This window comes from Spirosoma sp. KCTC 42546, from assembly GCF_006965485.1.
In the GTDB taxonomy this organism is placed as follows: domain Bacteria; phylum Bacteroidota; class Bacteroidia; order Cytophagales; family Spirosomataceae; genus Spirosoma.
In genome coordinates, this window is sequence record NZ_CP041360.1 from 6,703,742 (window position 1) to 6,761,412 (window position 57,671).

General features: G+C 50.1%; 34 protein-coding genes and 2 pseudogenes (2 of these 36 running past the window's edge). 22 read left to right on the top strand and 14 right to left on the bottom strand.

Features of this window, described 5'->3' with window-relative positions; all coding sequences use genetic code 11:
* The 5 genes and pseudogenes from EXU85_RS36255 to EXU85_RS27465 all read left to right on the top strand — a co-directional run.
* Positions 1–188 (top strand): annotated as a pseudogene (locus EXU85_RS36255) (ISAs1 family transposase); it begins 899 nt to the left of the window's first position.
* Between the two features lie 823 nt (positions 189–1,011).
* Positions 1,012–2,439, top strand: coding sequence for a thioredoxin-like domain-containing protein (locus EXU85_RS27450; RefSeq protein WP_142775149.1), 1,428 nt, complete (start codon positions 1,012–1,014; stop codon positions 2,437–2,439).
* Positions 2,440–2,461: 22 nt separating this feature from the next.
* On the top strand, positions 2,462–3,040 hold the full coding sequence (locus tag EXU85_RS27455; protein ID WP_142775150.1) for a DUF11 domain-containing protein: 579 nt from the start codon (positions 2,462–2,464) through the stop codon (positions 3,038–3,040).
* Positions 3,041–3,071: 31 nt separating this feature from the next.
* The gene (locus EXU85_RS27460) at positions 3,072–3,845 is read left to right on the top strand and encodes an FISUMP domain-containing protein (protein ID WP_142775151.1); all 774 of its coding nucleotides are present in this window, start codon (positions 3,072–3,074) and stop codon (positions 3,843–3,845) included.
* Between the two features lie 92 nt (positions 3,846–3,937).
* Entirely contained in the window at positions 3,938–11,560 is a 7,623-nt protein-coding gene (locus EXU85_RS27465) for a putative Ig domain-containing protein (RefSeq protein WP_142775152.1), read from the top strand.
* 695 nt (positions 11,561–12,255) lie between these two features.
* Here EXU85_RS27465 and EXU85_RS27470 read toward each other — a convergent pair.
* Complete coding sequence (locus EXU85_RS27470) at positions 12,256–12,639, bottom strand: endonuclease domain-containing protein (RefSeq protein WP_142775153.1); 384 nt, start codon at positions 12,637–12,639, stop codon at positions 12,256–12,258.
* A gap of 37 nt (positions 12,640–12,676) precedes the next feature.
* On the opposite strand from EXU85_RS27470, the gene EXU85_RS35515 reads away from it, so the two are divergent.
* From EXU85_RS35515 to EXU85_RS27490, 5 genes are all read left to right on the top strand, one after another.
* Positions 12,677–12,847, top strand: coding sequence for a hypothetical protein (locus EXU85_RS35515; protein ID WP_168207875.1), 171 nt, complete (start codon positions 12,677–12,679; stop codon positions 12,845–12,847).
* Positions 12,848–13,331: 484 nt separating this feature from the next.
* On the top strand, positions 13,332–14,942 hold the full coding sequence (locus EXU85_RS27475) for a lipopolysaccharide assembly protein LapB (protein WP_142775154.1): 1,611 nt from the start codon (positions 13,332–13,334) through the stop codon (positions 14,940–14,942).
* Positions 14,943–14,978: 36 nt separating this feature from the next.
* Entirely contained in the window at positions 14,979–15,533 is a 555-nt protein-coding gene (locus tag EXU85_RS27480) for a DUF11 domain-containing protein (RefSeq protein WP_142775155.1), read from the top strand.
* A 47-nt stretch (positions 15,534–15,580) separates the two neighbouring features.
* Positions 15,581–16,732: a DUF11 domain-containing protein gene (locus EXU85_RS27485; RefSeq protein ID WP_142775156.1), complete on the top strand. Its 1,152-nt coding sequence runs from the start codon at positions 15,581–15,583 to the stop codon at positions 16,730–16,732.
* 22 nt (positions 16,733–16,754) lie between these two features.
* Positions 16,755–24,956: a putative Ig domain-containing protein gene (locus EXU85_RS27490; RefSeq protein ID WP_142775157.1), complete on the top strand. Its 8,202-nt coding sequence runs from the start codon at positions 16,755–16,757 to the stop codon at positions 24,954–24,956.
* 911 nt (positions 24,957–25,867) lie between these two features.
* Here EXU85_RS27490 and EXU85_RS27495 read toward each other — a convergent pair.
* A complete protein-coding gene (locus EXU85_RS27495) occupies positions 25,868–27,325 on the bottom strand; it encodes a tetratricopeptide repeat protein (RefSeq protein ID WP_142775158.1) in 1,458 nt (485 codons plus the stop codon).
* A 34-nt stretch (positions 27,326–27,359) separates the two neighbouring features.
* On the opposite strand from EXU85_RS27495, the gene EXU85_RS27500 reads away from it, so the two are divergent.
* A complete protein-coding gene (locus tag EXU85_RS27500) occupies positions 27,360–28,241 on the top strand; it encodes an AraC family transcriptional regulator (protein WP_142775159.1) in 882 nt (293 codons plus the stop codon).
* Between the two features lie 706 nt (positions 28,242–28,947).
* Here EXU85_RS27500 and EXU85_RS27505 read toward each other — a convergent pair.
* From EXU85_RS27505 to EXU85_RS27515, 3 genes are all read right to left on the bottom strand, one after another.
* Positions 28,948–30,840 carry a putative Ig domain-containing protein gene (locus EXU85_RS27505; protein ID WP_142775160.1) on the bottom strand — a complete coding sequence of 631 codons (1,893 nt, stop codon included), beginning with the start codon at positions 30,838–30,840 and terminating at the stop codon, positions 28,948–28,950.
* 35 nt (positions 30,841–30,875) lie between these two features.
* Positions 30,876–33,476 carry a GEVED domain-containing protein gene (locus tag EXU85_RS27510; protein ID WP_168207876.1) on the bottom strand — a complete coding sequence of 867 codons (2,601 nt, stop codon included), beginning with the start codon at positions 33,474–33,476 and terminating at the stop codon, positions 30,876–30,878.
* A gap of 422 nt (positions 33,477–33,898) precedes the next feature.
* Positions 33,899–39,478, bottom strand: coding sequence for an SdrD B-like domain-containing protein (locus EXU85_RS27515; RefSeq protein ID WP_142775162.1), 5,580 nt, complete (start codon positions 39,476–39,478; stop codon positions 33,899–33,901).
* A gap of 864 nt (positions 39,479–40,342) precedes the next feature.
* Here EXU85_RS27515 and EXU85_RS27520 point away from each other — a divergent pair.
* A complete protein-coding gene (locus EXU85_RS27520) occupies positions 40,343–40,711 on the top strand; it encodes a hypothetical protein (RefSeq protein WP_142775163.1) in 369 nt (122 codons plus the stop codon).
* 9 nt (positions 40,712–40,720) lie between these two features.
* On the opposite strand, the gene EXU85_RS27525 is transcribed toward EXU85_RS27520, so the two are convergent.
* The 3 genes from EXU85_RS27525 to EXU85_RS27535 all read right to left on the bottom strand — a co-directional run bounded on the left by EXU85_RS27525 (position 40,721) and on the right by EXU85_RS27535 (position 43,689).
* Entirely contained in the window at positions 40,721–41,215 is a 495-nt protein-coding gene (locus EXU85_RS27525) for a hypothetical protein (protein ID WP_142775164.1), read from the bottom strand.
* A gap of 213 nt (positions 41,216–41,428) precedes the next feature.
* The gene (locus tag EXU85_RS27530) at positions 41,429–42,490 is read right to left on the bottom strand and encodes a response regulator (RefSeq protein ID WP_142775165.1); all 1,062 of its coding nucleotides are present in this window, start codon (positions 42,488–42,490) and stop codon (positions 41,429–41,431) included.
* Complete coding sequence (locus EXU85_RS27535; RefSeq protein ID WP_142775166.1) at positions 42,487–43,689, bottom strand: PAS domain-containing sensor histidine kinase; 1,203 nt, start codon at positions 43,687–43,689, stop codon at positions 42,487–42,489. Before EXU85_RS27535 ends, EXU85_RS27530 begins: the two co-directional genes overlap by 4 nt.
* Positions 43,690–43,939: 250 nt before the next feature.
* Here EXU85_RS27535 and EXU85_RS27540 point away from each other — a divergent pair, with 250 nt between their 5' ends.
* The 4 genes from EXU85_RS27540 to lgt all read left to right on the top strand — a co-directional run bounded on the left by EXU85_RS27540 (position 43,940) and on the right by lgt (position 46,529).
* Positions 43,940–44,251: a thioredoxin gene (locus EXU85_RS27540; RefSeq protein ID WP_142775167.1), complete on the top strand. Its 312-nt coding sequence runs from the start codon at positions 43,940–43,942 to the stop codon at positions 44,249–44,251.
* A gap of 12 nt (positions 44,252–44,263) precedes the next feature.
* Positions 44,264–44,671 carry a hypothetical protein gene (locus EXU85_RS27545; protein WP_142775168.1) on the top strand — a complete coding sequence of 136 codons (408 nt, stop codon included), beginning with the start codon at positions 44,264–44,266 and terminating at the stop codon, positions 44,669–44,671.
* A 108-nt stretch (positions 44,672–44,779) separates the two neighbouring features.
* Positions 44,780–45,361, top strand: a complete 582-nt coding sequence (locus EXU85_RS27550; protein WP_142775169.1) for a Crp/Fnr family transcriptional regulator — start codon at positions 44,780–44,782, stop codon at positions 45,359–45,361.
* A gap of 157 nt (positions 45,362–45,518) precedes the next feature.
* A complete protein-coding gene (gene lgt / locus EXU85_RS27555; RefSeq protein WP_142775170.1) occupies positions 45,519–46,529 on the top strand; it encodes a prolipoprotein diacylglyceryl transferase in 1,011 nt (336 codons plus the stop codon).
* Between the two features lie 148 nt (positions 46,530–46,677).
* Here the strand turns inward: lgt and EXU85_RS27560 are convergent, their stop codons facing one another.
* Positions 46,678–47,817: a glycoside hydrolase family 43 protein gene (locus EXU85_RS27560; RefSeq protein ID WP_246859268.1), complete on the bottom strand. Its 1,140-nt coding sequence runs from the start codon at positions 47,815–47,817 to the stop codon at positions 46,678–46,680.
* On the opposite strand from EXU85_RS27560, the pseudogene EXU85_RS27565 reads away from it, so the two are divergent.
* From EXU85_RS27565 to ygiD, 6 genes and pseudogenes are all read left to right on the top strand, one after another.
* Positions 47,816–48,007: pseudogene (locus EXU85_RS27565) on the top strand (helix-turn-helix domain-containing protein). The gene EXU85_RS27560 and the pseudogene EXU85_RS27565 overlap by 2 nt on opposite strands.
* Before the next feature lie 100 nt (positions 48,008–48,107).
* On the top strand, positions 48,108–48,989 hold the full coding sequence (locus EXU85_RS27570; RefSeq protein ID WP_142775172.1) for an SDR family NAD(P)-dependent oxidoreductase: 882 nt from the start codon (positions 48,108–48,110) through the stop codon (positions 48,987–48,989).
* A 91-nt stretch (positions 48,990–49,080) separates the two neighbouring features.
* Positions 49,081–50,001 (top strand): AraC family transcriptional regulator, encoded by a 921-nt coding sequence (locus EXU85_RS27575; RefSeq protein ID WP_142775173.1) that lies wholly within the window; start codon positions 49,081–49,083, stop codon positions 49,999–50,001.
* 314 nt (positions 50,002–50,315) lie between these two features.
* A complete protein-coding gene (locus tag EXU85_RS27580; RefSeq protein WP_142775174.1) occupies positions 50,316–50,699 on the top strand; it encodes a hypothetical protein in 384 nt (127 codons plus the stop codon).
* Positions 50,700–50,996: 297 nt separating this feature from the next.
* A complete protein-coding gene (locus tag EXU85_RS27585) occupies positions 50,997–51,542 on the top strand; it encodes an NADP oxidoreductase (RefSeq protein WP_142775175.1) in 546 nt (181 codons plus the stop codon).
* A 131-nt stretch (positions 51,543–51,673) separates the two neighbouring features.
* Complete coding sequence (gene ygiD, locus EXU85_RS27590) at positions 51,674–52,507, top strand: 4,5-DOPA dioxygenase extradiol (protein ID WP_142776854.1); 834 nt, start codon at positions 51,674–51,676, stop codon at positions 52,505–52,507.
* Between the two features lie 319 nt (positions 52,508–52,826).
* Here the strand turns inward: ygiD and EXU85_RS27595 are convergent, their stop codons facing one another.
* The 5 genes from EXU85_RS27595 to EXU85_RS27615 all read right to left on the bottom strand — a co-directional run.
* Positions 52,827–53,753 (bottom strand): bestrophin family protein, encoded by a 927-nt coding sequence (locus tag EXU85_RS27595; RefSeq protein WP_142775176.1) that lies wholly within the window; start codon positions 53,751–53,753, stop codon positions 52,827–52,829.
* 363 nt (positions 53,754–54,116) lie between these two features.
* Positions 54,117–54,815, bottom strand: a complete 699-nt coding sequence (locus tag EXU85_RS27600) for a sulfite exporter TauE/SafE family protein (RefSeq protein ID WP_142775177.1) — start codon at positions 54,813–54,815, stop codon at positions 54,117–54,119.
* A 3-nt stretch (positions 54,816–54,818) separates the two neighbouring features.
* Complete coding sequence (locus EXU85_RS27605) at positions 54,819–55,259, bottom strand: FixH family protein (protein WP_142775178.1); 441 nt, start codon at positions 55,257–55,259, stop codon at positions 54,819–54,821.
* A gap of 93 nt (positions 55,260–55,352) precedes the next feature.
* Positions 55,353–56,813 carry a cytochrome c oxidase accessory protein CcoG gene (ccoG, locus tag EXU85_RS27610; protein WP_142775179.1) on the bottom strand — a complete coding sequence of 487 codons (1,461 nt, stop codon included), beginning with the start codon at positions 56,811–56,813 and terminating at the stop codon, positions 55,353–55,355.
* A 115-nt stretch (positions 56,814–56,928) separates the two neighbouring features.
* On the bottom strand, positions 56,929–57,671 hold the 3' portion of the coding sequence (locus EXU85_RS27615) for a cbb3-type cytochrome c oxidase N-terminal domain-containing protein (protein ID WP_142775180.1). Its footprint extends 100 nt past the window's final position; the window shows 743 of its 843 coding nt (coding positions 101–843); its start codon lies beyond the right edge, outside the window; it ends in the stop codon at positions 56,929–56,931.

A 57,671-nucleotide genomic window follows, 5' to 3' on the forward strand; every position in this document is an offset into this window, starting at 1 on the left:
GGGTCAAGGATGTAGTATGTGGGGAAGATACGAACCGTATCCGCCACAAGCGTGGTGCAGTCAATGTAGCGGTTCTGGGTACGATTGCGTTGAATTTGCATCGCCAGGCGGGCCACGACTCGATTACCGAGGGGCAAATAAAATTTGGCAGTAATGTCAACGAACTCACTAAACTTATTAGAACTTAACAGCCCTGCCCTAAAGGGGGTGGGGGGTAAAAGCAACCTCAACCACCCCCCAACCCCCTAAAGGGAAAGTCGGCCGCGCATGAGCAAAGCCCCCTTTAGGGGGTGGGGGGTAAAGCAACCTCAACTACCCCCATAAGATTAGTCCAAAGCACCCCCTACCTACCCCCTAAAATCTCGATAATGTTGTTTAAGATTTTATTTTGTTTTTTAGGATATGGTTTTCTGCCCGATTATTGCGAAACACCTTAATTATCCTTCTGGCGACATTCAACGCAAAATGAATGCGTATAGCCAGCTCGTCTCCGTGAGCCATTCCTTGCTCACTAGCTTTTTTTGTCACTCCGAAAGAGAGATCGATACCAATTTGACGGTATAGGATTTCATTTCGACGTATAGGACTCTTCTTGTCGCATTGTTCTTGTTTGCTTATGATCAACAAGCCACAAGACCCTATGCACTGGATTCTGTATGTACCGCTACTCCTTGCACTCTCGTTGCGTTACCAATCTAAATCGGAGACGCAACCGCCCTTGGAACCTCTTACTACAGCAGTTCCCAGGGTTGTTAATTCCTTTAAATCCAACAATCCACAGGTTAGTACATTCCTGATAGAAGAAAGTGACGTATTCGGCCGACAGGTTCTATTACGATGGCAGATACCTGCCTACGTTTATACCTATCCGTTAGAAAGAATTTGGGCAAGCGGCTAGCTAGTATGGCCTCCAACTTCCCCAAGTGCGGAAACGCCTTAACCAACAGGTTAGTACCATAGTACCAAGTTTAAGCCCATCTACAATACGTTCTCAGCCAAAACCATGATGCTATGATGCCTCTATTATATCAGCGAAGCTCTGCTTTGCTAGCTGCCTTTTTACTTCTATTCACTACAGGGGGAGTGGCCCAAACCATTCACCTTGACTTAGCTTTTCATGCCAATAAGCTCGTTACCCTGGTGGCTACCCATGGCATCCGGAAAGATACCCTCCAGCAAATTACCCTCGATGCTAATGGAAAAGGCATTTTTGACTTGACCCGGCTCAAAAAACAGGCAGGCATGGTTGGCTTGGTCATTAAAACCAGCTCTCCACCCGATGCCACTTTTGACTGGCTGTACTCGCCCACCGAAAACCCGACCATTGTGGGTACCGGCGAGTATGTGCATAAACAAAATGCCCGGATTCTAAACTCACCCGAAAATCAAACACTCGACCGTTGGTATGGCAGTCGTTATACCCTAAAGAAAAAGCACGCCTTGGCCAACGAGCTTGCACAGTTCTATCATTCCACCGAGGCAATGTACAAAACACTTCAGACCGAGCAACAAGGGTTTGAAAAGCAGCTCGTACTGCTTGCCGATACCATCAAACGCTCTCCGCTCTTTGCCGCTACGTATATGCAGTTCAGTGTCGATCTGGAACAGAAAATAAGGGGAATGTGGGCATCAGACAGCACAAAAAAGGCGGCTCAACAGTATTTTAAATCCCTTGAGTTTGACAAACTCTACGCTACTGGTTTATGGTTCCCTACCATCAATGGGCTGGCGGAACTGTATGATAAATATAATGCGGCCTACCATCAACACTTTGGCGATGATATGGTGCATAACCTGCATCGTACTCAAAACCTGGATACTTATATAGCCCTGGCAGATGCGGCCCTCTCGATATGTAATGCCAACTCGTGGCACTACGATGAGCAGCAACTTGTTGGTTTTTTGCTCAATGATCACCGTCTGCAGCAGATACCAATCGAAAAGCTTAGCTCGAAGCTACGAAAATTGGCCGCTACCTATCGGGTAAGTGTAGGAAAAAAAGCGCCTGACTTGCTCATTACCAAACATGTAGACATGGCCAATGGGCAACAGCACATCGCCGAAATAATGCCTACCGACCAGCTTTCAGACCACTATACACTCCTGGTGTTTCACGAGTCGGGTTGTGGTAACTGCGATAAAGTGCTGACCGATCTGAGCACTACCTATGCCGATTGGCAACATAAACACGTGAACATAGTGAGTATGGCTGCCGATCTCGACGCACCTACGTTTAAGCAAACCGCAACTAAACTGCCCTGGCCCGACAAGTACTGTGATTGGCAGGGCTTTGCCGGTGTAAACTTCAAAAACTACGCCATCATTGGCACCCCTACCCTGTTTTTGCTGGATAATACCGGAACGATTCTGGTAAAAACCGCCCTCTTGAGCGAGGTACGCGATGCCGTAAAACAACCCGAGCAACTCACAAAGCAATAATCACCACTCAATACATTGTACAATGAAACCAATCAAACAAAAACAACCGATGGTTTGGCATATAAGGCTTTTGAACGTGCTACTCCTTTCATTCATCCTTTATCATTCATCATCCATCATTGCCAACGCTCAAATGACGGGGCAATACCCCGCTACCCTAAATGTAGCAACCGCAGGTGCAACGGGCATTACCTGGTATAAAGACAATGTAGTAATTGCGGGGGCTACCGCCAGCACCTACTCAGCCACGACAGGGGGGACGTATTCTTACAAATACACCGACCCGGCCACCAAGCAAACATGTACCTCACTCACCATTACGCTGGTGGCTGCGCCTACCTCTGACCTCGGGGTGAGCATTACCCCCCTTACACAAACCAATAACAAAGGCGAAAACCAGGTATACAGCATTGTGGTCACCAACAATGGACCAGACAACGCCCCCAATGCGGTAGTGAAAGTACCCATACCCAAAGGGCGCTCACTGGTAGTGGCTGTACCTACCCAGGGCAGTTATGATTCAGGTACTCAACTCTGGACCATTGGTAGCCTGGCCAATGCCGCCACCGCCACCATGACCCTGACCATAAAGGTGGACTAACCGATTTTTCACGAACAACTAATTTACAACAATGAACAGACAATATATCAATAGAGGTAGTCAGACAAACTGGCTACGAATGCTACTGTTGGCATTCATCATTCATCATTCATCATTTATCATTGCTAATGCCCAAAACACCTACACCCTCCCCACTGCCTCCTGCCAAAGTGCTTGTGGGATAGAAACGATAGATGGTTGGATTGGTTTCATGTGCTATAACCTCGGTGCTGAAACCAGCACGCTCGATCCTTTCAGCTACAACGGCGGAGCCATCAATGGGGACTATTATCAATGGGGCCGTCCTAAAGACGGGCATCAACTAAAGAACTCTCCCACCACCACCACGCTTTCTGCAACAGGTATCCCTGGCAACAACCGATTTATTCTAAGTGGAAGTGGAATCACTCCCTCCTCGTGGATGGTGTCTCAAGACTATAGTTTATGGGGTTTTCTGAAAACCCCTAATGACCCTTGCCCAGCTGGTTATAAAGTGCCCACCTCATCTCAGTGGAGTGCTATCGGCCTTTTGCGAAGCTTTGTATGGACAGGCAATGGTTCTAAAGTTGGCTCTTCACTCTATCTACCTGCTGCTGGCTGGCGAGATGGCACCAATGCCCCCGGCGGTGAACTCCTATACTTCGAAGGTCAGACAGGTTATTACTGGACTTCTAGCTCAATCACCGGGAGTGGTGCCCAGCCTATTGGCTTTTATTTCCGCAGTACCACATTCTTCTTAGGTATGAATAATATCATTGATATGCCCGCAGGCAGGGGATTGTCGATTCGCTGTATAGCAGAATAAAGTTCGATTTATATGGCAAAGCTCATCCCTATTTAGGGCTTTGGCCAGGCACTCCTATTGAAGTACATACGAATTTTCAAATTGAAAATACCATGACATCATTCTACTTACCTACACACAGCAGCCCTCCTGAAGGCAGTGGAGGGTATCTTTCCATCGTGCAGTTTATCTTATTCCTGCTGTCTCAGGCAAGAAAGGTATGGGCTGCCTGGCAAACTTTTTTCAGTGAGCACATCACTTATGGAAAAGATTTTTTTTCCAGTAAGTTACTAAGGTTTGCAGTCCTCTCACTCACCATTCATTCCTCATCTTTACTCAGTAGCCAGGCCCAATCCTGTACTTCCGCATCACCCAGCGTATTGGCAACCTGGAATTTTGATGATCCAGGAGACTGTTCAAGCAGCCTCGGGATATTTGGAATAAACAATCCATGGCTTAGCGGAACTGTGTTTTACTGCCCCAATGTGTCAGCTGGTTGTGGACTCGCAGGCTTGGGAAGTCGTGGGCATAGCAATACTGGGTCTTTTGCGGGTGGAATCTGTTTGTATAATTTTTATTCTTATGGTGGTGAGAACATTAATCCCACCCGGCCTTTCAGCTTCTATGACCCCAATGCAACTAAGTTTGACCCTACCTGGCCCGCTAATCTCAATGCGGTTTACCGCTATCCTGCGGGTAAATCGGGCTGTTTGAGCAGTTTTTCGCTCAACATCTTGCAAAAGCAGTTTAACGGTACGGTCAATTTCGAGAAACAGGGCATTGCCGTTAAACGCAATGGCGTCATTATCTATACGGCCGAACAACCCATTTTGGCCTCACAAGTCAATGGGGCCGCTATGGTCTTTACGTTTCCGAATACGTCCGAGTTTTGTGTCGATGGTTCAGCACAGGTGCAGTTCGAGATTGTCTTTGGATTAGTGCATCGGTTAGTAACTGGAGGGTATGATACGCCTGCCCAAGTCGGTTATGATAACATCAGCATCAGTGGAACTTGTACGGAGGGTAGAACCCCTACGGCCAGTGCCACGGCTGCTACTTGTGGACCAGGTGGCGTGCTTGCCAATGGCAGCATTGCCCTAAGTGGGTATGTAGCGGGGGCAAAGTATGATTATGTAGCAGGTAGTAGTTATACAGGTACTGCCACCTTTAGCACAGCAACAGCTATTCCCGCAGGGGGCGTCATCACCAATACGCTTGCTAATCCTACTAGCCCGCAGGTATATACCATACGCATATTTGCTTCGGCAACTTGTTACAAAGATGTACAGGTTACGCTCACGCCTACCTTTTGCCCCATCCCCTGCCCACAGCCTACGGGAATTGTGCTTACGCCCACCCTGGCCACCTGCAACGGCACGACCAGCAATAACAACGGTCAAATTGCCGTAACGGGCGTGACCAACGGCGACAAAGTAGGTATCTCGACGGGAACAACCTATTCAGGACCAGGTTATACAGGTGCAGGAATTCAGACTCTGAGTCGGGGGGGATTTACGTTTACGGGACTCGCCAATCCTGTTGGTAGTCAGGCCTATACCATTCGGGTCTATAATGGAACCAACAACTGCTACATTGACAAAACCATTGAGCTACTCGAAGAGCCTTGCGGGCCCTGCGCCAATGCCTGTGTGCAGGTCGTGTCGGCTGGAAATCCCAACATAGAAATCAATGTCAACAACAACAAGGCCTGTTATGCCTCCTGCAAGAGTACAGGCTACATTGATTTAGAACTGACCAAAACCGTTAATGTGAGCAGTGGTCTTGCCTGCCCCACGCCCACCAACTTTGTTTGGACGATTACACTCCAAAACAAGGGTACTATTACGGCCACAGACATTGACGTAGCTGATTTGTTGCCCGCCGGGCTGCTGCTGGTTAGCGCATCGCCCAGCGTAGGGCGTTTTGGTGGGGCCCTCTGGAGCATCAACAGCCTCCAGGCGAATGAGTCGGCAACCCTTACGCTTACGACACAGGCACTCAAAACCGGTAGCTACACCAACTATGCGTATGTGCATGCCGCTTCTCCAGACAATGACATCGACTCCTCGCCTAACAATGATTACACGGCCAACGAAGACGATGATGATAATGCGACCATCACGGTAACGGGGGCCAATCCGCCTATAGTAGCCAAGGAGTTTAGCCCTATGCTCACGAAGCCGAATACACCCACCAGGCTGACGATCAAAATAACCAATTACGAGTCTACGCCAATTACGATTACCCAAAGCTTTATTGACAACCTACCCAATAGTCCTGCCCAGATGACTATTGCTCCAACACCCAATCTGGTGGTTAGCAATGGCATAGCGGTGAGTGCGACGGCGGGCGGCAATCAGGTGATTATACCCGCGGGTACGGTCTTGCCCCCAGGACTTACACAGATCCAATTGGATGTGATTGTACCCGCCGAGGGCAGCTACTGTAATGACATTGCGGCTGGAGCGTTGCAAACCAGTTCCTGTGCCAATATCAGGGCCACATCAGCTTGTATACTGGCCAACAGCACCTTCGTGCTGGCACCCCTCATCAGGAAAGCTTTTTCTCCACAGATTGTAGCTGTCAATCAGAACAGTACGCTGACCATAACTGTAGAAAACCGCAACACCCACACCCTCACGCTGACGTCCAATTTCTATGACTACCTGCCCTCAGGCCTGGTTGTGGCCGGAGCCGCTACGAGTAGTTGTGGCACCGTTACGGCCAGTGTGGGCGGCAGTATCATTGGCCTTACCACCGGATCGGTGATTCCCCCCGGCACCTGTACCATCGTAGTACCGGTTAAGAGTACGACCGCTGGCACGTATTGCAACCTGATACAAATGAACGCCATCATTACAGAAGGTGGTGGCAGGACTAATGTTGGCAATGAGGACGTTGCCGAGGCTTGTTTAGAAGTTAAAAATTCAGCTTGTACCACCGTGAGTACGGTTAGCATTACGCCCGTTAATCCAACGGTTGCCCCAAACGGTACTATTAGTTTGGCTGCTACTGCCACAGGCACCAATGTAAACAGTCTGTATTTTTGGTCTGTAAGTCCGGTAGGGGGAGTTTTCAGTACGCAAACAGCCAGTACTACCTATACCGCTCCCGCTACGGCAGGTACCTATACAATAAAGGTCCTGATCGACAATCGGTTAACCGGTTATGGCACGTGTAAAGATTCCACCACGACCACCGTTACTGTAGCACTCGCCTGTACGCCCCCTTCTCCAACGGGTACGCCAGCTGCTCGTTGCGGAACGGGTACGGTGACCCTGACGGCCACGGGCTGCGATGCGACCTACCCCGCCGTCTGGTTCAGCGATGCCGCTCTGGCTACCCAGGTCGGTACCGGTAATAGCTTCACCACCCCAGCCATCACCGCCACCACCACCTATTATGTGGCCTGTGTGAAAGATGCTACCTGCAAAAGTGCCGGTGTCAGTGTGGTTGCCACGGTTAACGCCCTGCCCACAGCTAGTGCCGTGGCGACGGCGGCTACCTGTAATGCAGCGGGCACAGCCGCCAACGCCGATGGGGGATTGACCCTGGCTGGTTTTGGAGCCACCGACAAATATGATTACAACCTCGGCGCTACCTACACTGGTTCGGCTACCTACGCGTCGGCCACGGCCATCCCAGCGGGTGGCGTGCTGGTGAGCAACCTGGCCAATCCGGCAGCGGCCACCACCTACACCATTCGGGTGTTCAACGCAGCAGGTTGTTTTGTGGATCTACAGGCGGTGCTTCAACCCACCACCTGTACGCCTACCTGCACCCCACCCACCCCAATCGGTGTAGCCGCTGCCCGTTGCGGAACGGGTACGGTGACCCTGACGGCCACGGGCTGCGATGCGACCTACCCCGCCGTCTGGTTCAGCGATGCCGCTCTGGCTACCCAGGTCGGAACTGGTAACAGTTTCACCACACCTAGCCTGACTACCACCACCACCTATTATGTGGCCTGTGTGAAAGATGCCACCTGCAAAAGTGTCGGTGTCAGCGTGGTTGCCACCGTCAACTCAGCACCAACTCTTTCGTTGGGGGCCATCACCTGTGCCGCCAACGGACTGACCTACAGTGTAGCCTTCACCAGCAATGGAACGGTCACAGCCAGCCTGGGTACAATCAGTGGCAACTCGGTCACGGCCATTCCGGCCGGGCAAACCGTTACCCTGACGGCCACACTAAATGGTTGCACCAGCAGCACGACGGCCATTCAGAGCTGCACTGTACCGGTGTTTGACTTAGCCCTGGTCAAAAAACTGGGTGCTGGTCAGAGTTCAACAGTAACACCGGGTAGCAGTGTGACCTTCACCATCACGGTCTACAACCAGGGTAACGTGGATGCCACCAACGTCCAGTTGAGTGATTACATCCCAGCGGGCCTGACCCTCAACGATGCCAACTGGACCGCCAACGCCGGTAAAGCCTCCCTCAACACCCCCATCGCCAGTCTGACGGCGGGGGCTTCCACCACCCGCAACATCGTCTTCACGGTGGGGGCCGGGGTGACGGGGGTGCTCACCAACACCGCCGAGATCAGCTCAGCCACGGGCGGTACCGACAAGGACTCCACCCCTGACAGTGATCCGACCAACGATGGAACGGCTCAGAATGACGTCACCACGGGTGATCACAAGACTAACCCCAACGACGATGAGGACGACGCTGACCCCGAACCCATCACCGTCACCCCGGCCTGTACACCACCCACCCCAATCGGTGTAGCCGCTGCCCGTTGCGGAACGGGTACGGTGACCCTGACGGCCACGGGTTGCGATGCGACCTACCCAGCCATCTGGTTCAGCAATGCGGCCCTGACCGCCCAGGTCGGCACCGGCAACAGCTTCACCACACCTAGCCTGACTACCACCACCACCTATTACGTGGCCTGTGTGAAAGATGCTGCCTGCAAAAGTGCGGGGGTGAGCGTGGTTGCCACGGTTAACCCCGCTCCTACCCTCACCGTTAGCAATGTGGTCTGTGCCGCCAACCTGCTCACCTACTCACTCAGCTTTGCCAGCACCGGTACGGTCACCTCGACGGCGGGCACCCTCAGTGGCAACACCGTCACGGGCATCACCGCCGGCACCAGCATCACCCTGACGGCTACGCTCAACGGCTGTACCACCGTACTACCCGTCACGGCACCCAACTGCGCCTGTCCAACAGTCAACCCACCCACGGGAAACAGCGCCAGCATCTGTGCGGGCACAACGATTCCAGCCCTGAGCGTCACCCTAGGCGCAGGTTTGCAGGCCAACTGGTACAGTGCAGCCACGGGGGGCACCCTGCTCCAGGCCAACAGCCTGAGCTACACCCCAACGGCAGCGGGCACCTTCTACGTGGAAGCGCTGGATGCGGCTACCGGTTGTAAATCAGCTACCCGCACGGCGGTCGTGCTGACCATAAAGCCCAACCCTAGCCTGACACCAGGTTCGCCCGTTTGTTCAGCCAATGGCCAGACCTACTCCGTGAACGTTACCACCAATGGAACCCTCACCTCAACGGCAGGAACCGTCAATGGCAGCACCATCAGCAACATTCCGGTGGGTACCAACATCACCCTAACCGCCAGTCTGAACGGATGTACCGCCACCGCCACGGTTACCTCGCCCAACTGTACGGTGCCCGTCTTCGACTTAGCCCTGGTCAAGAAGTTAGCCACGGGCCAGGCCGGTACGGTTACGCCGGGTAGCAGTGTGACTTTCACCATCACCGTCTACAACCAGGGCAACGTGGATGCCACCAACGTGCAGCTGAGTGATTACATCCCAGCGGGCCTGACCCTCAACGATGCCAACTGGACCGCCAACGCCGGCAAAGCCACCCTCAACACCCCCATCGCCAGTCTGGCAGCGGGGGCTTCCACCACCCGCAACATCGTCTTCACGGTGGGTGCCGGGGTGACGGGGGTGCTCACCAACACCGCCGAGATCAGCTCAGCCACGGGCGGTACCGACAAGGACTCCACGCCCGACAATGATCCGACCAACGATGGAACGGCTCAGAATGACGTCACCACGGGTAACCACAAGACTAACCCCAACGACGACGAGGATGATTCGGACCCTGAACCAATTACGGTATTACCCACTCCGGTGTTTGACTTAGCCCTGGTCAAGAAGTTAGCCACGGGCCAGGCCGGTACAGTAACACCGGGTAGCAGTGTGACTTTCACCATCACCGTCTACAACCAGGGCAACGTGGATGCCACCAACGTGCAGCTGAGTGATTACATCCCAGCGGGGCTGACCCTCAACGATGCCAACTGGACCGCCAACGCCGGCAAAGCCACCCTCAACACCCCCATCGCCAGTCTGGCAGCGGGGGCTTCCACCACCCGCAACATCGTCTTCACGGTGGGTGCCGGGGTGACGGGGGTGCTCACCAACACCACCGAGATCAGCTCAGCTACGGGCGGTACCGATAAGGACTCCACGCCCGACAATGATCCGACCAACGATGGAACGGCTCAGAACGATGTGACAACGGGTGATCACAAGACCAACCCCAACGACGACGAGGATGATTCGGACCCTGAGCCAATTACCGTCACCCCATCTTGCGCTATAAGTTTGACCACCAACAGCTTGCCTGTCGGCACTGTCGGACAAGCTTACAGTGCGAACCTGACGGTTTCGGGTGGGACGGCCCCCTACAGCTTCTTGCTGGTAGGTGGCACCCTGCCTACGGGTCTGACACTCAGTAGCACGGGTCTCATCAGTGGCATCCCCACGGCCACGGGCACTTTCTCAACCACTATCCGCATCAGCGATAGTCAGAGTTGCTCGGTGACTGTACCCCTGGCGGTGCTCAATATTGAGTTGGCTCCGGTCTGCTCGCTCAGGGTTACGACAACGCCGGGATCGTGCCAATCTGCCACCAACACCTATAGTGTCAGTGGTACGCTGAGTTTGACCAACAACACCAATGGGGGCACAATTCAACTGAGTGATGGGACTCAACTCATCTCCCTGAGCGTAGCCAGTGGCGTAAGCTCAGTGCCTTATTCGCTAACCGGGTTGGTTTCGGATGGGTTGGTTCACACCCTGACGGCCACCTTAAGTGGGTGTGGTACAGCCAGTGTAAGTTACACCGCTCCGCAAAGCTGCACGGCTGCTTGTCCGGCACCGATTCATGTGTGCAAAGGCACCAGCTATGGGTTTGAAATCAGTGCAACGTCGGGTCTGGGAACTTACCAGTGGTATCGGAATGGCAGTGCCATTTCAGGTGCAACCGGTAGCTCCTTCACCGCAACCCAGGCCGGTAGCTACTCGGTAGTCGTCAATGGCAACGTGGTGGGTCAGTGCCCCGATGGCTCCTGCTGCCCAGTCGTGATCGTGGAGGATGAGGTACCCCTTTATCAGGCCAACGTCCAAACGCCAACCTGTCGCAGCAACGTGCCCAATGCCGATGGACGGATTCTGGTCAGTGGCTGGAAGCTGAGCAACAACGATGCGACGACCTATACCTACTCGATCTCCTTGGGCAGCAGTTTCAATGCCAGCCAAATCGTAGCGGGTGGTGCCAATCAGGTGGTACCGGCCAGCGGAGTGCTGGTAACTACCCTGCCTAACCCCAGTTCGTCGGCGGGTCAGTCCTACACGATCCGGATTCAGACGGGGGAAGGTTGTTACCGGGATGTGGTAGTGAATTTGCCACAGACCCAGTGTGCCTGCCCACCCGCCAAGTGTGTGCCGTTCGTGATCACGAAGAAAGTAAAATAAGAGACTTTGACGTATACAGTCAGCAAAGGCATCCTCTGGTAGAGGGTGCCTTTCTGGTTTTATGCCCTAATCACCATTCTTTTTTTGTTTCCCTCTCCTATGACCTACTCTTGTAGGGGTTTCAGGTGAATGCTGTAAATCGTTTTTGGGAAGGCTTTTTACCCCCCATTTTGGGCAGGGGTGTTAAGTTCTGAATTTAGGTTAGTAAAATTAACTTTTTAAACGCCTGTCCATTACCCCCCAGCCCCCTGAAGGGGGGAGTACTCCGAAGTGGATTTTCTCCCCCTTTAGGGGGCTGGGGGGTGAAATAAGCTAGAACTAAACAGCCCTGCCCTAAAGGGGGAGTACTCCGAAGTGGGTTTTCTCCCCCTTCAGGGGGTTGGGGGGTGAAATAAGCCAATAAAGAGGATGATTAAGTAAAGAAAATTCAGCACTTAACGGCCCTACCCTAAAGGGGGAGTACTCCGAAGTGGATTTTCTCCCCCTTCAGGGGGTTGGGGGGTGAAATAAGCTAGAACTAAACAGCCCTGCCCTAAAGGGGGCTTTGTCCGCGCCCGATAAAGCCCCCTTTAGGGGATTTATCGGGCGGGCGGTGCCGGGCAAAAGCTCGCTAAAACGCAAGTTTAATCAGTTGATCAAATCCCCTACAAGGTTGACCCTTCAGGGGGACAGGGAGTATTGGTGGTTCCGGCACATTATGGGCTTTCCTGTAAAGTGGTCAGTGTCTCCATAATTTCGAGTAAGACAGCATCTATATCCCTAAAAACGGCTTCATTCCTGAACCGGATAACGGTTATCCCAAACTCTTCAAGCAAATAGGTTCGGTTCGTATCGTATTCCTGTTGCTCCATCGAATCATGAGCGCCACCATCAAGCTCAATGACTAACCGGTTGGTATGGTTATAAAAGTCAGCGATAAAAAAGGCTATTGGATGTTGGGCTTTAAATCGATACCCACCCAGCCGATTAGCACGTAACCTATCCCACAGTGCAATTTCGGCTAGTGTCATCGACTGCCGAAGGTGCTTCGCCTGCTCAAATATCTGCGCCGACGCCCCATAAAACATATCACTCGCCATTCGTTTTCGTATCTACTTTTTTACATCAAATTTCATTATGGAACAAACTCCCCCCCTTCAGGGGGTGGGGGGTAAAGCAACCTCAACCACCCCCAAACCCCTAAAGGGGGCTCTGGCCGCACATGAGCAATGCCCCCTTCAGGGGGTGGGGGGTAAAGCAACCCCAACTACCCCCCACCCCCCTAAAGGGGGCTCTGGCCGCACATGAGCAAAGCCCCCTTCAGGGGGTGGGGGGTAAAGCAACCTCAACCACCCCCCACCCCCTAAAGGGGGCTCTGGCCGCGCATGAGCAAAGCCCCCTTTAGGGGGTGGGGGGTAAAAACACTAGAACCACCCCCACAAGATTAGTCCAAAGCACCCCACACCAACCCCCTAAAATCCCGATAATGTTGTTTAGGACTCTATTTTGCTGTTTAGGATATATCCTTTCGCGCGATTATTGATAAGCCCGAAAACCCTTCGTCTGACGCCAATCAGCGCAAACCTGCCAACATCCTTCGGGCACGGGTCAATTCGAAATGGATGGGCAGCCGGTTCTGCTCCCGGAGCCAGTTCTGGCCCAATCGCTTCTTTTTGTCACCCATATAGGGACATTGGTATTGATTTGACTGTTTAGGATACATTTTGGTTGTTTAGGACCCTTCTTGTCGCATTGTTCTTGTTTGCTTATGATCAACAAGCCACAAGACCCTATGCACTGGATTTTATATATACCGCTCCTCCTTGGACTCTCGCTGGGTTGCCGATCCAAATCGGAGACGCACCCAACGGTAGGCACCACTACGCCGGAAACCCCCAGGGTAACCCTATGCACGGGCATGGCCTCAACACTACCCCTCGGTAATTGGCCTCCTCCCGCCGTCAGGACAGGGATTGGCACCAGTCATCTGACCCTAACGACCCGAAATCCTCAGGCCCAACGCTGGTTCGATCAGGGACTTAATCTGCTCCACGATTTCTGGCATATCGAAGCCTACCGGGCTTTTCAGCAGGTGATCAAGGCCGACAGCAGCTGCCCAATGGGCTACTGGGGACTGGCCATGTGCCAGCCAGGGTTTGGCGGAACCGATTCGCGTGTATGGGTGCAGGCCATCGATAAGGCGAACGCCCTGAAAGCCAACAGCCCACCGTTCCACAAAGCCCTGATCGAAGCCAGCAGCATATTGGTCAAACAGGGTATTGCCCAAGCTGTATTTCCGTTCCGTAACTTGTATAAAACCTATTCCAGCGAACCCGAAGCGCTGGCTTTTGCGGCTATAGTGCTGCGGCAGCAGCCCGATGAGGCCCTCCAGCAGGAAGCTAAAACCCTGCTGGAAACGGCCCTTGGCCAATTCCCGACCCATATCGGGCTGCTCCATTATTATGTGCATGTGATGGAAACACGGCCCGAGTTCAGCCAGGCCACAGAGGCCGCCCGTCGTATCGTATCGCTGGCGCCTAATGCCCCCCACCTGACGCATATGCCGGGGCATCTGTATTTCCGGGCGGGCCAGTATCAGAAAGCTGCGGATGTATTTAGGCGAGCGCGCCAGCAGGAAATGGCCTATCACCGAACCCAGCAGCTACCCCTGGTAGCCGATCAGAACTACCTGCATAACCTGCATTATCTGGCCGTATCGCTGGCCGAACTGGGACAAAAAGACAACGCCCTCGAAGCGGCCAATGCCTATGCTACCATCAGCCTGGGGCAAACGCCCCCCACCACTGGGGCGGCCCTGATGCTGCTTTACGAAGGCCGAATTTTACCGACGTTTATACATATCCGTTATCGAGAATTTACCAAAGCGAATGCAACGTTAAATGGCTGGCTCAACAGCCTCGATATGCCCCTGACCAACCCCCTGGTACGAACCTACCTGCAGGCCATGCAGGCGTATTGCCGGGGAATGGCGGCTATCGACACCGGCAATGGGCAGGCGGCTAACCAGCAGGGGATGCAACTGACCCAACTCCTGAAAAGCTTTGAACAACAGGGTATCCAGCAACAGGGCCGTGCCGAGTTTAAAGCCATCAACGAAACCTTCGATATCCTGAGTATGGCGCGCTATGAACTGGCAGGCTGGATTGATAACCTGGATGCGACCAGGCCCTTCAACAACTCGGCCTGGAACGAAGCTCTGGAGCTGGAAAAGGCGATCCACTACGACGAACCGCCACGCCTGATGTACCCCATTGGGGAGAGTTTGGGGCGGCTGCATCTGTACCGCCATGATACACAGAATGCCAGTCTGGCGTTGGCTCAGGCGCTCCAGAAACGCCCTAAAAGCCCTTTTATACGGCAACTGCTAGCGAAAAGCGGATAAACAAAAACGCCTGAATTACTTTTTTCCACGTGGTCTATGTGCAAAGAACCACGGTCTGATAAAACCAAAATAAAAGCCTGTCTCAAACCGATTTTCAACAAAAACGATCCATCCAATAACACAATGAAACCATTTTCGACTTTCAAAAACACCCTAAAAGGCAACCTGCCGATACTCTGCCTTGCTCTTATGCTCTTTGTTTTGAAAAGCAAAGAGCATGTGTTTGCTGGTAGAACAACCCTTATTAACCACTCGGTTGTGGCAAGCGAGATACCTTATGCTCCTGTTACCGATACCGACTGTGTTACGGCAAGAGCACTGCCAATAGGGATGGGGCCCGGTGCCAGACCGTTGATAACAGTAGAAGTAACGCCCGATACACAGGGACAAAAATGCCTCGTTACCGCCACCAATAAGGGAGAGAATGCCGTGGCCGAAGTAAGGATTCGCCTACAGATACCCTCCGGCAAAACACTGGTAACTACACAGGCCGACCAAGGAAGTTATGACAAAAACACCGGCATTTGGATCGTAGGGACGCTGGAAAAAGGAGCAAACAGCACCATGACCATCACCCTAAAAGCAGAGTAAAACAACCTACTAATGCATTGTTTTTCAAAACCATCTACAATACGACAATGAAACAATTTTCCACCCTTCAACATGCTCTAAAGGGCAGTATTGCTGCTCTCTGCTTTGGACTTTTGCTTTTTGCTTTTCAGGCCAAAGGGCAGGTTTATTCAGTTAACAGCGATAGAACTATACTCTATACCAATATAACAACGGGATCCACTCAAGAATCTTCCCCATCTCCTAATGAGATTGTGGCAGGAACAGTATCGTTGGGAAGCGATGGGAAGTATCTTTATGCCTTAACTTCCTATAATGGGAGGAGTTTTCAGCGGTGGGATCGTGTAACTAATACCTGGACTATCCTAGCTGACTCCCCCGTTGATGGTATCACCGAAAGTGCATGGTTTCCTACCTTTGATGGAGATCATACCCTCTATACTATCAATGCGAGTTATGGGGGTACCAATTATAAGTATGATATACCTACTAATACATGGACAACATATGCAGCTCTACCAACGCTATCGATTACCGACTTTAGTGGTATATATGCAGCAATCTCATATCAAGCAAGTTCATCCTCATTATTTGTGATACAGGTCAATGGACATATCTATAAATACAGTATTCCCACCAATACATGGACATTGGAATCCTCTACTTATGGGGCGTTTACGTATTCTCCAGGTCTTGCGGTGGTTGGCTCAGATCGGTATGTGCTTGGAAGGGAGACGGCTTCAGGTACAATAAAGTTTTTCAAAAATACGACGCCCTTGCCTCCCCCCACAGTATCTGTAAACAACTCGTATCCGTATGAAATGCATGCGTATCAGGGAAAACTTTATTCCATTATAGTAAGGGATCTATATGAATATAATCCAATGTCCAATACGTGGACACAAAAAAACAATTTACCCAGTTATAATTATGGTCAGTGTACAGAGTATAAACTGCCACTTCCTACTGTAAATTTAAGCCTGTCAGTACTACCCACTACGCAAACGGCTAACAAAGGCGAGACCATCAGTTATACCTACACCCTGACATCGGCCGGTAATGCCGACGACGTAATTGTAAAAGTACGCCCGCCCCAAGGTCTGACCCTTCTCAGCAACACCCCCCAACAAGGCAGCTATAACCCCACTACGAAACTCTGGAACGTAGGTTCTGTAACCGCAGGCAACCGAACCCTGGTACTAACCCTGAAAGTAGATTAAGAACTTCAACAAAACAGGCATCATGATATACCTATACAAAAATTCGGGCAAGGCTGCATGGGCAGCCTGTCTGACGGTTATACTCCTGCTCTTGTGTAGCGGGTTATATGCCCAACAAATGGCAACCTGCAGTACACCGGGAATTATTGCCAAATGGAATTTCGACAGCAACACGGCCCAATGCAATGGCGGTCGAGACAACCCTGAGCCTACTGGGGGCTATGTCAACCCTACCCTGAGCAACGGGGCGACCACTTACTGCCCGCAACTCAACGTTGGCTGCGGCACGGGGTTATTAGGCAGCCGTGGGCACCAAAATACACCCCAATACAAATATGCCATTTGTTTGTTTAATTTTTATGATTCCCATAATCCTTTATTGGCAAACTTCAAGGCAGCTCCTTTTGATCCTGCCTCCACCGTCTGGGATCCATTGGCTCTCGTCAATGTATATGCTGAATACACCTTTCCGGTAGGCAATGTGGGTTGTCTCTCTAACTTTTCGCTCAATATATTACAGAAACAGTTTAGCGGTACGCAGGCCGGGGTCAATTTCGAGACCCAGGGCGTAGCCGTTTTTCGGAATGGGGTGCAGATTTACAGCAGCACCCAACCTATTTTGGCGGCAAACATCAATGGCACTCCCATGACTTTTAACTTTACGGGAGCCGATTTTTGTACCGATGGCAGCAAGGCTGTTACTTACCGGGTGTATTTTGGTCTGGTGCATCAGCTCAATGCACCGGGCGTACCGGGTACCCCTGCTCAAACAGGCTATGACAATATCTGTTTAAACGGTATTTGCGGGAGTGTAAAGGGCAAGGCTGTGGCTACTTCGGCTACTTGTCAAACGGGTACTCCTCTGAGTAACGGTACCATTACTTTATCAGACTATGACTCCGGTACTAAATTTGACTTTAGCGTTGGCAGTACTTATACGGGTGGCAAAACGTATGCCACGGCAAGCAGTATACCGGCAGGGGGTGTTATTGCCAACAACCTACCTAACCCTTCCGGGCCATTGCAAGAATATACCATACGCGTCTTTAATGCAACCGGTTGTGCTTATGATATTAATGTAACGCTTTATAATACCACCTGCCCCTCCTTTTGCAATCAGCCTTCAGGTGCGGTCGTTACGCTTAACCCGCCTACCTGTAGCGGTACCACTCCCGCCAACAACGGACAAATAGCGGTAACAGGCGTAACGGGTGGCGACAAAATAGGTATTTCAGTAGGCGGAGTGTACACAGGCCCTGCTTATGCCGCTGCCAATGCACTCAACGGCGGAGCCTATACATTTACGGGGCTATCGAACCCCGCAGGAGGCAGTCAGCTCTACACGATTCGTATTTTTAATGCCACCGATGGCTGTTATGTAGATCGGGTGGTTGAACTGGAGGGCGACGATTGTGCCGCCTGTAAAAAAGGCAAATCAGAAATATGGAACTCATCTTTAGGTGACCCCAATTCAACCCCCGCTAACGATGTGGCGGGCGAAGATGACCTGGCCATTGCTGAGTTTTGTTTGAGCAGCAAAAAAATAAACCTGTCGCTAACCAAAAGCGTCAATCCCAACACCGGTACCACCTGTACGGGAACTACATTTACGTGGACGCTTACGCTCACCAACTCAGGCGATATGGACGCCACGGATATTCAGGTAGCCGACCTGATACCCGATGGCCTGGAATTTATAGGAGCAACGCCCTCAAGCGGTGTGTATTATAAAACTACGGGTTGGATATTATCCAGCCTCGGAGCCGGCCAAAGTGCTACCGTGAGCATCACTACCTTTGCGCAAAAGGCTGGCACCTTCATAAACTGCGCGGAGGTGGTATCAGCCTTGCCGTTAAATGACCCCAACAGCACACCCGGGAATCAGGTAACCACCGAAGACGATTATGCCTGTGCCACCATCACGGTAACGGGGGCTAGTCCTCCCATCATTGAAAAGGAGTTTAGCTCCATGCTCACCAAACCCGGTACACCCACCAGGCTCACGCTCAAAATCAGGAATAACGAAAGCACGCCCGTTACCCTCACCAGCGACTTCGTGGATACCTTTCCCACTAGCCCAGGGGCCATGGTAGTGGCCAGCACCCCCAAGATAGCAACATCCGGTCTGGTCATTCCTGCATCAGCCGTAGTAGCAACCGCCGGAGGCAATACCCTGACCCTTCCCAAAGGAACCGTACTGGCTCCGGGACTGAATCTGATCAGCCTGGAGGTGACCGTACCCAGCGAGGGTAGTTATTGTAATACCATTGCGGCCGGGAGTTTAAAAACGACAGTGGGCGAAAACTGTTTGGCAGCAACCGGGTGCCTGTTAGCCAGCAATACCTTTAACCTGGCTCCCCGGGTCAAGAAAACCATGACCCCGGCTACGATCCAAACGGGCCAGAACGCCACGCTCACCATTACCATTGAGAATTTGAATGGTTCTGCTATGACGCTCAATCAGGATTTTGTCGATTATTTGCCGACAAACCTGGTGGCTACCGGTACACCCACCAGTACATGTGGGGGCGTAAGTTTACAAAACACCAATAAAGAACTCAAACTAGCGGGCGGGACAAGCATTGCGGCCAACAGCATTTGTACCATCACCGTACCGGTGACCTCCAATGTGGCCGGCACCTATTGTAACGTTCTCCCGATGAATGGTGTACTGACCACTGTAGGCACCAACAACAATCTAGGCAACGAAGACATTGCCGAAGCCTGTGTAACCGTTACCAACACGCCATGTACTGCGGTAGGAACCGTAAGTGTAACTCAGAACCCAGCCACTACGATTGTACCGGGTAGTGATGTTAGCTTAACGGCGGTTGCTACTGGTTTTGGGGCTAACAGTATCGTGCAATGGTCGAGTGTGAATGGCAGTTTTAGTAACGTCGGGATTAATCCTACGGTGTGGACGGCGCCGGCTACGGAGGGAACCTACACCATTAAAACAGTCATCAATAATGCTGCAACCGGTTATGGTACCTGTAAAGATTCAACCACGACTACGATTACAGTAGCCTTTCCCTGTACAGCGCCCACGCCTACGGGGGTCCCAGCCGCCCGCTGCGGTGCGGGTACCGTAACGCTAAGCGCCAGTGGGTGCGATGCGACCCACCCCGCCGTCTGGTTCAGTGATGCGGCCCTGACCACCCAGGTGGGCACCGGCGATAGCTTCACTACGCCTGGCTTAACCACCACCACCACCTATTACGTGGCCTGTGTGAAAGATGCTACCTGTAAAAGTGCGGGCGTGGCCGTAGAGGCTACCATCAATGCCCTGCCCACCGTGACCAGTGCCGTGGCGACCCCGGCTACCTGTACCATAGATGGTACCGCGGCCAACAGCGATGCGCAACTGAGCCTGTCCGGCTTTGATCCCGCCGATCAGTACGATTATAACGAGGGCACTACCTACACCGGTTCGGCCACCTATGCCACCGCCACGGCTATCCCAGCGGATGGCGTGCTGGTAAGCAACCTGGCTAACCCAGCCGCGGCTACTACCTATACCATCCGGGTGTTCAACGCAGCAGGTTGTTTTATCGATGTGCAAGCCACTCTGCAACCAACCACCTGTACGCCTACCTGCACCCCACCCACCCCTACGGGCGCTCCAGCTGCTAGCTGCGGTACAGGCACCGTTACGCTAAGTGCCAGTGGGTGCGATGCGACTTATCCCACCGTCTGGTACAGCGATGCGGCCCTGACCACCCAGGTGGGCACCGGCGATAGCTTCACTACGCCTGGCTTAACCACTACCACCACCTATTACGTGGCCTGTGTGAAAGATGCCACCTGCCAAAGTGCAGGGGTGGCTGTGGAGGCCACCATCAATGCCCTACCCACCGTGGCCAGTGCCGTGGCGACTCCAGCTACCTGTAATGCCGCTGGTACTGCCGCCAATAACGATGCGCAACTGAGCCTGTCCGGCTTTGATCCCGCCGATCAGTACGATTATAACGAGGGCGCTACCTACACCGGTTCGGCCACCTACGCTACCGCCACGGCCATCCCCGTCAGTGGAATACTGGTGAGCAACCTGGCTAATCCGGCAGCGGCCACCACCTATACCATCCGGGTGTTCAACGCAGCGGGTTGCTTTGTGGATCTACAGGCAGTGCTTCAACCCACCACCTGTACGCCTAACTGCACCCCACCCACCCCAATCGGTGTAGCCGCTGCCCGTTGCGGAACGGGTACGGTGACCCTGACGGCCACGGGCTGCGATGCGACCTACCCCGCCGTCTGGTTCAGCGATGCGGCTCTGGCCACCCAGGTTGGCACCGGCGACAGTTTCACTACGCCTGGCTTAACCACTACCACCACCTATTACGTGGCCTGTGTGAAAGATGCTACCTGCCAAAGTGCCGGTGTCAGCGTGGTTGCCACGGTTAACGCCCTACCCACCGTGGCCAGTGCCGTGGCGACGGCGGCTACCTGTAATGCAGCGGGCACAGCCGCCAACGCCGATGGGGGATTGACCCTGGCTGGTTTTGGAGCCACCGACAAATATGACTACAACCTCGGCGCTACCTACACCGGTTCGGCTACCTACGCTACCGCCACGGCTATCCCAGCGGGTGGCGTGCTGGTGAGCAACCTGGCTAATCCGGCCGCGGCTACTACCTATACCATCCGGGTGTTCAACGCAGCGGGTTGCTTTGTGGATCTACAGGCAGTGCTTCAACCCACCACCTGTACGCCTAACTGCACCCCACCCACCCCAATCGGTGTAGCCGCTGCCCGTTGCGGAACGGGCACGGTGACCCTGACGGCCACGGGCTGCGATGCGACTTATCCCGCCGTCTGGTTCAGCGATGCGGCTCTGGCTACCCAGGTGGGCACCGGTAATAGCTTCACCACCCCAGCCATCACCGCCACCACCACCTATTATGTGGCCTGTGTGAAAGATGCTACCTGTAAAAGTGCCGGTGTCAGTGTGGTTGCCACGGTTAACGCCCTGCCCATTCTGAGCCTGTCGGCCAGTTCGACCTCGGTAACGGTGGGCACCCCCGTGAGTCTGTCCGCCATCGGCTGCACCGGCTCGGTGGTCTGGAGTACGGGCGAAACAGGTGCCAGCATCAGTGTGACCCCCACCAACGCCACCACTGTCTACTCGGCCACCTGCACCACAGGACCCGGCTGTACGGCCACCGCTTCGATCACCCTCAACACAACAGCGGCCTGCTCAGTGAGCCTGACCACCAACAGCTTGCCTGTCGGCACTGTCGGACAAGCTTACAGCGCGAACCTGACGGTTTCGGGTGGGACGGCTCCCTACAGCTTCTTGCTGGCCGGGGGAACGCTGCCTACGGGTCTGACACTCAGTAGCACGGGCCTCATCAGCGGTATACCCACGGCCACGGGCACTTTCTCAACCACTATCCGCATCAGCGATAGTCAGAGCTGCTCGGTGACTGTACCCCTGGCGGTGCTCAATATTGAGTTAGCGCCAACCTGCTCCTTAACGATTTCGGCAACGCCGGGCTCGTGCCAATCTGCCACCAACACTTACAGTGTCAGTGGTACGCTGAGTTTGACCAACAACACCAACGGGGGCACAATTCAACTGAGTGATGGGACTCAACTCATCTCCCTGAGTGTAGCCAGTGGCGTAAGCTCAGTGCCTTATTCGCTAACCGGGTTGGTTTCGGATGGGTTGGTTCACACCCTGACGGCCACCCTGAGTGGGTGTGGTACAGCCAGTGTAAGTTACACCGCTCCGCAAAGCTGCATGGCGGCCAGTCTAGTGGTCGTTTCGGCTACGGTCTGCTACGGCAGTTCGGCCACCTTGGTGGCTAGCGGATGCACCGGCTCGGTGAGCTGGAACACGGGCGCCACGGGCACTACCCTGGTGACCCCGGCCCTGACCGCTTCGACCAGCTACACCGCTACCTGTACCACCGGCACGGGATCAACCACCACCGCCGTGGGCACAGTAACGGTAATGCCTCAGGCCATTCTGAGCCTGTCGGCCAGTTCGACCTCCGTAACGGTGGGTACCCCCGTGAGTCTGTCTGCCATCGGCTGCACTGGCTCGGTGGTCTGGAGTACGGGCGAAACAGGTGCCAGCATCAGTGTGATCCCGACTAATGCCACCACTGTCTACTCGGCCACCTGCACCACAGGACCCGGCTGTACGGCCACCGCTTCGATCACCCTCAACACAGCCCCTGCGGCCAGTTTAGTGGTCGTTTCGGCCACCGTCTGCTACGGCAGTTCGGCTACCCTGGTGGCTAGCGGATGCACCGGCTCGGTGAGCTGGAACACGGGCGCCACGGGCACTACCCTAGTGACCCCAGTCCTGACCGCTTCGACCAGCTACACCGCTACCTGTACCACCGGCACGGGATCAACCACCACCGCCGTGGGCACAGTAACGGTAATGCCTCAGGCCATTCTGAGCCTGTCGGCCAGTTCGACCTCCGTAACGGTGGGTACCCCCGTGAGTCTGTCTGCCATCGGCTGCACTGGCTCGGTGGTCTGGAGTACGGGCGAAACAGGTGCCAGCATCAGTGTGATCCCGACTAATGCCACCACTGTCTACTCGGCCACCTGCACCACAGGACCCGGCTGTACAGCCACCGCTTCGATCACCCTCAACACAGCCCCTGCGGCCAGTCTAGTGGTCGTTTCGGCTACGGTCTGCTACGGCAGTTCGGCTACCCTGGTGGCTAGCGGATGCACCGGCTCGGTGAGCTGGAACACGGGCGCCACGGGCACTACCCTAGTGACCCCAGTCCTGACCGCTTCGACCAGCTACACCGCTACCTGTACCACCGGCACGGGATCAACCACCACCGCCGTGGGCACAGTAACGGTAATGCCTCAGGCCATTCTGAGCCTGTCGGCCAGTTCGACCTCCGTAACGGTGGGCACCCCCGTGAGCTTGTCCGCCATCGGCTGCACCGGCTCGGTGGTCTGGAGTACGGGGGCTACCACCAGCGTCATCAGTGTGATCCCGACTAATGCCACCACTGTCTACTCGGCCACCTGCACCACAGGACCCGGCTGTACGGCCACCGCTTCGATCACGGTCAATACAACAGCGGCCTGTTCAGTGAGCCTGACCACTAACAGCTTGCCTGTCGGCACTGTCGGACAAGCTTACAGCGCGAACCTGACGGTTTCGGGTGGGACGGCTCCCTACAGCTTCTTGCTGGCCGGGGGAACGCTGCCTACGGGTCTGACACTCAGTAGCACGGGCCTCATCAGTGGCATCCCCACGGCCACGGGCACTTTCTCAACCACTATCCGCATCAGCGATAGTCAGAGCTGCTCGGTGACCGTACCCCTGGCGGTGCTCAATATTGAGTTAGCGCCGGTCTGCTCCTTAACGATTTCGGCAACGCCGGGCTCGTGCCAGTCTGCCAGCAACACTTACAGTGTCAGTGGCACGCTGAGTTTGACCAACAACACCAACGGGGGCACAATTCAACTGAGTGATGGGACTCAACTCATCTCCCTGAGCGTAGCCAGTGGCGTAAGCTCAGTGCCTTATTCGTTAACCGGGTTGATTTCGGATGGGTTGGTTCACACCCTGACGGCCACCCTGAGTGGGTGTGGTACAGCCAGTGTAAGTTACACCGCTCCGCAAAGCTGCACGGCTGCTTGTCCGCCACCGGTTCATGCGTGCAAGGGCACTAACTATGCGTTTGTTCTGACTACAACGCCGGGTATGGGAACTTACCAGTGGTATCGGAATGGCAGCGCCATTTCAGGTGCAACCGGTAGCTCCTTCACCGCAACCCAGGCCGGTAGCTACTCGGTAGTCGTCAATGGCAACGTGGTGGGTCAGTGCCCCGATGGCTCCTGCTGCCCAGTCGTGATTGTGGAGGATGAGGTACCCCTTTATCAGGCCAACGTCCAAACGCCAACCTGTAGTGGCAACACTCCCAATGCGGATGGGCGGATTCTGGTCAGTGGCTGGAAGCTGAGCAACAACGATGCGACGACCTATACCTACTCGATCTCCTTGGGCAGCAGTTTCAATGCCAGCCAAATCGTAGCGGGTGGTGCCAATCAGGTGGTGCCTGCCAGCGGAGTGCTGGTAACTACCCTGCCTAACCCCAGCACATCGGCGGGTCAGTCCTACACGATCCGGATTCAGACGGGGGAAGGTTGTTATCGGGATGTGGTAGTGAATTTGCCACAGACCCAGTGTGCCTGCCCACCCGCCAAGTGTGTGCCGTTCGTGATAAAGCGGGTTAAGTAATGGTCAATTAACGATCAATCGATAAGTCAATTAATGGTCAATTTTGATCTACCATTTTTCCGGTAGAATCGAAATTGACCATTTTGACTTCCTCACATCTATCAGAAATGAGAAAATTGTCTCTTCTTGAAGGCTATTCTTGTAGGGTTTCATGTGGGTGATATAAAGTCTTTATTTGAGTGCTTTTCTACCCGGCACTGGCCGCCCGGCTAAATCCCCTGAAGGGCAGGCCCGTTAAGTTCTAGCGTTTTCACCCCCCAACCCCCTGAAGGGCAGGGCCGTTAAGTTCTATCGTCTTTACCCCCAACCCCCTGAAGGGGGCGTACTCCGAAGTGGATTTTCTCCCCCTTTAGGGGGTTGGGGGGTAAAATAAGCCAATAAAAGAGGCTGATTAAGTAAAGAAAATTCAGAACTTAATGGCCCAACCCCCTGAAGGGGGCGTACTCCGAAGTGGATTTTCTCCCCCTTCAGGGGGTTGGGGGGTGAAAATAAGCCAACAAAAGAGGCTGGTTAAGTAGAAGGAAATTCAGAGCTTAACAGATCTGTCCTTCAGGGGACTTTATCCGCCAATGAGCAAAGGCCCCTGAAGAGGATTTAGCCGGGCGGCCAGTGCCGGGTAAAAAATCCCAAGTTTAGAACAGTAAAAGTGCGTTTTTCACCTCTCCTACAGGCTAATCTTGTAGGGGGCGTTTAATAGTAAGATACAGGGCTTTCCTAGAAAAACTTCCTACCCTGAAAAGCAGGGCGGCCGGTGCCGTGTCCTTTTTATAGGAAAGTTAACCTTCTTTTATAATCATTTCATGCCTTCAGCATTTTTATAAGAAATCCCTGTAGTAAGATAAGCCTACCTAAAGGCCGACTGATCAAGTAACGTTATTTATTGGCCGATACATCAGGGCGAAATGAGTAGGTTAAAAACTCTGTAAAAACGAAACAAGACTTTCTTCTTTAGTTAACTGAAGTTTTTTCTTAATTCGAAAACGCGCCACATTTACACTGTCTGCATTGATATTGATCAGTGTGGCCACCTGTTTTTGAGTTAGGTTCATTTTAGCATAGGCACACTGTTTTAGTTCAAGTGCCGATAAGTCAGGAGCGAGTGTTTGTAGTTTAGTAAAGAAAAGTGGGTGTACAGCCTCAAAATGAGTCATAAAATTTTCCCAGCTTTCATCGTTACTCAGATTTTGATCAATGTGTCGAATCATCTTTTTTAATTCATGTTTGACCGTTTCCTCCTCTGTTAATCGTTGGGTTTCGAGCAATCGATTTTTAATATCATATAGAATCTGGCTCTTTTGCTCTACAAGCATGGTATTTGTAACTAATTCACGCGCCTTGCTTTCTGTATCCGCTTCCGCTAGTCGGCGTGTTTCGATCTCTAACAGGTTTTGTTGTTTTAGTAATTGATTTTGAAGGTTTCGGGTTTTGGCGCGTTGCCAAAATATGCCCCCTCCTACTCCTATAAGGCTAAACAGGGTGACAATCAGTAACCGCTGGTTCTTTTTTTCTGTTTCGAGCGCGTGTATAGCTTGTTCTTTCTTTTCGGTTTCATATTTAGTGCTGAGTTTAGTTAACTCCTTCAGGTTAGTCTCGCTAAATAGGCTATCTCGGAGCTGGACATTTTTTTCATAATAGGCCAGGGCTTTAGGGTAGTTGCCTTGTTTCTTATAAAGTTTGTAAAGGGTGTGTGTAATCTCCTGTTGATACTGGGCATTTTTGGCAGTTTCTGAACGCTGATAGGCTGATTCAAGTAGCTTCTGGGCCTCTGCCAATTTCCCTTTCTTCATATAAATAGACCCCAGTAAGAGTGGTATACTAATGAAGTGATCAGGGTAGCTATATTTTTCGATTAAAGGCTGTGCTTTCAAGAGCAGAGTTTCGGCTTTATTGTACTGCTGGGCCTTATAGAACAACTCCGCTTTCATATAAAGTAATCGAGCATATACATCATCGACCATGTGCATGTTTGGGTATCGCTCAAACCCAACATTGACCCAATAGATTGCACGATCTACTACTGAATAATAATAGGCCGTTTCGGATAGGGTTAGATACCCTCTAAGCTCCCCTTGATCAAATTGATTCTGTTTTGCGAGTTCAATGGCTTCGAGAGTATACTGTTTAACCTTATTGGAATCCGTTCGCACAAAATACCCGGCCATATCCAACAGTTGCCTGACACGGGCAGTATCAGATTTTGCCGGGCTCTCTCGCAATAAGCTATCGCCTTTTTTTTGTTGCCCAAAGAGGTTAATTAGCCCACTTATAAGGATTGAAATTACAAATAAGTATACTTTTTTCATGTTACGGTAGTTTTGTAATGCATTTGTAATGAGCATTACTGACCAAGCCAGGCTTGGTAATCCCATTTTTGTTGAACGAAATTAATGCTTGTACTTAAAGATGAAAACCGTAGAGCACGACTTTGTCCAACTTAGGACAGATGACCTTGCGCCCTTTTATAACCTATCCGAGGATGAGCAATTTACACTCATTGAGCTGGCAGCTATAGACGCCCCCATTCAAGTTTTTATTATTGATACTACCCGTAATAGAGCGATTGAATTACGCGATCTAATTCCATCAATTGTAAGCTCCAATCACTACTGTTTAGTTAGTGGGGACTTTTCAACTGAAAGCTATTTTGTTCAGTATCAAGATTATGTGTGGCTTAAGCCAGGTAGTGAGTTTTCTGTGTTGTTAAAGCCTGCTATTCGGCAACGTATAGTGGTTATTATGTTACCTAAAAACACGCTAATTTCTTATCTATCCGTTCTGCCGGACGATATGTCGACTTTTACGCTAGTTCCAGCATCGAAACCCTTTGCGGATCATGTACGGCTTATCTTCTCAGATCATAAAGACCCATTCATTCGGCAATTGCGCCAATATAATGGAATCACTCAGCTTATCCACGATTACTATAAGGAAGCAGAGGACCAGCTTAACTTGAAGCTACACGATATTATTAAAATTAAAGAGATAGAAGCCTTTATATGTCACAACTTATCTAAACCGCTACCTCCTGTTAGCGAGTTAGCTCAACAGGCTGGAATGAGTGTTACACGGTTTACCGAACGATTTAAGCAAGTGTATGGTCAGCCAATTTATCAATATCATTTAGAGAAAAGGCTTGAGTACGCCAAAGAATTACTACAAACGCGAGCTTATTCAATTTGGCAATTAGCTTATATGGTCGGGTTTAAATATAGTGCTGGTTTCAATAAAGCTTTCCAAAAATACACCGGTCAAAGCCCTTCTGCCTTTATAGGAAAATCGATGTAGGCGTACAACGAACTATATAGAATACTAGTGTAGTAGTAATAATGGCTTTAAATTACTTGGCTTCAGGGACTATTAGTAAATTTATTAATTCATACCTCGCACATCAGCCTGCCGTGCGTTGAAAATATCAAATAAGGGACTTTCTACAAAAGAAGTAGTGGAGATATAGTACAGATTTTAAAAGCAAGAATCTCTTAGGTGTCCTCAATAAATAGATGCTTATTGAGATTGGTTCCATTGAAAAAGCGTTTAATCTGAAGCCATGTAAACTAATGGGCAAATTATCAGATAAGCTTGATTGCTTACCCATTCATGTGAAAATTTCACTTTTCAGCCCCACAACTGGACGAGAAAAGGCGTTGTGTCAGAAAAAAACTATAATTGTTGCACAAGTAACGAACTAAGTATACTCCTTGACACTCTGGAAGCCCAAAAGGGTCTGAGGGGGCGAGAACGGTTACGTATGCAACTGAAACTACTAGTCCAAATCTGTAAGAATAACGTGAATACGGGATTAGACTGAGTTTGTTTTGGCCCTGACGGGCCATTTCTATTACCGTAACCGTCTCACGTTAATAATAGTACAGGTTAATCAAACGTAGCCAGACTCGCTGGCTACGTTTGATTATACTCAAAACGAATCTCATTTTTCGCAAACTCCTTGGTAAAAAATCTCCAGAATACTACTGCAAATGATCGACTGCCTTTACCGTACTCGTTCAACTGCGATGGGGAAACATTCGCCGGGTGGACAGGGGGTAGTCGTACAACTTTGGGGAGCAGTATAGGTCACGGTGGTACTGTTACAACCACTCATACTAGCCGAAACGGTATGCACTATGCCATCCGAATTTAGCCCCGTCAATGAAAAACTGGCTGTAGCCTGATTAGCCGCCACCGACACTACCGTCGAGGTACTACCATCACTAACGGTCAGGTTACCAGCTGCCGCATTGCTTAGATCTATGGTACCTGTCAGTGTATACAGGTTGGAAGCCGTATTGCAAAGCCCCGGTATGACCGTTGCTGTTAACGAACAGATAGGGGCTGTTCCAATCTGTAGCATAGCCAGGGGCATAGTAACCGAACAACTCTGGCTATCGGTGACATGTAGGGTCGTTGAGAAACTACCTGACGTGGTGGGTACACCACTGAGAACCCCTGTGCTGGCGTTAAGCGTTAACCCAGTGGGCCAATTATTGCTGTCCATCGAGAAGGTGTACGGGCCAGTGCCTCCGGTTGTGGTCAGGGTGGCGCTATAGGGTTGCCCGACAGTACCGGCAGGCAGGCTGCTCGTCGTCAGGCTCACTGAGCAGGCCGTCGTTGACTGAATCGAAATAGACGTAGCGGTTGTACAGGGACCGGTGATGCAGGTGGTCGAGTAGACGTTCGTGCCAGTGGTGGGGGTGACCACAATGCTGAGCACTCTGTCGCCAGTTGACCAGGCAATCGTGCCGGTACAGCCCACAGCGACCAGATTGACGGGGGTGCCCGCGGCTACCAGGGTGCTACTGGTTTGCAGACTCAGAACCGTGGGCACCATGACCGTCACGGTGCCCACGGCGGTAGCGCTTGAGGCAGCCGTTGTGCAGGTGGCCGTGTAGCTGGTGTTGGTCGTGAGAGCCGGTGTCACAAGGGTGGGTCCTGTATCACCGGTGTTCCAGCTTACGGTACCCGTACACGTAATAGCGGTCAGGGTAGCGGAACTGCCGGCACAGATTATAGCCGAAGAGGCTATAATCGAGGCTGCATCTGTGCAGGAAGCCGGGGCGGTGTAGGTGGCTGTAGCTGTGCTGCAACCAGGCAAGCTCACCGTTACGGTATGACTAACTCCATCAGAGGTTAGGCCCTGTAGGGAAAAGTTGGCCGTGGACTGATTCGCCGTCACCGCCACTACGGTTGAGATGTTGCCGTCGCTAACCGTCAGGTTACCAGCAACTGCATTACGTAGGTTTACTGTACATGACAGGCTGTATTGGTTGGTGGCCGCATCACACGGGCTGGGTGTAGCCGTCGTTGTTAGTGAACAGATGGGCGTGCAGGCAAGAACACCCGCCTGGTTGACACCTACATACTGGCCCTGTTGAATCTGAAGGACGCCATTGTTGGCCGGGACGGCATTAAAACTACTAAACGCCGGGTTGACTACTAACGCGGGGTTTCCATCTGGATTACTCACCTTGAAGGTAAGCGTGCCGATACTGATCCAGTCGGCATTCGTAATCAGGGGGCAACTCGTGGATGAACTATTGAGCACCATCGTCAGATTGAACAGGCCGGGCGTTGATCCATCGAAACTATGGGCATCCCACAAAGCTTGTCCTCCACAAAGACTATTCGTATCGAAATTGAGCGACTGATAGCTAACAAAGGTTAGCGAAGCCGGATCATAGCTTAGAAAAATAGAGGAAGTACCGATCGAAAAGGAGGTGGCATCGCTTGCCCGAATTTGCATCGTGGCCGTATATTGGCCAGTCGCACAATCCAATTGTGTCGAGAATCTCAGGTCGGCAGTTTGTGCCCGCAGCGAAGAGGACGCCAAACAGATTACCAGTAAACCCAACAGGGTGCTAAGTAGTATAAGTCGAAAATTATTCATGATGGTGGTTTAGAAATGACCTCAAATTTGTATTCTTATAGACCGGGCGTTCCTATTTTGGACCGGTTGAGTACCCAGCGATTGAAATCCTGATTATTAACGACTCCATTACCATCAGCGTCGATAGACAGGTAACGACCCACAGCCGATGCATTCACTTTCCATCGGTTATAATCTGTACTGTTGATTACATCGTTGGCGTCATAATCCCCTGAATACATTGCCAGTTTTGCCCCTATGAGCACAAGTTGCGACGTTCCCCGAGCGGCAGTGGCATCGGTCGTAAAATCAACGAGCTGGTTGTTGGCGATGGGTTGGTTCGATAGAATAGCCAGGTGGCTCCGGTGATGGATTGAGGCATAAATTGGTTCCGACACGGAGGAGAATATAACACCTTCAGTTCCGTCGGTATTAATCAGCACTCCATCATTTCGCACAAAGGCGGCTTTCCGGGCCAATACGCTACCCGCTGCATTTCGGGCTACAACCAGCACCCAGTCGGTCACATTGGCCGGGAATGACGAAACTTGTTCAGAGCCCGTGTAAGACCAGGGCATCGACGAATAAGGCTGCTGTTTGGGAATCAGATTCGAAGAAACCAGCAAGGTATGCATCAGTCCAGTCTGGGCATCGGTAAACCCTTCGAGCAGTAGTTTTGCCCGAACTACTATAGACTGCGGACAATTGACTATCAGAACGGAAGTACTTGCCTTACTCGTACAACCAATATCGCTGGTGATCGTAACTGAATAGGTACCGGATGCCGCAACAATGAGGCTGGAACTGGTCTGGCCAGTATTCCACAAATATTGGCTTCCCTGGCTGGCGACAACTGTCAGGGATTGTCCACTACAGGTTGAAGCCGATGAGGGCGAAATACTTGCCGTTACTTCTGTTGGCTGCCCAACGGTTACAACCAGACTTTGGCTACAGGCCGCATTGGTTACAATAGCCGTATAACTGCCCGCCGATAAGTTGGTGAAGGTGCCCGTTGCATTCGACTGGTTATTCAGTGAATACGAGAACGGAGCCGTGCCGCCAACTGCGGTCAGGCTAACAGCCCCATCCTGATTGCCCACACAGTGAACCGGTGTTGCAGCGGCAACCAGGCTGAAACAGGTCGCCGGATTGGGGTTAGGCCCATCTATTACGATCGTGTAGTCTTCCGTTTCTCCATAGTTGTAGGGATCACACGGGCTCACGACTAATCCGTCTGACGCGTATTGACTCCGTAGCCGAAGCTTGGTCGGGCCTGCGCTCGCAGAAGCAGGTATCGTGATCGTACTCACCAGTGAGGGGGCAAGATACTGGGTAGGCGACGACTGAAACAGTCGCTCCGTATCGCTAAAGATGCCATCCCGATTACTATCAAGCCAAATAGATAGATGCTGTTTGATATAACTTCCGGTATTCCCTGTAACAGCACTGGCCGTGAACGAATACACATGACTGGGCTGTGCGTTAAGCTGAGTAGCGGTAAAGTCTGAGTAACCCGCAGGACCAGCCCCCGTTGCCACAGACCGTAGCGTAGACTGACTGCCCGTCAGGATAAAATCATCAATTTTCGGTTTAAAGTTGCTAACGGGCCAGGTATATACGGGTATACAATAAAACAGTCCAGAATTGAGGCTAACGACCTGACTATACTGGCTTGATGCGTTTGACGCTTTGACGCGGTAATAATAAGTCGTATTTGCGGTCAGGTTGCCATCTACAAATGAAAACAAGCCCGGTGACAGACTCCCAATAACCGTAAAGTTCGTTGTCGGTTCGAGCGACCGTTCGATGAGAAAACCGGCGGCATCACTTCCAGCATACGCAAACTGGATCTGTGCCCCACCCGACTGTATACTGGCGACAAGATTTGTGGGAGCCGAAACCGGGTTATTGGCGCATAGTAGCGCGTATTCATTGCCGGGATTGAGCCGCAGACTTATACCGTCTGTTATGCGGGCATACTGCCCAGGAGTAAATGTATAGCCATTGGCACAGGAAAAATAATAGGACATAATATTGGAGACCAACGGCTTGAACAAGTCTCCGTTAGCATCCGTAGTTGTTCCGGAATAAGTACAACCCGACACCGTGGCGCCTGGCCTATTATAGGGGTCGGCAGGTGTATCACAAACAAAGTCTCCGGCAGTATCACAATTGGGGGCGAATGGTCTACCCTGTTGCGATTCGTCGGGGCGAATCACTAATTCACGGTTGGCAACCGTACTACTCTGATTACTTTGAAAGGTATGGTACAGGTTGAAATAATGCCCCAGTTCATGGCTTAGCGTATACTCCGTTACCTGGCTGGCTTTCACAAATACCCGGTTCGAGATAGCCAGCGAGCTTGGAAAATACGCATAACCTGTGGCCTGGTTACCGCCATAACTTAGTGTATTGGTCAGGTAAACATTGATGGCATAGGATACATCGTTTGCGTTAGCCAATAGACTTTCCTCGCTATTATCATAATCGAACAGGGCTGTATTATCGATGTAATGCGGTTGGGCACCACACAAATAAAAGGCCATACCCACCGGCTGATATAACTGGTTCAGTAGTACCAAGGCCTGGTTCAGGCTCGCTACACTGGCCCCTCCGGTTCCATCGCTCCGACGAACGACATGAAACCGAATAGGCATGTATTGAACCTGAGCTGCACGCCGGGCAGATAGGGCTCGTGTACGCTGTGCAAGTAAATTTTCTTGCCGTGTAAGTTGATCGTCGGAAAGCTGGGGCGTAGCGCAACTTTCCTGTGCTATACTCCAGCTACTTATCAAAAGTAGGTGTACAGTTAGTAAGATAGCAATAGCTATAGTAACCCTAAACATGGGTACTAAACATTAAAGTTGAACAATTAGGATACTAAATGTGTGGTATTTGTCACAACACAAACAATGTGCCAAAAAATAAAATAGTTTATAGTAAACAGATTATAAGTCACTATCTATAAACAAAAAAGCGGTGCTGAGACATCTCAGCACCGCTTTTTTGGAATTTAAATTATTTGCTTTTACATAGGAATTGCGCAGTTGATTGCTACCCTTTTGCTAACTACTTCACCTTAATGGGAATCCCCAAGCCGGGCCGGTCGTTTGGTTTGCCGAATGACTAACGGCACACAACTTTCGGGCGGGCAACCGCAAACCGTTGGCAAGAGGATGACCGTTACATCCGTATAACAACCTGATGCGTTATACACCCGAACCGTATACGCCTGATTCACCACTGGATTGGTTAGATTACTCACGATCACTCCACCCGCTGGAATCACCTTAGCGGAGCCCGACAACGGAGCAGACTCATTGAAACTGGTCCCCAACGAATATTGATAGGTATAGGTCGCCTTAAAGCCACTGAGTACGATCTTACCGTTAGCCTGAGCGGTATTACCCGTACAGGTGACAGGTACAGCCACAGCCTGGAAAGTTGGCAAGGTATCCTCTTCCACAATGAACGGGCAGCAACTGAAATCCGGGCATTTCCCGGTAACGTTATCTACGGCTAAGCTATACGTACCGGGTGCAGTAACTTCCAGAACATTGGTGGTCTGCCCACTGATTTCCACATTATCCTTAAACCATTTGTAACTACTACGACCCGGAGCGGCTGTCAACTGGAACAGGTAGACACTGCCAGCGCACATACGGTAGGGTATAGACGTACATGCCGTTGCCGTATCGCCAGGAACAATGGCTGTATTATAAAGGATCCCTGAGCTATCGGCAACAGCCTGGAACGTCAGACTTAGACTTTGGCCAGCGCTAATTGACGCAATTGTCCAGGTATTGACAGGCCTACCTGACGTAAACGTTGTACCAGCAGGAGCAGTAGCCGAGTTAAGCACATAGGTTAGCCCTATGCTGCTGGAATCCCGGACAACCAGATTGGTGGCGGTCGTTGTCCCGGCATTGGTTACTACGATCGTATACGTGAGTACATCGCCGATTTGGGCTTTGGACTTATCAACGAATTTATCCAGCGACAGGGTTGGTGCAATTGTATAGAAGCCTGCATCCAGGGTGGGGTTAAACTCACCCGCAGCCAGTGTCACCGACTGGGTTCTGCCTGTAATCGGATCGGCATCACTGTCTGCTGTAGATGAGCCTACATGGGTCAATGTAGCCGTCATGCCTGCTGGGGCGGTGAAGCCCACTACATAGCTGTTGCTGCTGCCTGGCGTCAGACCCGTGAAACTATATAAACCTGAGGCATCCGTAACGGTGGTGGCCGACGTTCCTCCGTTGGTGTAGAGTGTCACCGTCACTCCCTCAATTGGCGTATCACCTGTATTTTGAATACCATCTTTGTTAGCATCCAGGAACACATAGTCGCCCAAGCCTGCTGTTGGGGTTACGGAACAAGAAATGGGGGCTGCGTAAGTCGTGCTGCTCGTACCACAACTGCTAAGGCTAGCTGAAACTGTGTGCACCAATCCATCGGCAATCAGGCCATTGAATGTCCCACTCACACCACTTGTGCTGCCCGTGACCGTCAATATCTGACTCGTTACACCATCCGACAAGGTGATACTACCGGCTACAGGATTAGTCAGCAGAACACTCACCGTAGACGAATATGTATTGCTGGCCGGGTTACAGGCGGTATTTGTGACACTGACCGTTAACGAACAAACTGGCGCTGCTGAAGTCGTAATTGTTAGTGGTGCTGTGTCTGAGCAGTTCTTACTGTCAAGCACGCCTATTGTAAAGGACGTTGTAATAGCCAATGTAGGTGTTCCGGAAATCACACCACTTGTACCATCCAGCGTTAATCCGGCAGGTAGGCTACCAGCCGAGACGGTAAAGCTTACTGGTGCCGTACCACTACTGGTTGTTAGCGTTTGGCTGTAGGCTACTCCTACCTGACCATTAGCCAGACTGGCGGTCGTCAGCGAAAGTGAGCAAACGGTGCAACTAGCTGGTACAGTATAGATTGCACTGGCAACAGCGTTTGCCAGAGAAGCAACAACCGTGCGTGAAGCGGGCCCATTGCTACTGCCACTCAGGCTAAAGCTGGCCGAGGTTTGCCCAGCCGTTACGCTTACGACACCGATAGTTGTTCCATTGTCGGTAATCGTCAGTGATCCGGCAGGGCTATTAGTCAGACTAACCGTGCCCGTAGCACTGTACTGATTGGTAGCTGAGTTACAAACGGGTGTACTTACTACCACCGCTAGTTGAAGCGGAGCAATTGTACAGGAAGCCGGGGCTGTATAGGTAGTACTTGTTGCTGCGCAACTGGTGGCCGAACTAGTAACAGAAACCGTGTGCACCGTTTCATCAGAAGTTAGTCCGCTGAGGGAGAAAGTGACCGATGGCGCACCCGATGAAACAGCAACTGTAGTGCTGTGTGTACCATCCGTAATAGTCAGCGAACCAGCCTGAGCCGATGTAAAGCTGACAGTACCGGCCAGTGTATACTGATTGGTTGCTGATTGGCAAGTACCGGCTGTAACCACCACCGACATAGCGCAGGGAATGGTGCAATTTGTTTGGGGCAACAGTGCCGACACAACAGTATAACAGCAAGGGCCATTGTACAACACGACACTATAGGAGGTACCACTGGTGCTGGTTGGATTAGCCAGACCTGTGAAAGACACCGCGCTAGCCGAAACTGGCGTACTGCCCGTGGCGGTATACGACGGAATGGTTGACGTTGTCATCAAGTAGGCCTTATCAGCATTGGTGATACCAGCCAGGTTGATTTTAGCATCACTTTTCGCCGTTTGTGTTGCGGTGTTACAGGTTGCTGGTGTAACACTTACGCTGGCAACCAGCGTGGATACGCAAGCGAATCCAACATCGAAATTGTGATTGACAAAACCCGTATTACCCGTTGTCAGGCTTATAACAGGTGCAGTAATACCAGCAACTGTAGTTACCAGAGCATCTGAATCATTCAGGTCATTCGCATTCGTTGTCGTACTATTGGCACCTGTCAGGGTCAATTTGCTCCCGTTAACAGTTAGAATGTTGCCACTGAACTGGGTAGCCCCAAAAACTAATGAATAAGCGGTAGTGGCCAGAAGAGTTGTATCTGCTCCGGTACCCAGCCAGGTTCCTGTTGTCAGGTTCGCCTTGTTGGAGAAGTAATACTCCCCTTCTGCGTTGGTGGTAGTTGACGCAATTTTGGTCGTCCCTTTGTACAAATCGACCTGAAGATCAGCTAGTGATTTCTCGCAGGGGTCCTGAATACCGTCTTTGTTGGTATCAACCCAGGCACGGTTACCAATTTCAATAACCTGGAGCAGATCGCAGTTCAAATCGAGCTCGCCCAAGCCAGCAGCTTTCGCAAACGTACCTGGATCAGTACCCGTTGTATAGACAATGGCGGCTGCCTCTGCAACTCCGGTTTCATTATTCCAGTATTTAACACCACCCGAGTTGGCTACCGTAGCAACAGGGTCAATTGTGGCCCCTACTACGTGTCCGCTTCCTGGCTTTAGCGCTAATCCGCCCAGGGCCAGTTCGGTATGAGCAAATTTACTGCCGTCGAAATAGTTATCGTCATAGAATTCGCCAAAACCTGGCCCCTGGTTATTCGTAACGCCCGTACCCGTAAAAGGCCCCACTTTTCCATTATTTTCCAGAATATAGGAGCCATTCGAATTATAGGCGCGCAGGATATCGCCCGCTGCCGGGTTAACCGTATACAACTGCGTATTGGAAGGATCGGTACTGTAATTGTTATATCCTCCCTGTAGTCCCGTCCGATCGGCGAAGCCCAGCACCATCGAGCCATCAACATCAAATTCAATATCGGCCAGCATAGGTTGCGGGTGTACTAAACTCTTGTATACCGCTGTGCTGGTCGCAATAACCAGATCATCGAATGAATCGGTCCAGGGATACCAGCCTGTACTATCGGCCCCGGCCTGACCCGGCGAGTTTTTAGGCGAAATACCATACCCTTTAGGATAGGTAAGCGGGAAGTCGAAGACCGGGCTAAATGCCGAGCTAGCTGGATCAAAGGCATAGACGTAGGCCCGCATATCTGACTTATTCTGTGACGTTAGTGCATCGCATACGGTACCCACATACAGTTTACCTCCATACACGTGCAACGCCCAGGGACGCGAGCTACCGCCAGCACAGGATGGGTCCGGAATTGTATACGACTTTACATGGGCACTGGTTGGCTTAGTGCCCGATGTGTTGTAAGCAGCAATATCGATGCTATACAGCTTTTTGTCATAGAGGTTAACGAACCAGAGCTTTTGCCCATCCTCCGAAACCTCTAAGCCGCCAATACCAACCTTGCCAATTAAAGAAAATACGGCTGCATCATGGCTGGGCTTGGTTTTGTCAGCCGAAAGGCCGCGTCCTCCCGCACCATTTACGGGTACTAAAGCAGCGCCCACATCAATCCCTAAACTGGATACATCCATGAAACTTTCGGTAGTGGCACTGGCCGAGCTGGTATGGGTTACGTACAGCCCACCAACACCGAGTGGCCCTAAACCAGCATGCCGGTGAAGCGTTGCCGATAAGAATAAATCCTTGGTTAACCGGTTATAGCCCAAACCCCAAACCGTACCTACTGCATGCGCTTCTGCAATGTGCGTCATACCCGTTGCAGCCGTATTACTTTCATCGTAGGGAAAACTAACAATTGCATCTGCATTAGCCGATAAAGCAGCATCCGCTACGGCGGGCGATGGGTTAAGGTTTAGTGGATCCCCATAGGTGTAGCACGGAATGAAAATAGTAGGCTTCGACTGACAGTATAGCGTTGGGTTAGCTATACCTAAATTAACCGAACAGGTGGCCTGGCTCACAAATTGAACATTTGATTTACTATTTGCGCCATAAACCGTTCCCACATCAACGCCGGACGGATCACTAAACTCTACTCGAACCGGGTACTGAATGCTGGTACTGCTAAATAGGTATTTCCCATACTGATCTGTTAGAACCGGCCCATATTTGGTACCATTACAGTCATAAGCCGTAACACTAACACTAGAAACGCCCTGTGTTTCGGCCGCCTGCTGAATCCCATCTGCATTAAAATCCCGATAAACAATCCCACCTAACTGACTCCCGTTACAACTGGTTGGCGGACAGGCTGCAGGGAGGCTGAATGTTTGGCTAGCCTGACAACTGGGGTTGTCTGCAAACTGAGCAGTGACCGTACCATTACTAGCGGCTCCCGTTAAGGTAACTTCAAACGCAACGACCTGTGGCGTAACGATATTCTGTGTTCCCTGAATGAGTAGTGTAGTCGGTTGAGGATAGGTTACCGTTGTGATACCAGGAACAATTGTACGGCTTTGTCCAGCAGTTGTAACCACGATATAGTCATTTGTAGGGCCATCCTGCCAGCCTACCTCAACGCTTATGGTTGCTTTGCTAACGCCACTAATCGAATAACAACCTGACACGTCGACTCGGTTAAGCGTTAGTGAGCAGGCAGCTGTTGGCTGCGGAAGCGTAGGTGTGGTTGATGGCGTAGCATAGCTTGCTTGTTTACCCTTATCCACTTTACCTGACTTAGGCAACAAGGCAGAAGCCACGAATTCAGCAGAGCCATTATCCTTTAGGAAAGTAGCTGTGAATGTTTTAGCCATCACTGAAACAGCGACAAAAAGGCCTAGCCAGAGAGCTGTTCGTAGAAGAGACGGTGCAAGATTTTTCATAGAGTTACTGATAGGCTTGATATAAAAAAGGTAATACCAGCAAGGCAACCAATCCCTTTTTATTGCTGGTGTAGTACAACTAGGGCACAACCATCCATACACAGTCTGCAAGGGCTGGACAGGATGATTATTGGATGGGATCAGATTGAATTATTCACTAAACGGCTAACACTAACCACCTATCTATCACCAGCTTAACTGGTAGTATTAGATAGATAATCAAACAAAATGTAACTAATTGATAAATTAAAAATACATTTAATTTTATGTATTGCCGAAAATAGACTAGCAATAATGTAACCGTGAAACTATTGATCTATTTACACTTAAGTAGGTAGGCAAAAAAATATGCTGTATAATGCTATTTTTAAAGCGAACAGACGCTTTCTTCAACATAAATCACTTAGAACTAAAATTAACTTTATCATTAATTATGAATAAGGCATATAACTATATAAATAGACCTTTTTTCAGCATGAATGAACGTTTTTATTAATCAAACACTAGATAATTCTATTTCTATTTGCACAGAATTTGTATAGATATGGCATGGCTTACTTACTCAACATAAACTTATAATATATATACATTAATTTATTGTATTCTAATTATGCTACTTCTATCCCTACCAGAGCTAAAGCGGTCTTTACCATTACTAATGAATGCGTTGCAGCAGAATGCAAACCAGTAGTAAGGCGAAACCTTGGGATTGGGGTATTGATAGAGAAGACGAATTACAGAAACTTGATCGGTGTAGAAGCCCAACCAGCTAAACTCTTTTAATTGCCAGTAGTTAGTCAATAACCAGGAATAGACGGTACTAATCAATACCAAAAACGACTCTTGACTAAACAAGTGATAGCCATGGAAAATACGAACAACGCCGATCAGCAAAGCCCCGACCAAACGTTAGGTAATTCATTAAAGGGCCTATCTCCCCAACATAACAATGCACCCGACAACGATGATGACGAAGGGGCGGTTGTTTATGCAGGCTTAGGCATTAATAACAGTCCAGACATTTTGAATCCTGGCGAAGAAGAAGCATCAGACACTCTTTTATATACCGATACAGCTACAGCACGCCATGCAACAGACGAGCTATCAAACGACGAAGAACCCGACGAATTTTCGGCCGATGATCTGTCAGATGACGATCTGTCGGACGATGAACTAGAGAAGGAAATTACCGAACTCGCCGAAGAGGAAGAAGAAGGGAACGAACGGTATTGATAATTCAGTCTAAGCCTGTCGACTTGCGGGTACTGTAACCGGTACCCGCAACCACTGACTTACGGTCTGCATCAGTACAGGTGAGTAATTATGGTCTTCTGGCTCAGGCAGGCTTAGGTTGTGTAGTTCAGTCGTAATGTAGTTCTTACAGGCTACAAACGCCGATATAACCTCTTGTTGCTCAACGTCAATGAGCAGATAATCATACTGACGGAGCAATAAATGAATCCGCATGACCAGCTCAGGCTCACCCAAGAGTGTTTCAGTTTGAATTTTACCCGGCCAGGGCATAGGCAGGCAGCTAAGCCATTGCGTTAGGTTCTCATTAGCCTCCTGTTTAGCGGTACGGTGAGCGGCAGCTTTCAGCGGTTGATCTGGATCAGCGGAGAGCCCAAAGGCATAGACAACTGTTAAATCAATTGAGTCCGATTGATTTTGCATCCATCGGTTTACCGATAAGGCTAAGTCAACAGAACAGTCAGTGAGCAGCAGGGCTTTTTTCATACGGTATCGTACCAAGTATTCCTGTCAAAATTACGCCGTCATCTGCCCTTGCTACTTGAGCTAGCTCAATCCAAAACCTGATTCTGGTCAATGGCAGGTTAGTGCTATTCTAGTTCACCCACACCACTGCCAGATCCAGTCTGCTACTCATCCCGTTTAATTCTGCTGATGCTAAGGGATTCTATAGCAACAACAGCATCAACAGTTGTACGGTTACCAGTTGGCCCGACGGAGTTTATCGGGTTTCAGTATCCGGATGCCCCCCCCGCTCACCTCAATCAGACCATCCTGTTTGAATTCACTCAGAGTACGAATTAGTGATTCCGTAGCTGTGCCAATAACGGCCGCCAGGTCATCGCGAGAAAGCTGAATAGGAGGAGCCGGGTCTCCATTGGGCAGAGGCTCCTGAAGTCGCAACAAGGCATCGGCCACACGCCGACGGAGTGAGCTGTAGGCCATGCCCAGCAACTGATCTTCTTTTTCACTAACACGCCCGGCCAGCAGGCGCACAAACTGACGCCCTACTTCAGGCTGGGCTATGAGCAGTTGCCGAAAATCATCTTTAGGAATATACACCAGTTCCGAGTCATCGAGCGTGAGGGCGGAGTCGGTATAGGCCGTTTCCTCGAGCAAAGCCAGATCTCCAAAAAATTCTCCTGGCCCGTATAGGCCCGTTACCAGCTCTTTACCATCTGTATTGGCGCGAGTTGTTTTGACCCGTCCACTTTTTAGAAAATAAAGGCGTGTTGGCTCATCGCCTTCAGTATAAACAAACTGTTTTTTAGAAACGTGATGCGTTTTTCGATCAACAGATAAACTTTGCAGACCTCCACCTACTTTACGGGCGTCGTCCAGAAACTGCGTGAGCCCCTCCTGTTGCAGATTATAGCTCTCGGCCCGAAGCTTATTAAACCGGTTCAGGCGTCCTTCAACCGCACTCAGCAATTCAGTATCATCGAATGGCTTGGTCAGGTAGTCGTCGGCACCCAATTCCATACCTTTTCTAAAGTCAACCCGTTCGGATTTAGCCGTCAGGAAAATAAACGGAATACCATTTAGGTCTGGATTTTTATTAACGATATGTAATACACCATAGCCATCTAAAACGGGCATCATAATGTCGCAGATAATCAAGTCTGGATGATCGGCGAGGGCCAGTTCAACACCGAGCTTACCATTTTCGGCAGTCAGCACGCGGTAACCGGATAATTCCAGAATCTCTGCCGTGTTCTCCCGAATATCGGCATTGTCTTCAATGAGCAGAATAGTTTTCATGAGGGAGGAAATGTAAGGGTAATGGTAGTGCCTTCGCCTAACTGGCTGGTCAACTCAATTGTGCCACCCAGCAGTTCAAGGTATCTGGCAACGATATGCAGGCCAAGACCCGTACCAGCAAAATTAGTTGCGTTTCTGGCCCTAAAAAAGCGTTCGAACAGGTGTTTTTGGTCTTCCGGCGAAATACCAATACCCTGATCGCTGATGGTTAGCTGAAAGACGCTTTCATGGCTATGAGCAACCAAATTAATTTCCTGATTATCGCCAGAGTATTTAATTGCATTAGACAATAAATTCACCAAAATTTTTCGTAGGAGCGATGGATCACTACGCACAGGCAGCAAGCAGTCTATCTGAGTTTGAATCTGTTGTCCAGGCTTCAGCATGTCCCGTAAATCGGTCACTACTTCGGCTACTAGCCCATACACATCAACCTCCGACCAGATGGCGTCAAGCCGTCCTTCTTCAAGCCGCCCTACCGACAGAAACTCCTCTAAAATATTGTTCAGATGGTTAACGGACGATTTAATCCGGTGAACATGCCGCAACCGCTTATCCTGTTGATCGGCATTCGGGTATTTTTCAATCAACGATGCCGAGGTTAACACCGCACTCAGTGGAGTTCTGAACTCGTGCGACGCCATTGACACAAATCGGGACTTCAACTCGCCCAATTCACGCTCGGCCACCAGTGCTTTTGCCAGCTCATCTTTCGACCCTTCCAGCTGATGTAAAGTGGCCATGAGAGCATGGGTTCGATCAGCCACTTTCTGTTCTAACTCGGCATTGAGTTGTTCAATACGGCTTTTCTGTTCAAGTAATGTTTGCTCGGCCTCTTTTTTGGCGGTAATATCAATAATGTAGCCTACTGCCAGGAGCATATTCTCCCGATAAAAGTAGCTCAAACTGATTTCGGCCGGGAATATTGACCCATCTTTCCGTTTGGCGTACAAATCGCGTCCGTGACCCATAGCCCGTATTTGCGGATTAGCGTTGAACGAAGCGCGCAACTGGGCGTGGCGTTGCACAATCGAATCAGGCACAAGTGCGTCAACAGATATGGTCGTCATTTCGTCCTCATCGTAGCCAAATAAAGCACGAGCATACCGATTCGCGGAAACAATACGGCCCTGTTCATTCGAAACGATGATGCCAATGGTAGCATGGGAAAAAACGGCCTCAAACGAGTCGTCGAACATAGATGTAATCAGGCAAAATGATTCTGGATGCTTATGGCTACTATGGGCTCTATGGAGCTAATACGTTGTTTATTAATACACTAGAATCTACAGAGTCCAAAGCATCCACAGAATCCCTGGTAAAAGCTATTTGCAAAGTAAGCGTGTATGCGCCTGATACAGCTGATTAAAATCAGTTTTTCAGTTGATCTGTCTCAGTCTTTGGTTGGCATAAGTAAGCCAATTTTGAGACATTAACCGGATTATTGTCATGACACCTCATTCTTCGTTGCTGACAGATGCACCCCAACGACCTGTGCTGTTGATATTTACATCTGCATCTCCAGCTCAACGTGTCGAAATCGACCAACTTCTGGAAAAGGCCCGATTCATCTTAAATCCAGCCGTAAGGGTCATGCGCGTGAGTGAATCAACCCACCCCGAAGTGGTTCATAGCTTCGGATTTACGTCTTTACCCGCTTTTGCCTTAGTTCGGCAAGGGCAGGAATTATGGCGTTATTCAGGTCCGGTCGATAGTCCCGATCTTTTCAACCAAATGGAACAGACTTTTCTAAGAAACTAACAACTAGCCTATATGAACCCTACAACTTCCACTACTTCGGTATCTACAACCGCCTGCCATCAGGACCACCAGCACTGGCAATATATTATTCGCCAACAGGAAGAAGAAATTCGTCAACTTAGGTCGCTGTTACTCGAGGTAATGGAACAATACAACTGTCGTAGCCTGCGCCACGACGCCGTTGATTATTACCGAGACCTGAACCACCTCCAAACCAAGCTCAATCGGCTGCACCGCGACATGATTTGCGAAGGTGCCGATTGCCCCGCCGACATCCAGCAACTGGAGTGCACCAATACGCGCTTTGGCTTATCGGCCACTATTGAGCGCCATACTACGGCCCTTGTCAACGAATTTTCCCGGATCAAAGACGGCTGCCTTCAGTTCCTGTCGGGCATGATGAGCCTGAATCTATTGTAAGTTTGTGGTTTGACGTTCGAGGTTTGATGTTTACCGGTTCCAATTGGTCTTATTCACCAACTTGCGCCTGTAAACATCAAACCTCGCACTAAAAACGTCAAACTGCCTATGTACGACCGTCTTCAAACCCACATTGCCCGACTGGTTGACCTTACGGAAGACGAGTTTACGTTTCTGAAAACGCTTTTCATTCCTAAAAAACTTCGCCGAAAACACTATCTCCTGCAGGAAGGGGACATCTGCAAGTACATTACATTTGTCGATAAAGGGCTTTTACGGGCTTACACCGTCGATAGCAAAGGAACTGAACACATTGTGCAATTTGCGCCTGAAGGCTGGTGGACCAGCGATATGTATAGCTTCCTGACGGGCGAACGCTCCGACTATACCATCGAAGCCCTGGAAGATGCCGAGCTGCTCCTGCTGGATCGGGCGAACATGGAGCGAATGGTAAGTGGTGTTCCCAAAATGGAACGCTATCTGCGCATTATGCTCCAGAATAATTACGTAGCCACGCATCGCCGGATCGTGTTATCGCTGAGCCAGTCGGCCGAAGAAAAATACACCGAATTCGTACAGCGTTACCCCGACATTGTGCAGCGCGTTCCGCAACACATGATTGCCTCCTATCTGGGCATTACGCCCGCCTTTCTCAGCCGAATCCGGGCTCGAAAACATACCAACGACTAGTTTATATTTCCATGCCTGCTAGTACGCAGGCCGTATTTTAGTAGCGATCCAATCGGTACGAAAGATATACCAAGGCCCTAGATACCAACCCTAGCCTAGCAGTCGGCAGGAAAATGTTATAGTTTTGCCCTAGATTAACCTATACAACCGGAAAATTATGCTTCACTACATCATCTGGAATGTTGATCCTGAAATCGTTCGTATTGGCTCCTGGCCAGTGCGGTGGTACGGCTTACTGTTTGCCACCGGGTTCCTGCTTGGGGTTCAGGTTATGACACACATTTTCAGAACTGAACAGAAGCCTCTTGCTGATACCGACTCCCTGTTAACGACAATGGTGATTTCAACGATTCTGGGGGCTAGACTAGGGCACTTTTTGTTTTATGAGCCCTACATGTTCATCGAGAATCCGTTGCGCATTATAACTCCGCCTTTTGATGGATTAGCGAGTCATGGGGCTATTATAAGCATCATTATTGGCCTTTGGCTCTATTCGCGTCGCCAGTCCAGTCAAGCGAGCGGTCAAACGTTTTTGTGGGTTGCCGACCGCATATGCATTACCATAGCCTTAGCGGGAGCCTTTATCCGGTTTGGCAATCTGATGAACTCCGAGATTTTTGGGAAACCGACTACTCTCCCCTGGGCGTTCGTCTTTCTAAGAGATCATGAGTTTAGCCAGGTACCCCGTCATCCCACTCAGTTATACGAATCCTTATCCTACCTACTTCTTTTCATTATCTTATTCTGGTATTGGAAAGCGTACCGTAATCAATCAGCGCCGGGTACAATGCTCGGTATATTTCTAATCTGGACGTTTGGTTTCCGGTTTGTCTGGGAGTTTTTCAAGGAAAATCAGGTGGCCTTTGAAGATAGTATGAGCCTTAATATGGGGCAACTGCTGAGTATACCGGCAATTCTGCTCGGTCTGATTTTATTGTTAAGAAACGTTATCAGACCTGCTTCATTAATTCCGGTAGCCCTGGTTATTCAGTCATCAAGCCTCTGTTATCAATGCGATTACCAGCCAGCTTTGCCAGCATCCAGCAAGGCCCATTCTACCAGATGTGGAGAATTAATTTCCAGTAAACGGCTCCTTAAAACAAGACGTTTCCAAAATCATATAACAAAGGCAACAAAGCCAGTTTCTCCATCGAGTTCAGTAGCCTGATCTGTACCATAAAACCCCTTACCTCTCCTGGGCCTGTGGAAACACAGGCCTTATTTTTTCCAGCAATCCAGGCGAGTATGAAGTAATAGGAAGTCAAATCGTACCCGATCACACAATTATGAAATCGCTGGCCTACTTAAACGCTAGTTCAATAATTTTTCAGTAATGCTTTGGCCTCCTCGGCGGTTAGTAGGGATATACAACCATGACGGGCTGCATCCGGAAAACGTATGTCTTCGTCAACCGTCCAATGAATCAAATCGGGTGAGTACGAAGCCCCAAATCGGTTCGTCATACAGTAATCATACAGCAACAACCACCCAGGCTTGATCGGGTCTTTCATAATCGTGGGGCCTTCCGTGATAACTGGTACTAGTTGCCCATTATTCAAAGGCCCTTCAATAACATGATAAGGTCCCTCGAGTTTGCTGGAGCTAGCTACCCGAATAGCCCGCCTTTCGCCGGTTTTAGCGCCAAACTCTTCCTCTTTATGAAACAGGTAATACGTGCCTTTATGCGCTAACAAAGTACCATCGATCACTGAGTAAGGCGGGGCAAATAGTACCTGAGCGGGCGTAAATGTTTTCCAGTCACGTGTTTTACAGTACCACAGCCGACTTTCCTTCCAGCCCGCATCTTTAAACGACGACGACCAGAACAAAATATATTCGGCTGTTTTGTCATCATAGAACCATTCCGGAGCCCAAATATTTCCGGCAAAGGCCCCTGACTCATTCCGTACATCTTTCATCAGGGGCAAAGGGCCTTCAAGCTGCCAATGAATCAAATCCCTGGACGTCATATAAAGACAGCTTGGCCCTACCTTCTCCCGGTCAATGCTTTTTCCGCCACCCGTTGATAAGATTCGCCAAAGTCCATCGGGGCCTCGACGTACATAGGGATCACGGACATGCTGGTCCCACACCGGTTTATTGTCATTTAAAGGAGTCCAATGCCGCCCATCGGTTGATAAGGCAATGTGTAACTTATTAATCAGCATGGGGTCAGGCAAGGGAACCTCAATTATGTTTCCCTTGGCATCAACCTCAATCCGGGTAGGATAACGCTGACGAAAATAGGTCAACATCCAGACGTTTTTACCATCTTCAATCTTAAGTTGTTTCTGAGCCGTTAAATCAGCGGACATTACGTCGCTTTTAGATTGCGCCAACGCTACTTCCAGCGTAATGATCAAAAGAATAAATACTGTTGTAAGCCGCATCATACTACTAGTTTGCCTGTACTTTAAAAAGGAATCCTGCTCCTGTTTTCTAACGATATAAGCCATGCCAATACTTGCAAATCTGGCTGTGACGATGGCTAAACGTAAAATGTCATTGAATGAACTGTCGGAAAAGTGGATCTCACCCTTGCCAATCCGTCGATACTGAAAACCGGAAGCCATACGATTCAGCACACTTGAGGCTATTTGTAAAGCATTGGATTGCCAGCCAGGCGATTTACTGACGTATGAGTAGCAGGCGATCTTTCTCAATTTGACTACAAATCCCCTCAATTAGACTACAGCTAACGAATTGGATAGCCTGACCTTTGATGCATCATTAAAAGGTACAACACATGATACATCAGAATGAGAAGGTAAGCGATCAACCTGCGCCAACGCCTGTAACATCGCCTAAAGTCTGGTTCATTACGGGCGCTTCCCGCGGGTTTGGGCGCGTTTGGGCCGAAGCCGCTCTGAAGCGTGGCGACAAGGTGGCGGCTACCGCACGCAAAGTAGAAAGCATTGCCGACCTGAAAGAAAACTATGGCGAAAACGTGCTCACACTCGCGCTTGACGTGACACGACCAGAGCAGGTAAAAACTGCCGTAGAGCAAGCGCATGAACACTTCGGCAGACTTGATATTGTGCTTAATAATGCCGGTTATTCACTGGTTGGCACCATTGAGGAAGCCAGTGCGGACGATATTCGTGCCCTGTACGAAACGAACATCATTGGCCCGGTTTCTGTTATTCAGGCGGCATTGCCCTTATTGAGAAAGCAGGGGGGCGGTCACATCCTTGGCACATCGAGCAACCTGGGTCATGTAACGTTACCCGTGATCGGTTATTACTGTTCGTCGAAATGGGCATTCGAAGCGATTCATGAAAGCCTGGCCACGGAAGTAAAACCGTTTGGGATCAACGTAACCATCATTGAACCGGGCGCCTATGCCACCGAGTTTGGCAGCCAGGAATCCCTGAAGTTCGCACAAGGGCTCGACATTTACGCTGATTTTAAAACCCATTTTTTCGGTGAGTTAAGATCCCTGGAAAGAGGTGATCCAGCGGCAACGCCTGAAGCACTTTTCAAGGTAGTGGACGCCGAAAATCCTCCGCTACGGTTCTTTTTGGGCAGTCATAATTTACCCTGGGTACGCACTGCCTATGCTGAACGGATGGCAACCTGGGAGGAATGGGCCGACGTTTCCAACGCGGCTCAGGGTCAGACCAGTTAAGGAACCTGGACGCAGGAAAATTGATTGATAAAATAGCCAGGATAACCGATAGTCAGCCTGATATCGGTTATCCTGTTTTATGTACTGAGCTATGAAAAAAGAAGAAAACAGCCCTTATAAAATCGAATCGCTGGCCGATGCACACCGGGCCTTTGGTTTACCAAAGCCTAAGCATCCACTGGTCAGTCTGATCAACGGTGCTCATACCCCCGTAGCCATGAATGCCATACCGGGCGCTCATGTACTGGGTTTCTATAAAATATCGTACAAACCAAAACTCGGTGGCAAATTAAAGTACGGCCAGAGTTATTATGATTTTGATGAAGGTGGTTTGTTATTCGCTGCACCGGGCCAGGTAATCGGCAGCAATCACGACGATGGCAGCATATGTTCGCAGTATACGTTGCTCATTCATCCGGATTTCTTTTTAGGGTGTTCGCTGGCTAAAACCATCAAGCAGTATGGCTTCTTCTCGTATTCAACCAATGAAACGCTGCATCTTTCGGAAGAGGAAAAAGAAACGATCATCGATATCTTTAAAATGATCGAAAAGGAGTTGAACAGCCGAATCGACGATTTCAGTCAGGGCGTTGTTATTGCTCAAATTGAGCTATTGATGAACTATGCGAATCGTTTTTACAAACGTCAGTTCATTACCCGCAAAGCCGTAAACCACGATCTCCTACAAAAGCTGGAAGCTGTATTGGATCATTATTTTACCGATGATACCTCACTAAGCCAGGGATTACCGACTGTCGGCTATCTGGCGGATCATTTAAACCTGTCACCCAGTTATTTAAGTGATATGCTGCGATCATTGATCGGGCAAAGTGCACAGCACTATATTCATGATAAACTGATCTCAGCCGCAAAAGAAAAACTGTCGACCACCAATTTATCGGTAAGCGAAGTGGCTTACGCGTTGGGATTTGAGCACTCGCAATCGTTTAGTAAACTCTTTAAAACGAAAACGAATCTGTCGCCCCTGGAATTCAGGCGATCATTCAATTAAACTGATTTTTCGACGGTTGTTCCCGTTTTGTTAGCGCATTTTATTTAATTCTCAAAAAACGCTCATGGTTATGATCCGCTGGTGTGGTTGCCCCCATTGGCTCAATACCGATGATAGTCATTTAGCTAGTTTTTACCAACAATTCAAGCGTACTTTGAGGACTCAGTGCGAGGCAGTAGAAATCAAATCCAGCCCGGCAGTCGACAAGAAAATGGTATACTTTTGATTCAGGTTACCATAATCCCACTTGTACGACAGAAAAATATCTACCTTTCAAAACTTCCAAAATGATTCACTGTAAACTTCTGCCGGTAATGAAAAACATATTATATATCCTGACCATTATGGGGCTTCTAAGCTTCCAAACACCTGTACCGGTAGAATTGTCAGGAACCTCCTGGAAAGGAAAAGCTTTGCTGCCTAACTTCACGGTAGTCATTATGAAATTTAGCCGGGGAGTCGTTAGCTTTTATGATGCTAACAACGCTCAACATCTGATTACAACAGCCCGATACGAACAGAATAGCAGTTTTGTCTTAGTACATGCAAAAGCGGGTGTAAATTCTTGTCCTAAAGCGGGTAACTGGCTCTATCATCTGGATAAAAACCCAAACGGAATAAGCTTTCTGGTTTTAGATAGTCCCTGTCGCAACAAAGCAAGTTTACTAGCTGGTAGCGCGTTTACAGAATTAGAATAAAGGAGTGTAGAAAAGTCTTTATCTAAGAATATGGACTAGCTAATTTCGCTGCTTTTTCTTTCCTTATTCACATAACATATTCATAGCTACAAAACCACACTGGTATAAGTACAAACTAGAAGGGGGAGCTTATGAAGCTCCCCCTTCTAGTTTGTACTGAAATTATACTTATCAATACCTGATTTTCCATTGATCTGGTACAACGCTATTTCTTGTACTAGGTCATCGTTTTTACCTACCAAGTGGCGGTAATTTTGTCGTATCAACGTCAATAATTTGGCAAAACGACCTATCGCAATGAAGCCAACAATCGCCATTATCGGTTTAGGAAATTCGGGTACTGAGCTGGCCATCCGACTGGTCGATGGCCCCTATCGGCTGCTGCTATTTGACCAGGACTTAGTCAACGCCCAGACCCTGGCCAGCCAGCTTTTGCAATCGACGCCCCTGGCCGATGTGGAAGCCATCAACTGCCAGGTGAATGCGTCCTGGGAGGCCGATATTATTGTGCTATCCGCCCCCGAATCATCAATGAACGCAGTTTCCGACCGAATTCGGGAAGTAGCTACCTGCAAAATTGCAATCTGCCTTACCACCTTTCTGAATGATGATGACAGTGGCCATTTGGACCCTGCAAGGATTCATATGGGCGAGGAATTGCAGCAAAAACTCCCAAATTCTAAAGTGGTTAACTTAGTCATCATGGGCGAAGAAAGGACCGATGCATTTCTCATCAGTACGCACCAGGAAGCCTTGGCTACAGTTTCAACGCTGGTGCAGAAAGCAGGCTGGAACCCAGTTGTTGTTGAAGACTGGTCGGTAGATAATCCAAAATTTCTTTGACAGGATTTACAGGATGAACAGGATTAATTTACTGGGCGATTAATCCTGTTCATCCTGTAAATCCTGTCAAAAACAACTTATTCATGGAACGCAAACAGTTTGTAAAAACCATTCTAACAGGAGCAATTACAATGAACACCTTATCTGCCTTTAAAAAATTTACCGACGATCTGGAGCAAAAAGGTCCGCTTATGCCAGTTCTATTTGTTGGACACGGATCGCCCATGAACGGTATTGAAGATAACGAGTTCAGTCGTCGCTGGACGAGTATGGCAAAGGAAATTCCCACGCCTACGGCCGTTCTGGTCGTTTCGGCGCACTGGTTTACCCGAGGAACGAAGATTACGGCGATGGATTTTCCAGAAACGATTCACGATTTTGGTGGATTCCCCAAAGCCTTGTTCGATGTACAATATCCGGCACCGGGCAATCCAGCTCTGGCCAAAGAAACAGCAGCGCTGCTCCACTCGGCTCATGTCGAATTAGCTCATGACTGGGGCCTGGATCATGGCACCTGGACGATTATCAGGCATATGTATCCAGATGCAAATATCCCCGTTTTACAACTGAGCATCGACTATACCAAAGGCCCCCAGTATCACTATGATCTGGCCCGCGAACTACATGCGTTACGGAGCAAAGGCGTACTGATTATCGGCAGTGGCAATATGGTACACAACCTTCGTATGGTGGCCTGGGACAAGATGGACGTGCCCAATTTCGGCTTCGATTGGGCGAAATCGCTCAACGATAAGTTCAAGCAGTTGATCAGTGATGGCGATACCAAACCGCTCATCAACTACAACAGCCTGGGTCGGGATGCGGCACTCGCCATTCCAACGCCGGAGCATTATTTACCGCTGTTATACAGCCTGGGTTTGCAAAGCGCCAAAGACCCGGTCTCGTTCTTCAATGACCGTGCCGTGGCGGGTTCGCTCACGATGACGTCGGTGAAGATTGGTTAATGGGCGTGGTGCAAGGTGCTCGGGGCAGGGCCTACTCATGCTCCTTGCCCCCTGCTCATCACCGTTAACGCTCGGCTTTGCCGAGTGTTGACTAGTTATAGGGCGTCCCGCCCGATGCCTGCTCTCGCTCAGCTCAGTAATGAGTCTCAGCCCCCTTCATTGACAAAAAACGGGCCAGAGGCCCTTAAAATGATAGGCAACACTCGGCGAAGCCAAGCGTTAACGCTGATGAGCAGGGAGCATGGTGCAAGGTGCTCGGGGCAGGGCCTACAGTTGCGCATACCCTGCTCCACGCTCCTTGCCAATTAACCCCTGCCAATTAATTCACTTTGATATAGTCGACTTCTGGCTTGGCCAATACAGTCGTAGACGGTTTTACGCTCAGAATTTCGTGCACGTTCCGGCGGATGTTCTGGGCTATTTGATTCAAGGGCAAATCGTTGCAATCGAGGCCGAAGGGTTCTTCAATTTCGTCGCCAATCATCTCGATGCCGATTAGGGCGTAGGCTGCCAGTGTAGTGGCCACAATGCCAAAGTACCCATAGTTTGAGACCAGGACGAGCGGAATCAGGAGCACATACAATGTAATGAACAGCTTGATAAAGAAACTGTAGGAGAACGGGATGGGAGTCTTTTTGATTCGCTCGCAGGAGCCGGTTATATCGAGAAATGCCTGATGATATAGTCGGATGGTAATTAAATCGGCGTCATTAACTAAACCATCCTGACGTAATGCCTGAAACCGACGCATCAATAAAGCCGCTAGTCGGCTAGGGATATGGGCATAATCAGGTAACGTTTTCAGTTCGTCATTCCCCATGTCTTCCAATTCGGCCATGTCAACGCCGGTGCGTAAATGACCTTTGAGGGCCAGCGCAAAGTTAGAAAGTGTGCGGGCGAAGAAAACTCGATTGGCTAGTGCCTCATCGGGCAGCAGACCGTCCAGCAGAACAGCCAGATTACGACTATAATTGACAAGTAAGCCCCACTGTCGGCGTCCCTCCCAGAATCGATCATAGGCGGTATTGGTGCGAAATACCAGCAATAAACTCAGCGTTATACCCAGCAATGAAAAGAGAGTTCCATCGAAGGGTACATGAATATCGACAACATGCTGATCGATGAGTGTGAGCAATATTCCATAGCCACTCACATAGGCCACCCGCCGTAAAAGTACCCGAATACTATAGCTGGTATGAAAATGCTTTAGGGCGCCAAACCAATTTTTTGCTTCGTAGATAATCACTGGTTGTAGAAGAAGAGTGTGTTACTGTTTCCCAATTAAGGAATCAATATACACACTCACCTCGCAAAACCATGCAAGGGCTTTTCAACTTCCAGAAACTACTTACCAACCGGTTTTACCCCTAAATCCCCTGATTGATTTGCATTAAATAACCGCCTAAATAAAACTTGTCCTTTTGGGGCTTTCAAAACCCCCAACCCCCTGAAGGGGGCTTTTCTCCCCAGTGAACTTAGCCCCCTTCAGGGGGTTGGGGGTTTTGAAGACTAGCAAAACGGCGGTTAACTTCTTCAAGTCAATAAGGGGACTTTTTTCAAGTGCGAGCCTAGTCCCCTGAAGGGGATTGAGGGGTAAAAAGACTAACAATTATTTACCTGTTAGTAATCCATGGCATATGGGAATAATATCTGCCGGGCCAATTGGTAGTTGGTAATCCGCTAAGCCCCGGCCAATGAGCAGCAGCGCCACCACCACTGTAGCGACAGAGAGCACCTGATTGAGTCGCTGGCGACCGACTATCGTTATCCAGCCAGCCACGAGATTAACGCCCAGAAGCGCAGGTAATGTACCAGCCCCAAACAAGAGCATGTACGATGCCCCCGCCAGTGGGGTATTGGTGGCCAATGTTCCGGCTAAGGCCAGGTAGGTAAAGCCGCAGGGCAACAGTCCGTTGAGGATACCTAATCCGGCAAAATCAGCCCAGTTAGGCTGATACAGATGGTGCCGAAATAGCGTGGTAATCTGTGCATTCAGCCAGGGCCACCGTAAACGACCAGGTAATCCTTTTCGCCACAGGAAGCTTACTAACAAAACCACACCACAGATAACGGCCAGCGGACGCTGCCAACCCATCAGATTCAGTCCTAAACTCATGGTACCCGCCAAGGCCCCAAGTGTACCGTAGGTAGCAATACGCCCGGTATGATACAAACCCACGGCTTTCCATCGTTGCCCCTGAGGCAACCGACCCACCGGCAACGCAGCCACCAGTGGCCCGCACATACCAACGCAGTGCAGACTACTGATAAGTCCCGTCAGGAAAGCAGTGGTTAACCAGGGCGACATCAGTTATATAAAAATCTGTTCCTCTTTATAATACTCCCGCTGCCCATCCGACCAGGTGAACTGTACGCGCCAGTTGCCCTTTGCCAGCGATTGGGTTGGAATAAGCTGTTGAGTTGGATGTTTAGCCGCAATAGGCACCCGAAAATCCTGCCGACTATCGCCGGGCCGATAAAAGGTGATTTCGCCTTTTTGAAGGACATTGGGCAATACAACTACAACCTGATGCTGATCTGCCAGGTATGTCATGGTTGTAGCAGTACTAGTACCCGCCTGAATTTGCCGGGCGTTTCTCACCCGATCTATCTGCTGCTGATAGTCGATTTCGTTCTGGTAATAATTATCACTGACCAGATCGATGCGCTCGCGGGTCATCAGGTACACCATAGTACCAATAAAGCCCGCGAATACTATAAATACGAGAACAATTGATTTACCCCAGTTCATAAGTTTAAAAAGCTTGGAGCAGGGTGCGCGGGGCATGGACATTAAGCAAGAAAGGAAGAATTTTTCCTCTGCTCCAAGCCCCATGCGCCCTGCTCAGTTTACCGGCCCTAAAAATGTTGTTTTGACCCGATCTACCACAACGCCGTCGGAGACTACTTCGACCGTTAGTTTAGTGCTGACTTCGTGGATATTTTTTTCTGGTAACAAAATAAAAAACATTCCTTTCGTTAGTTCATCGGCAGGTGCTTTCGTAAGGGGCTGAACCATCCGCAACGTAGCACCGGGATAATCGACCCGGAACGAGACCGGTTTTTCCTTATGCGTTTTATTAACTAGCTCAATCAGGTACAGGTTCGAAATCAGTCCCCCACCGGGTCCGCGTTCGGCTTCGCGCTGATACAACTGACCGGGTGCGCGTAACAGGGTGGTATCCAAATCGCTACGTGTCCATAGCAGAAAGCCCCACACACTCATCAGTAACACGAGCACAACACTATAGCCCATCATCCGTCGGGTCATCCGCCAGGGTTGGCGGGTTTGAATACCCTCAAGCGAATCGTACCGGATCAGACCGCGTGGGCGATCAATTTTATCCATAATATCATCGCATGCATCAATACAGAGTGTACAGTTCACACACTCCATCTGAGTTCCTTTACGGATATCGATACCCGTTGGGCAAACCTGTACACAAAGCTTGCAGTCGATACAATCGCCTTTTTTGTTCAGTGAAGAATGAAGAGTTAAGAATGAAGAATAGTCCGTCTCAACCATATTCTTCATTCTTAACTCTTCATTCTTCACTAACTTTCCCCTCGGCTCTCCTCGTACATCGTCATAAGCAACCATAACTGACTGCTTATCTAACAACACACTTTGCAGGCGCCCATATGGGCAAATGGTTGTACAAACGTATTCGCGTACGTAGGCAAATACCGTGTAGAAAACACCCGTAAACAGTAAGATAATTGACAGACCGCCAACGTGATTGGCCGGATTATCGGTGATGATCGTCAGCAGTGCATCTTTGCCGATAATGTAGGCTAGGAACGTATTGCTGATGGCAAACGAAATCAGAAAGAAAATACTGTACTTGGCACTTTTTTTCAGAATTTTATCCGTTGTCCAGGGTGCCGCATCGAGACGTCTTCGGGCATTCGAGTCGCCTTCAATCCATATTTCGATTTTCCGAAAAACCATTTCCAGAAAAACCGTTTGGGGGCATGCCCAGCCACAGAATACGCGACCATATACCACCGTAAACAGGGCAATGAAAACGATAAACGCCAGTAAGCCAATGGCGACTAAATAAAAATCCTGTGGCCAGAAGGTAACACCAAAAATATTGAACTTACGCTCCAGTACATTAAACAGAAACAGCGGTTGCCCATTATAACTCAGGAATGGTCCAGAAAAAAGGGCGGCCAGAAATACCCATGCCACCGCTGTCCGCCAGCGGTAGAAGCGTCCTTTAACGACGCGGGGGTACAGCCATTGACGTTTGGCAGGAGTCGTTGTTTCTGTAACAGATGGGGCGTTGAGATGAGGTGTCATTGGTTTTTATACTATTTTACTTTTGTCATGCTGACGAAGGAAGCACCTTACATTCTCCTTATTAGCTCGTTAGGATACTTTAGGATGCTTCCTTCGTCAGCATGACAAAAACAAATTACTGCATTGCCACTTTCTGCGCAGGAGCCGTTGGTTCGACCTTTTCGCCCTGAGGTTCTTTGGCTCCAGCGGGTTTTGTACCTTGCAGCGACAGTATGTAGCTACCTACCTGTTGAATCTGAAGGGGATTCAGTTGTTTTTTCCAGGAAATCATGCCCTTTTCAGGAACGCCTTCAGTAACGGTGTGAAATACAGCTTTAATACTACCACCATGTAGCCAATACTCATCGGTTAGGTTTGGACCAACTTTACCTTCGGCATTCTGACCGTGGCAGGCCGTACAGTACTGGTTAAACAGCACTTTTCCAGCTTCCATGCCTTTCTTATCATTAATCAGCGTAACGGTATTTTCATTGATTTTACCCGCCACCAGTTTAATAAAGGCGGCCCGTTCTTTCTCGGCAATCGCTACTTCCTGCGTATATTCCTGCTCCATGATATTGCCGTTGCCGATCACATGGAAAATCAGAAGATACACAACACCAAAGGCGATAGTACTGTAGAACAGCCCCATGAACCAGGGCGGTGTTGGGTTATTAAGCTCGGCGATACCGTCGTACTCATGATCCATCATCAAGTCTTTTTCCTGACTCAGTTCATGCAAGCCTGTAAACCGCTGCCAGGTGGTACGGGTATCAGCAGCTTTAGCCGCTTTGGCATCCGCAGGTGTCAGCGCCTGGCGTAATACATACGCCATATTCAGCGTAACGGCCAGTAGCAGTCCCACACCCACGGTTATAA

What these genes read in the sequence shown, in the direction of transcription:
- EXU85_RS27505 (WP_142775160.1), bottom strand. Translation starts at nt 30,840, where the DNA reads ATGAATAATTTTCGACTTATACTACTTAGCACCCTGTTGGGTTTACTG.
- EXU85_RS27605 (WP_142775178.1), bottom strand. Translation starts at nt 55,259, where the DNA reads ATGAACTGGGGTAAATCAATTGTTCTCGTATTTATAGTATTCGCGGGC.
- EXU85_RS27450 (WP_142775149.1), top strand. Translation starts at nt 1,012, where the DNA reads ATGATGCCTCTATTATATCAGCGAAGCTCTGCTTTGCTAGCTGCCTTT.
- EXU85_RS27545 (WP_142775168.1), top strand. Translation starts at nt 44,264, where the DNA reads ATGAACCCTACAACTTCCACTACTTCGGTATCTACAACCGCCTGCCAT.
- EXU85_RS27585 (WP_142775175.1), top strand. Translation starts at nt 50,997, where the DNA reads ATGAAGCCAACAATCGCCATTATCGGTTTAGGAAATTCGGGTACTGAG.
- EXU85_RS27500 (WP_142775159.1), top strand. Translation starts at nt 27,360, where the DNA reads ATGAAAACCGTAGAGCACGACTTTGTCCAACTTAGGACAGATGACCTT.
- EXU85_RS27525 (WP_142775164.1), bottom strand. Translation starts at nt 41,215, where the DNA reads ATGAAAAAAGCCCTGCTGCTCACTGACTGTTCTGTTGACTTAGCCTTA.
- EXU85_RS27490 (WP_142775157.1), top strand. Translation starts at nt 16,755, where the DNA reads ATGATATACCTATACAAAAATTCGGGCAAGGCTGCATGGGCAGCCTGT.
- EXU85_RS27475 (WP_142775154.1), top strand. Translation starts at nt 13,332, where the DNA reads ATGCACTGGATTTTATATATACCGCTCCTCCTTGGACTCTCGCTGGGT.
- ccoG (WP_142775179.1), bottom strand. Translation starts at nt 56,813, where the DNA reads ATGACACCTCATCTCAACGCCCCATCTGTTACAGAAACAACGACTCCT.
- lgt (WP_142775170.1), top strand. Translation starts at nt 45,519, where the DNA reads ATGCTTCACTACATCATCTGGAATGTTGATCCTGAAATCGTTCGTATT.
- EXU85_RS27550 (WP_142775169.1), top strand. Translation starts at nt 44,780, where the DNA reads ATGTACGACCGTCTTCAAACCCACATTGCCCGACTGGTTGACCTTACG.
- EXU85_RS27575 (WP_142775173.1), top strand. Translation starts at nt 49,081, where the DNA reads ATGAAAAAAGAAGAAAACAGCCCTTATAAAATCGAATCGCTGGCCGAT.
- EXU85_RS27580 (WP_142775174.1), top strand. Translation starts at nt 50,316, where the DNA reads ATGAAAAACATATTATATATCCTGACCATTATGGGGCTTCTAAGCTTC.
- EXU85_RS27520 (WP_142775163.1), top strand. Translation starts at nt 40,343, where the DNA reads ATGGAAAATACGAACAACGCCGATCAGCAAAGCCCCGACCAAACGTTA.
- EXU85_RS27515 (WP_142775162.1), bottom strand. Translation starts at nt 39,478, where the DNA reads ATGAAAAATCTTGCACCGTCTCTTCTACGAACAGCTCTCTGGCTAGGC.
- EXU85_RS27510 (WP_168207876.1), bottom strand. Translation starts at nt 33,476, where the DNA reads ATGCCTATTCGGTTTCATGTCGTTCGTCGGAGCGATGGAACCGGAGGG.
- EXU85_RS27495 (WP_142775158.1), bottom strand. Translation starts at nt 27,325, where the DNA reads ATGGGATTACCAAGCCTGGCTTGGTCAGTAATGCTCATTACAAATGCA.
- EXU85_RS27460 (WP_142775151.1), top strand. Translation starts at nt 3,072, where the DNA reads ATGAACAGACAATATATCAATAGAGGTAGTCAGACAAACTGGCTACGA.
- EXU85_RS27535 (WP_142775166.1), bottom strand. Translation starts at nt 43,689, where the DNA reads ATGTTCGACGACTCGTTTGAGGCCGTTTTTTCCCATGCTACCATTGGC.
- EXU85_RS27455 (WP_142775150.1), top strand. Translation starts at nt 2,462, where the DNA reads ATGAAACCAATCAAACAAAAACAACCGATGGTTTGGCATATAAGGCTT.
- ygiD (WP_142776854.1), top strand. Translation starts at nt 51,674, where the DNA reads ATGAACACCTTATCTGCCTTTAAAAAATTTACCGACGATCTGGAGCAA.
- EXU85_RS27600 (WP_142775177.1), bottom strand. Translation starts at nt 54,815, where the DNA reads ATGTCGCCCTGGTTAACCACTGCTTTCCTGACGGGACTTATCAGTAGT.
- EXU85_RS27540 (WP_142775167.1), top strand. Translation starts at nt 43,940, where the DNA reads ATGACACCTCATTCTTCGTTGCTGACAGATGCACCCCAACGACCTGTG.
- EXU85_RS35515 (WP_168207875.1), top strand. Translation starts at nt 12,677, where the DNA reads ATGGAACAAACTCCCCCCCTTCAGGGGGTGGGGGGTAAAGCAACCTCA.
- EXU85_RS27570 (WP_142775172.1), top strand. Translation starts at nt 48,108, where the DNA reads ATGATACATCAGAATGAGAAGGTAAGCGATCAACCTGCGCCAACGCCT.
- EXU85_RS27560 (WP_246859268.1), bottom strand. Translation starts at nt 47,817, where the DNA reads ATGGCTTATATCGTTAGAAAACAGGAGCAGGATTCCTTTTTAAAGTAC.
- EXU85_RS27480 (WP_142775155.1), top strand. Translation starts at nt 14,979, where the DNA reads ATGTGCAAAGAACCACGGTCTGATAAAACCAAAATAAAAGCCTGTCTC.
- EXU85_RS27470 (WP_142775153.1), bottom strand. Translation starts at nt 12,639, where the DNA reads ATGGCGAGTGATATGTTTTATGGGGCGTCGGCGCAGATATTTGAGCAG.
- EXU85_RS27485 (WP_142775156.1), top strand. Translation starts at nt 15,581, where the DNA reads ATGAAACAATTTTCCACCCTTCAACATGCTCTAAAGGGCAGTATTGCT.
- EXU85_RS27530 (WP_142775165.1), bottom strand. Translation starts at nt 42,490, where the DNA reads ATGAAAACTATTCTGCTCATTGAAGACAATGCCGATATTCGGGAGAAC.
- EXU85_RS27465 (WP_142775152.1), top strand. Translation starts at nt 3,938, where the DNA reads ATGACATCATTCTACTTACCTACACACAGCAGCCCTCCTGAAGGCAGT.